The following is a 52947-nucleotide window of genomic DNA, read 5'->3' on the forward strand; positions in this document are numbered from 1 at the left end:
CCGCCGACGCCCCCCGTCGGCGGTGGGCTCGGCACCCCCGCCCCGACTCCGGCGCCCACGCCCGGGCCGCGGTCGCCCTCACCCGACCTGCGCCCGCCGCTCACCGGGCAGCCCGAGGCGCCCGGCGGCCCGGCACCCGCCCCGACCCCGGGCGCCGCCCAGCCGACCGACGCCGAGAAGCAGACGTGGCTGGCCTTCCAGCAGATCGTCCGCGACTGCATGGCCGACGCCGGGCAGGAGTACCTCGAGTGGGAGTGGTGGAACCCCGCGCCCGAGGCCTCCAACCGCTTCCCGGCGATGCCCGCAGACCTCACCCCCGAGGAGTACGCCGCGTGGGAGCTCGCCCTCGACGGCGAGGCGGGCACGGGTGACGACTACCGCTGGGAGGACGCCGGCTGCTGGGGCTACGCCGTGCACGCCACCGGTGGCACGAACTGACGGCGCGAGCCAAGGCGATCAGGCCCGCGCGACGAGCTCCGTCACCGAGCCGTTGAGCGTCGCGGCATCCGCGTCCGCGTCCCAGAGGGCGACCACGGCGTCGGCGAGCACGTCCTCGAGCCCCGCGAGCGAGCGCACGCGGAACGTCACGGCCGCGGCCGCGGCATCCGGCGACTTCGCGAACCCCTGGGCGAGGGCCTGCATCCACGACTCGCTCGCCGCCTTGACCGCCGTGTAGTTGGCGCTGCCCGCCGAGGGCGCGGCGACCGTCGTCGACGAGACGATGGCGATGCGCCCGGCCGGCGAGTCCACGAGATCGGTCCAGAACGCGCGGCTCACGTACCGGAGTGCGGTGAACGACCGCTCGAGCACGCGGTAGTCCTCCTCGGACTGCCCGAGGATGCCGCCGCCACCGCGCCAGCCGCCGACGAGGTGCACGACGCCGTCGAGGTCCCCGACCCGCGCGTGCACGCGCATCGCGAGCTCGAGCACGTCGTCGCCGTCGGTGAGGTCGGCGAGTTCTCCCACCACCCCCGGAACCTCGGCGACGAGGGCGTCGAGGCGGCCCTGGTCGCTGCCCACGACCACCACGCGGGCGCCCGCGTCGACGAGCGCGCGGGCGACCGCCTGGCCGGACGCGCTCGTCGCACCCGCGATGAGCACCGTCCGGCCGGCGACCGTCATGGTCAGCGCTCCGAGGTCGCGGTGATGCCCACCGTCGACTCGATGACCGGCTTCATCTTCTTGTCGAGCGCCTCGTAGAACATCGACAGCGGGAACTCGTCGTCCATCACGAGGTCGGTGTAGCCCTTCGGCGCACCCGCGAGCACCTCGCGCGGCAGGCCCTGCGCCCACACCGAGGCGGGGTTGGGCGTCACGACGCTCGTCACCAGCTCGTACGCCGCGAGCCAGTGCGCGGTCTTCGGCCGGTCGATCGACTTCCAGTAGAGCTCGTCGATCGCGTCGCCGAGCTCCACCACGGCGTCGGGCACGGCGTCCCAGTCGAAGCTGAGCGAGACATCCGTCCACTCGAGCACGTGCTTCTGGTGGAGCCACGCGAACAGCAGCTGGCCGCCGAGCCCGTCGTAGTTCCGCACCCGCGAGCCGGTGATCGCGAACCGGAAGATCCGGTCGAAGATCACCGCGTACTGCACGAGCTTGGCCTGCTCGAGCAGCTGCGACTCGACCGAGGTGAGGAACTCATCGGCATCCGCCCGCTTGCGCAGCTGCCGCTCGATCTTCACCGACTCGCGGAACGCGGTGAGGTCGCACCGCAGCTCCTCGAGCGAGTAGAGGAAGAACGGCATGCGCTGCTTGATCATGAACGGGTCGAACGGCAGGTCGCCGCGCATGTGGGTGCGGTCGTGGATGATGTCCCACATCACGAAGGTGCGCTCGGCGAGCTCCTGGTCGTCGAGCAGTGCGGCAGCGTCCTCGGGCAGCTCGAGCTTCGTGATCTCGGATGCCGCGCGCACCACCCGGCGGTACCGGGCGGCCTCACGGTCCTGGAAGATCGCGCCCCACGTGAACGGCGGGATCTCGCGCATCGCCACCGTCTCGGGGAACAGCACGGCCGAGTTCGTGTCGTAGCCCGGCGTGAAGTCGACGAGTCGCAGGCTCACGAACAGCTTGTTCGAGTAGTCGCCGGCCTCGAGGGCGGCGATGAACTCGGGCCAGATCGTCTCGACGACGAGCGCCTCGACGTGCCGGTCGGGTGAGCCGTTCTGGGTCACCATCGGGAACACCACGAGGTGGCGGATGCCGTCGATTCGGTGCTTCTGCGGCTGGAACTCCAGGAGCGAGTCGAGGAAGTCGGGCACGCCGAAGCCCTCGGCCTGCCACCGGCGGAAGTCGGCGACGGATGCCGCGAGGTAGGCGGCCTCGTGCGGGAACCGCGGCGCGAGCGCCTCGATCGACTCGACGATCGCGTCGACGAGGGCGGATGCCTCGGGGCGGTCGCCCTCCTCGGGCACCGAGCCGTCCTTCACCTGGAGGGACTGCAGCCGCGTGGCCGACTCCTTGAGTCGCAGCCAGGCCGGGTCGGTCTCGACGCCGAGCGCGAGCGCGATGGCGGCGGCGGAGACCTCGTCCTCGAGGACCTCGGGTTCGCCGATGATGGCGTCGATCGTGATGTTCGACATGTGAACCTCCGTTCCCGGGCGTGGTCGCGAGTGCGATGCGATGGCGGCCGATCGGCCGCCCACTCAAGGCTAGACGCAGCCTTCTCGCGATGTGTTGCGGGCCCACGCCGCTTTCGTGCGTGGACGCAAGATTTCGCGGAGGTCTTCGCCGCGTCGCGCAGGAGCGTGCCATCGCGCTTCCCTCAGGGCCTGCGTCGTCCATTCGGAGCCGGTTGACCCGCCATGCACTGAGCAATGCTCAGGAATATTCGGAGGTGGGTGCGGGTGCACGCCCGGATTCGGCCGGTGCAGGGGATTCGTAGCTTCAGATCACCCCCGAACGGGTGGTAACCCGAAACCCGAAAGGAACGAAGCCATGCGCACACGCACGGCGGCCCCGGTGCTCATCGTCGCCGCATCACTGATGGTTCTCACGAGCGGCTCCGCAGGCATGGCCGCACCGGGCGGCCAGGTCCGCGACGACCTCCGCCCCGCCCAGGCGGCCGCGATCGCACTCGCCCGAGGCCACGTGGTCGAGCGCGGCGACCTCGCCGTCTCCCCGGTCGTCGCCGACCGGATCGAGCGGGCGATCGAGCAGGGCATGCAGTCCGACGCCGCACGGGCGTTCTCCGCCGACGCACGGCGGGAGCTGCACTCGCAGCCCGAGGACGGCGTGACGCCCGGCTTCTCGGACGACGCACGCCGGGAACTGCATTCACAGCCCGTCACCGTCGACGACGACCTCTCGCCGCTGCACGAGCGCACCGAATGAGCGCGCGATCCCTGCGCCCCCGGCGGGTGCGAGGCCGAACACGGCCCCGCACCCGCCTCGTCGTCCCCTCGCGGGCCGGCGGGGCCCGCGTCTAGAGTGCCCTCGTGCACGACGACGCCCCCCGGCCCACTGACACGGCGCCCACCGACACGGCGCTCACCGCCGCGGCGCTCGCCGCCGCCATCGATGCGGCAGGCGATCCCGACGACGCCGCCTTCCTGCAGCGCTTCTTCAAGACCGGTTCGGGTCACTACGGCGAGGGCGATGTCTTCGTCGGCGTCCGAGTGCCGGCCACCCGGGCGATCGTGAAGCGATTCGAGCGGATGCCGCTCGCCGAGGCCGTCGCGCTCCTCGCGAGTCCGGTGCACGAGCACCGGCTCGCCGCACTGCTCGTCATGGTGCGGCAGGCCGAGGTCGCCCGCCGCCCGCGCACCCGCGACGACGCGGGCCGACTCGCGCTCCATCGTGCGTACCTCGACGCCGTCCGCGACGGGCGGGTGAACAACTGGGACCTCGTCGACAGCACAGCCGAGGCGCTCGTGGGCGAGATGGTCAGGGACGGGATCGGCGACGCGTCGCTCCTCGACCGGCTCGCGGCATCCGCTTCGCTGTGGGAGCGCCGGGTCGCGGTGATCGCGACGTTCGCCGACATCAGGGCGGGCGATGCCGGACCGACCCTGCGACTCGCGGCGGGCCTGCTCGACGACCGGGAGGACCTCATCCAGAAGGCGGTCGGCTGGATGCTGCGCGAGGCCGGCAAGCGCGTCGACCGAGACCTGCTCACCGGATTCCTCGACGAACACGCGCCGCGGATGCCGCGCACGATGCTCTCCTACGCGACCGAGCACCTGACCCCTGCGGAACGAGCCGCGTACCGCGCGATGCGATGACGGGACGGGATGCGAGTGACGCCGCATGACGAGGCGCCCGTTCTGGGTCGTTGACGCGGTCGCCTCGCTGCTGCCAGTATGCGGAAGGCCATTCGTCCACCAAGATCACGAGGAACGCTCACATGACTGACTCCGCACCCGCACCTGCACCCGCTCCCGTTCCCCCTCAGCCGACGGCCGCTCCGGCCCAGGGTGAGAAGTGGAACATCCTGTCCATCATCGCCTTCATCATCGTCTTCTTCGGCTTCAGCGTGATCTCGATCATCCTGGGCTTCATCGGCCTCAACCAGATCAAGAAGACCGGCGAGCGGGGTCGTGGGCTCGCCATCTGGGCGATCGTCCTGGGCTTCGTGTCGATCGTGATCGGCATCATCTTCTGGATCGTCTTCGTCGCGGTGATCGCGGCGACCCCCAACGTCACGGTCAACTAGACGACGCACGAACGGGAGCCCCGGCCGCCGCATGGCGACCGGGGCTCCGTCGTGCGCCCCGGGTCGTTGACACCCGTACGGCGTGCTGTCACGATGCAGTTCTGCGATCGCCATCCACCAGTGAGGACCTCATGTCCGATTACGCTCCGCCTCCAGTGCCCGACCGGCAGCAACCCGCCACCTCCTCCGACAAGTGGAACGTCCTCTCGATCGTCGCCTTCGTGATCTCCCTCCTGGGGTTCAACATCATCGCGGTCATCCTCGGCTTCATCGGCCTCAACCAGGCCAAGAAGCGAGGTGAGCGGGGCACCGGATTCGCCAACGCCGCGATCATCATCGGCCTGGTCTCGATCATCCTGGGGTTCATCTTCGGCTTCTTCTTCCTCTCGGGCGTGCTGGCGAACGCCTAGCCCACACGCACGGAAGGCCCCGTCCCGCTCGATCGAGCGGCACGGGGCCTTCGCCTGTGAGCGGATGCCGCCGGCTCAGCGCACGGATGCCGCCACGGCGGCCGGTTCGACCGCGGCCGGCTCGCCCGCGGCCGGCTCGCCCGGGACCGGCTCGCCCGACGGTGCGGTCGGTGCCGCTCCGGAGGCGACCACATCAGGCGCGGCCTTCGCGGCCCTGCCTGAGGGCAGCAGCAGCGCCACCAGCGCCGTCGCGCCGAGCACCGCCGCGGCCACGAGCACGGCGGGCTGGGCGCCGACCGCGTAGTCGACCGGGTTGAGCTCGCCGCCCGCTCCGGTGAACACGGCGGTCGACACCGCGATGCCGAGTGCGACGCCGACCTCGCGGAGCATCGAGTTCGTGCCGCTCGCCTTGGCGTGGTCGTCGGGCGCCATGGTGGCGAGCACGGCGGTCGCCGACGGGGCGAACACCAGTGCCATCCCGATGCCGGCGATCATGAACGGCGGCACGTACGTGGCGTACGTGACGTCGGCTTCCAGCAGGCCCGACAGCCAGAACAGCGCGACGCCGAGGGCGAGCAGGCCGGTCACGATCAGCGTGCGCGTGCCGACACGCGGGGCGATCAGTCCCGCGATGGGGGCGACGATCATGGGGGCGAGCGTCCAGGGCGAGGTCTGCAGCGCCGCCTCGAGCGGGGTCGCGCCCTGCACGACCTGCAGGAACTGGATCAGGATGAAGATCGAGCCGAACGCCGCGAAGCTGAAGCCGAAGCCGACGACGTTGGCCACGCTGAAGCTGCGGTCGCGGAAGAGGCGCAGCGGCAGCAGCGGAGCCTTCGCCCGCCATTCCCAGAGCACGAAGGCGACGAGCAGGATGCCACCCGCGACGAGGCTGCCCATCACCTCGAGGCTGTCCCATCCGGCCGGGTTGCCGCGCACGATGCCGAAGACGAGTGCGAGCAGGCCGAGGCCCGAGAGCACGAGCCCGACGATGTCGGCGCGGAGCCGGGCACCGAAGCTGTTCGGCAGCGCGAGCAGGGCCAGGCCGATGGACACGACGCCGACGGGCACGTTGATCCAGAAGATGGCCTGCCAGGCCCAGCCCTCGAGGATGGCGCCGCCGATCAGGGGCCCGGTCGCGACGCCGAGGCCGGCGACGCCGCCCCAGATGCCGATGGCGAGCGGGCGCCGGGCCAGCGAGACGGACCCGACGAGCAGCGTGAGCGAGAGCGGCATGATCGCCGCGGCGCCGAAGCCCTGCAGTGCGCGGGCCGCGATGAGCTGCCCGGGGTCGGCGGCCAGTGCCGCGAACGCCGAGCTCAGCGTGAACACGGCGATGCCGATGAGGAACAGCGTTCGGCGGCCGAACCGATCGCCGAGGGCCACGGCCATGAGGATCGTGCTTGCGAACGCGAGCGTGTAGGCGTTCATGAACCACTGCAGCTCTTCGACGGATGCCCCGAACTCGGCGTGCAGCACGGGCAGGGCGTTCGTCATGACGAGGTTGTCGAGCGTGGCCATGAACATGGGCAGTGCGGTGGCGATCAGCACGAGCCAGAGCGGGCTCGGCCGGCGGCCGGCGGCGCGGGAAGGTGGTGCGGCGGCGACTTCGGTGACGGATGACACGGCGGCGCTCCTTGGTTGTTATCGAATGATTACTTGCACAGTAGTAATCGACTGATAACATGTCAAGCATGACGATCGAAGACGTCGCACCCGCTGCACGAATGAAGGCCGCCGACCGGCGCGAGCTCATCCTCGAGGCGGCGACGGCGGTCTTCGGGGCCAAGACATACGTCGGCACCACCACCGACGAGGTCGCCCGCGCGGCCGGCGTCAGCCAGCCCTATGTCGTGCGGCTCTTCGGCACGAAGGAGAAGCTCTTCATCGCCGTCATCGAGCGGGCATACGCGCGTCTCATCGACGTCTTCCGGGCGGCCATGCCCGGCGACCCCGAGGGGCGATCCGAACGCATGGGCACCGCCTACACCAGCCTGCTCGAAGAGCGGGGCATGCTCCCCGTCATCGCGAACTCCACCGCGCTCGGCGGAGAGCCCGAGATCGGCCGGGTCGCGCGCGCGGGCTTCAGCGACATCTGGCGATTCCTCCGCGACGAGGCCGGCATGTCCGCCGAGGAGACGCGGCAGTTCATGGCCACCGGTATGCTCATCAACGCCATCGTGGGCCTTCGCCTCACGGGCGACTACGGCAACGAGGTCTCGGCCACCGAGGTCCTCGAAGCCTGCTTCCCCGACGCCGTCGCGAAGGTGCGCACGCTGGTCCCCGCGGCCGGCGAGCCCTGGTGACCATCGCGGCCTGACCCGACGCCCGCTCCCGCGGCCGGCGCCGCGGCATCCGTGGCGAGACGCTACGCCCAGCGGCGCACGGCCCAGCGCTCCACGAGCCCGAGGATCGAGTCGGTGAGCTTGCCGAGCAGGGCGAGCAGGATGATCGCGAGGATGATGCGGTCGATGCGGCCGGTGTTCCCCGAGTCGCTGAGCAGGAAGCCGAGCCCCATCGACGAGGCGATGAGCTCGGCCGCCACAAGGAACAGCCAGGCCTGCGCGAGCGCGAGCCGGAGGCCGGCGAGCACCGACGGCACGACCGCCGGCAGCTGCACCGTGGTGAACAGCCGCACCCCGTGCAGGCCGAACGCGCGCCCCGCCTCGAGCAGCTGCCGGTCGACGTGCCGGAGCGCGGCGGCAACGATCGTGTACACGGGGAAGAACGCGCCGATCGCGATGAGGATGATCTTCGACTCCTCGCCGATCTTGAACCACAGGATCAGCAGCGGCACCCACGCGAGCGAGGGCACTGCGCGGATCGCGCCGAGCGTCGGGGCGAGCAGGATGTCGCCGAGCCGCGAGAGGCCGACGATCGCGCCGAGCACCAGGCCGATGGCGGCGCCGAACGCGAAGCCGATGAGCACCCGCTGCGTCGAGATGGCGACGTAGAGGCCGAGCAGCCCGCGCTGGGCGAGGTCGACGGCGGCGAGCCACACCATCTCGGGCGACGGCAGCTGCGACACCGGCACCAGGCCTGTCGTCGAGACGAGCTGCCAGGTGAGGAGCAGCGCGATGGGGAGGATCGCCCCGCCGACGATGACGAACCATCGCCGGCGGGTGAGGGGCAGGGATGCCGCGGCGCGGCCGGTGCGGCCGCGACCGTTGCCCCGGCCGAGCGCCTCGCCGCCGCCGCGGGGGTTCCCCGCCGCGGGGGCCACCACCGACGACCCGTACCGCCCCACCACGACGGTCGCGCCGTCGGACGTGCGGGCGGACGTGCCGGTGGGGTCGGCGATCGGCTCGGCCGCGGCATCCGTGTCGGTCATGGTCCCTCCCGGGTGGAGCAGGTCAGCTGGAGTGGATCAGCTGAAGCGGCCGGCGTCGGCCTTCGTGACGAACTCGTCGTTGATGATGGTGTCGAGCGCGTCGTCGACCTGCTGCTGCGTGGGCACGTCGCCGAGCTCGACGAAGATCGGGCCGATCTTCTCGAGCACCTTCACCTGCGCGTCACCGGGCACCGGGTCGACGTCGAGGTTCGAGCGTTCGGTGATGACCTTGGTGGCGACCGCGGCGTCGAGGCCGGCGACACCGGCGAGGATCTCTGCGGTCTCGTCGGGGTTCTCGGCTGCCCAGGCGCGGGCCGTCTCGTAGGCGTCGACGACGGCCTGCGCGACTTCGGGCTTGTCGGCCAGGAACGACTCCGTGGCGTTGAGGAACCCGTAACTGTTGAAGTCCACGTTTCGGTAGAAGAGGTTCGCGCCCTGCTCCTCGGCACCGGCCATGATCGGGTCGAGTCCGGCCCAGGCGTCGACCGAGCCGTTCTGCAGTGCGGCCCAGCCGTCGGCGTGCTGCAGGTTCTGCACGGTGATGTCGGATGCCTCGAGCCCCTCGGCCTCGAGCGACTGCAGGAGGAAGAAGTAGGGGTCGGTGCCCTTCGTGGCCGCGACCTGCTTGCCCTTGAGGTCCTCGACCGACGTGATCGGGGAGCCGTCGGGCGCGACGAGCGCCGACCACTCGGGCTGCGAGTAGATGTCGATCACCTGGATGGGCGAGCCGTTGGAGCGGGCGAGGAGCGCGGCCGAGCCGGCGGTCGAGCCGACGTCGATGGCGCCGGCGCGCAGGGCCTCGTTCGCCTTGTTCGAGCCCGCCGACTGCACCCAGTTGACCGTGAGGCCGGCGTCCTCGAGCCAGCCCTGGTCCTTGATGACGAGGCTCAAGGGGTTGTAGGTGGCGAAGTCGATGTTCAGCGTCTGGCCCTCGAGCGAGACGGCCTCGCCCGAGGCGGTCGACGTGGGCTCGGGCTCGGCGGCCTGGCCCTCGCCGGCGACGCAGCCCGAAAGGAGCAGGGCGGTGGCGGCGGCACCCGCGACGAGCGCGGAGCGGAGGAAGGGGATGCGGGACATGCGACTCCTTGACTGGTGCGATGGTTGCGACGGCGTGGGGCTGTGGTGCCGTCAGTACGGGTAGTGCGGGATGGTCGTTGTGGTCTCGACGCCGCGGGCGGCGCCGTGCCGGTCGATGCCGAGGCCGTCGAGCAGGCGGCCGCGGAGCTCGGCGAGCTCGGCCGAGCCGCGGTCGCGCGGCCGGTGGCCCGGAACGACGACGGTCTGCCGGATGAGGGCTCCCGGCTCGTCGCCGTCGCGGCCGAGCAGGATGATCCGGTCGGCGAGCTGCAGCGCCTCGTCGACGTCGTGGGTGACGAGGAGCACCGTGGTGGGCTCGGCGGCGTGCACGTCGAGCAGCAGGTCCTGCATCTTCAGGCGCGTGAGCGCGTCGAGCGCGCCGAACGGCTCGTCGAGCAGGAGCACGGCCGGGTTGCGGGCGAGGGCCCGCGCGAGCGAGGTGCGCTGCGCCATGCCGCCCGAGACCTCGCGCGGCCGGTGGCCGGCGGAGTCAGCGAGTCCGACGAGCTCGAGCAGCCGGGTGACCTGGGCAGCGGCCGTCGCGCGCGGCGTGCCACGGGGGAGGCCGAGGGCGACGTTCGCGGCGATGGTGCGCCACGGCAGGAGGCGCGGCTCCTGGAATCCGACCGCCGACCGCCGGTCGTAGGCGGCCACCGCGGTGCCATCGATCGCGACCTCGCCCGCCGACGGAGCGTCGAGGCCGCCGGCGATGCGCAGCAGCGTCGACTTGCCGCATCCGCTCGGACCGAGGATGGCGACGATCTCGCCCGCCGTGACCTCGAGGTCGACGTCCCGGAGCACGATGCGGGCGTCGGGGCCGCTCCCGAAGGTGCGACCCACGCCGCGGAACGCCACCGGGGCGGCGGCCGAGGCGTCGGCGCGCGCGGCCGTGCGGGCCGTGGTGTCGCGGCCGGTCTCGGATGTCGCCGTCATGGCTGCTCCTCGCGGGCGATCTCGGGGTGGATGCCCCGACGCTACCCACGCCCGTCGCGACTGTCAGCCGCGCGTGACCCGGGGCGTAATAGTGGCGAAGGTGGCACGAGCGGCGTGACCGCCTAGAGCTTCTTCTGCATGTGCATCGAGGTGACGGCGTAGCCGAGGCTCCCGTAGAGGCCGATCGCGGGCTCGTTGTAGGCGAACACGTTGAGCTGCATCGTCGTGGCCCCCTGCGATCGCGCGAACTCCTCGGCGAGCGCCATGGTCTCCCGGCCGAGGCCGCGGCCGCGGAAGGACTCGTGCACGGCGACGTCCCAGACGTACCAGGTGGACGTGTCCTTCACCGGGCCGAGCCAGAGCCAGCCGGCGTCCTCGCCGTCGGCCTGCACGGTGAACAGGAAGTGGCCGTCGACGAGCCGCCCGTCGGGGAAGAACTGGTCCTGCGAGGCGCGCGCGGCGGCGGCGGCCTGCTCGGCGTCCTCGCCCGCCTGCTGCCGCGCCTGCTGGTAGGCGGTCATCGCGACGGGCAGCCAGGCCGCGGTCTGCTCGGTGGTCTTCGGGACGAGTCGGAGGTCTGGGGTCGCCATCCGACCATGCTGCCACGAGCTGCAGGAACGTCATTGAACCATTCGGTTCAGTGACGTAGACTGCCGGCATGGCCGCCGCTCCCAAGACCGTCGACGACTACGTCGCGTCCTTCCCGCCCCAGGTTCGCGAGGTGCTCGAGCGCGTGCGGGCTGCGATCCACGCGGGGGTGCCCGACGGCGAGGAGAAGATCCGCTACGGGATGGGCGCGGTCATGCTCGGCGGCCGCTACGCGATCCACTTCGCCGGGTGGAAGCGGCACGTCGGCCTCTATCCGGTGCCCGCGTTCGACGGCCCACTCGAGGCCGAGGTCGCACCGCACCGCTCCAAGAAGGACACGGTGAACTTCCCGTATGCCAAGCCCGTGCCGTACGACCTGATCACCCGGATGTCGCAGGAGATCGTCCGGATGCGTCGCGCCGACCTCGATACGGCTGCTGGTCCGAGCGCGGCCGACCTCTAGCGGAGAAGACTCTCCGCGCGCTAGCGTGAGCGGTACTCAGCTGCACTCGGTGAGGGGGCCGTCATGCACGCACGAGGGACGATCGGTAGTGCCCGGGGGGGACGCAGCCGAAAGGTTCTTCAGTTCACCGCGCTCGCGGCGGGCCTCGCACTCGCCACGGCCATGTGGTCGGGCGGCGGGGCCGCCTGGTCGGCGGAGGCGCCGCCGGATGGCGCGTCGCCGAGCGAGGTCGCAACCGATGCGCCGGCGACGGATGCCCCGGCCACGGACGCCCCCGCCACGGATGACCCGGCCACGGACGCGCCCGACACGGATGCGCCGGGGACCGATGCGCCGTCCACGGAGCCGACCGACGACGGAGCCGAGGAGGCGGAGGCACCGCCGACGGACGCGCCGGCGCCCGACTCGGCTGACGGCCAGACGCCACCGTCCGAGGTGGCGCCCATGAGCGTCGAGGGCGAAGAGCTCGACGCGATCGCCGCCGAACCGCAGGCGGCCGCGGCTGCTGCCGCCGCGGGATGCAGCTACGCGACATCCGGTGTGCAGGCGAACAACATCTGCTGGCTCGACTTCGCCGGCTTCAACGCGACGACCGCCCGGACGACCGGGCAGAACTTCCATCTCGGGCTCCCGGGCGGCTACTCGGCCGACTTCAACATCTTCACCTCCGGTGCCAACGCAGCGGGACTGAACGCGGTGGCCCAGGGCGCGAACTCGGGGGTGTGGCAGAACGAGTATCCCGGGGTCACCGGTCGCCCCATCCTCCAGCGCAACACCACGGGAACGACCAGTGTGCTGCTGCGCAACTTCGTCGTCACCGACCCGCAGGGCGTCGCGGTTCCGAACTTCGGCATGGTGGCCGGTGATGGGGAGTCGACGGGCTTCAGCGAGAGCCTCACCTTCACGACGGGCGGAACGCCGTGGGGCCTCGTCCTCAGGACGCAGTATGGGTGCGGGGCGAACATCACCGGGCTGAACACGACGACGGTGCGGTGCCAGGGCGTCAACCCGCAGTTCCCGGGCGGGTACGGCACGGCCGTGTTCTCGACCAGGAACCCGACGTCCTATAGCGTCTCCCTCTTCAACTCGCAGCAGGGCACCGAGGCGGCGGTGTTCGGGTTCCAGACCGCGACGCTGACGCTCAACAAGGCGGTCAACGGTCGCGTGAACCCCGCCGACTCGTTCGACACCACGATCACCTCGGCGCAGGGCACGGTGCTCGGCACCGCGACGACCGGGGCGGCCACGTCGTCGACCACCGGCCCGATCACGCTGCTCCCCGGGTCGCAGCCGTTCACGCTCGCTGAGACTCCGACCGCAGGATCCACGCCGCTGGACGAGTACATCGAGTCCTGGGCGTGCACGAACGAGAACACCGCCTCCACGACGGTGCTCCCTTCGGGTTCCGGCACGTCCAAGTCCATCGTCCTCGGCATCGGCGACGCGGTGACGTGCACCGTCACGAACACCGCAGGCAGTCCGGAGTTGTCGCTCGACAAGGCGCTGACCGGGAACACCGATGAGGACGGCTCGGGCACGGTCAGTGTCGGGGACACGCTGTCGTACTCGCTGACGGCGACGAACGTCGGTGACGTGCTGATCGACGACGTCGTCGTGTCGGATGCCCTGACCGGCGCATCGCAGACCTGCGCGACCGTGCCCGTCGCCGGCACCTGCGTGCTCACGACCACCCACGTGGTCACACAGGCGGAGGCCGACGCCGGGCAGGTCGTCAACACGGGCTCCGCAGTGTCGCCCCAGACGCCCGTGCCGGTCACCGACACGGAGACCGTGCCGGTTCCGCAGAGCCCCTCGCTCTCCATCGTGAAGGTGTTGACCGCCAACGCCGACGAGGACGGTTCGGGCACGGTGAGCGTGGGCGACAGCCTGTCGTACACGCTGACCGCAGCGAACACGGGAGACATCACGCTGACCGACGTCGTCGTGTCCGACTCGCTCACCGGAGGCACGCAGACCTGCGCGTCGGTGCCTCGACTGGGCGTCTGCGTGCTGTCGACCTCGCACGTGGTGACGCAGGCTGAGGCGGATGCCGGTCAGGTCGTGAACACGGGCACGGCCGCCGCGGTCCAGGTGCCGACCCCGGTGACGGATGTCGAGACGGTCCCGGTGCCGCAGGCGCCAGCGCTCACCATCGTGAAGTCCGCGTCGCCCTCGGATGCCGCCAGCTTCCTCGTCGGCGCCGAGATCACGTACTCCTTCGTGGTCACCAACAGCGGCAATGTCTCGATCGCGAACCCGCAGGTCGTGGAGGGCACGTTCACCGGGAACGGCCCCGTGCCGACGGTCGACTGCCCGGCCACGCCGGTGCTGCTCCCCACGGCGCAGATGATCTGCTCGGCGACGTACACGGTCCTGCAGTCCGATATCGACGACGGCGGGGTCGACAACACGGCGACCGCCTCGGGCACGGACCCGAACGTTGCGCCGGTGGTATCGCCGCCCGATGACGCGCCGATTCCCGTGGACGCCGACCCCGAGCTGGTGCTGGACAAGTCGTCGAGTGGCGGCCCGTTCACGCAGGCCGGTCAGGTGGTGACCTACTCGTTCCTGGTGCGGAACGCCGGCAACGTGTCGGTCGCGGACATCGCGGTGACGGATGACGCCGCAGCGTTCACCGGAACCGGCGTGTTGTCCCCAGTGCTGTGCCCCGTGACGGAGTTGCTGCCCGGTGAGACGGTGACGTGCACGGCGACGTATGCGCTGACGCAGGCCGATGTCGATCAGGGGTCGGTGGCGAACACCGCGACCGCGGAGGGCACCGCGGGCGGCGACCCCCTCGAGTCCCCGCCCGACACCGAGACCATCTCGATCACGCCCGCGCCGGCGCTCACGATCGTGAAGACGGGCACGCCCGACGACCCGACCGAGGCGGGTCAGCAGATCTCCTACTCCTTCGTGGTGACGAACACGGGCAACGTGACCCTGACCGACGTCGCGGTCGCCGAGCTCGAGTTCACCGGCAACGGCGTCCCGCCGACCGTGACCTGCCCCGCCGACGAGGTCGACTCGCTCGCACCCGGCGACGACGTGACGTGCACCGCCTCCTACACGCTCATCCAGGCCGACGTCGATGCGGGCGGCATCACGAACACCGCTGACGCGACGGCGACGACGCCCGTCGGGCTTCCGGTGAGCGCACCTCCGTCGGAGTTCCCGATCACGATCGAGGCCGCACCGGCATGGACCCTCCTGAAGACGGTGAGCCCGACGACCGCCACGCAGGCCGGCGACGAGCTCACCTACTCGTTCCTCATCACGAACACCGGCAACGTCACCCTCACCGAGATCGGTGTGAACGACGAGGAGTTCACGGGGACGGGAACGATCTCGGGGATCGACTGTCCCGTGACCAGCCTCGCACCCGACGAGGACGTCACCTGCACGGCCACCTACGTGTTGACGCAGGGCGACGTCGACGCGGGCGGCGTCACGAATACCGCGACCGCCTCGAGCACCCCGCCGAACGCGCCTCCGGGCAAGTCGGCGCCGTCGACGGCCGCGGTGACCGTGGACGAGGCTCCCGCCCTCGAGGTCGTGAAGGGCGCGTCGCCTGAGACGGTGACGGCGGCCGGCCAGGTGGTCACCTACTCCTTCATCGTGACCAACACCGGCAACGTCACGCTCCACGACGTGGTCGTCGCCGAGGGCGAGTTCACCGGAACGGGCACGCTCTCGGCGATCGACTGTCCGACCGACCCCGTCGGGCCCGGCGATGACCTCATCTGCTCCGCCACCTACGTGGCCACGCAAGCGGACATCGACGCGGGCGACCCGATCGTGAACACCGCCACGGCGAGCGGCATCACGCCGTTGGAGATGCCGGTGACCTCGCCCGAGAGCGAGCCGGCCACGGTCGAGATCGAGGGGGTCGAGGCACTGGAGCTCGACATCACCGTGGACAACCCGGTCGTGAGCGGGCCCGGGCAGCCGGTGCAGTACACCTTCACGGTGACGAACACCGGCACCGTCACCCTGAGCGACGTGGGCATCACGGGCGTGAACTTCACCGGAACCGGTGGGGTGCCCACGATCGTGTGCCCGACCGGCGACGTGGCACCGGGCGAGAGCGTCGTCTGCACGGCGACCTACATCACGACCGAGGCGGATGCCGCGGCCGGCCGCATCGACCTGACCGCGAGCCCCACCGCGACCGGCCCCGACGGCGAGCCGGTCGTAGGCAACGAGGACGAGGTCGAGGTCACACTCCCGAGCACCGAACCGCCCGTCACGACGCCGCCCTCGTCGAGCGCGTCCGCCGGACTCGCGCACAGCGGCGTCGAGGGCACTGCGACCGCCACGATCGCGCTGCTCCTGGTGGCGCTCGGTGCGGCGTTCCTCGTCCTGCGTCGGATCCGGCCGGCTCGACGGCACTGAGCGAACCAGGCAGGTGCCGGCCCGTTGAACGGGCCGGCACCGCGCCGCTCGTCCGTCCGCGTGCGCGAAGATGGAACGATGACGAGAACGGTGCAGGGTGCCAACGTGCTGATCACGGGCGCGGCGGCGGGCATGGGCCGCATGTACGCCGAGCGCGCGGTGGCCGAGCACGCGGCATCCGTCACCCTCTGGGACCGTGACGCACCAGCGCTCGCCCGCACCGTCGACGAGCTCGGCGCCGTCTCGCGCGGTCGCAGCCGGGTGCAGTCGTACGTGGTCGACGTGGGCGACCTCGGCGCCATCGCGAAGACCGCGCAGCGGGTGCGGCGCGAGGTCGGCAACCCCGACGTGCTCGTGAACAACGCCGGCATCGTGCGGGGCAACCGCTACTTCTGGGAGACCGACAACGGCGAGGACACCCGTCCGACCATGCAGGTCAACGCGCTCGCGCCCATGTACATCACGCGCGAGTTCATCCCCGGCATGATCGCGAACGCGTACCGGGCCTCACGCATCGTGAACATCGCGTCGGCCGCCGGCACGCTCGCCAATCCGCGCATGGCGGTGTACGCGGCATCCAAGGCGGCACTCATCGGCTGGAGCGAGTCATTGCGGCTCGAGCTCGAGCAGGCCGATCACGGCAACGTGAAGGTCACGACGGTGACGCCGAGCTACATCTCCACCGGCATGTTCGCGGGCGCCAAGGGCCCGACGCTCACGCCCGTGCTCGACCCCGAGTTCGTCGTCGACCGGGTCTGGAAGGCGATGCTCGCCGGCACACCCCTCGTCGAGCTGCCGTGGAGCGTCGGCCTGTCGCGGGCGCTCCGGGGCCTCCTGCCCACCCGGGTGTTCGACCGGGTCGTGGGCGACGGCTTCGGCGTCTACCGCTCGATGGAGCGGTTCACCGGCCGCGACTGAGCCCGCACGCGCACGGGCTGCGGGCGGCGGCGCTGCGCGATCACGCCGAACGTCAGCGACACCGCCAGGGCGGCCGCGGCGATCACGGGCAGGAGTTCGGTGGTCATGCGGCGACCGTAGCCCCGCAAGCTGGGTGCCCGCCGCGAATCGCGTAGGCGGCTGGTGTCAGCCCTCACCCTTCCCCTTCTTGCCCTTGTCGTCGTTGCCCTTGCCCTTGCCCTTGTTGTCGTCGTTGCCGGGCTGGCCGGCGTCATCACCGGCGGGTGCCGGGGCAGGAGCGGGAGCGGGCGTGCTCGCCACGTCGGCCGCCTCGAGATCGGCCCGCACGAGATCGATCGCGGCACGGATGTCGGACTCCTGCGTCGCGTCGACGGCGCCGTCCTCGACCGCGGCGTCGACATCCCGCTCGAGCAGGGCGAGCTCGGCGAGCGCTCCGGGATAGTCGCCCTCGGCCGCGCGCGTCGAGATCTGCACGACCGACTCATGCATCGCCGCCGCGGTGTTCTCGCCCGATGCCGCGCACGACGAGAGGCCGAGGACCAGTGCAAGGGCAACCGCCGCGGCGGGGAGCGCGGCGTGACGGGTGGCGATCCGGCGCATCATCCGCTCACCGCCTCGTCGAGCTGCTGGAGGTGCACGCCGAGGTCTCCGGGCACGGCGGGCAGCGGCTCGGGCGTCGCCTCGGGCGCTGGGGCGCTGAACGCGGAGAGCAGCACCGCGGTCACCACTCCGGCGATCGCCAGCAGCAGCGCCACCGCGATGGCCGGACGCACCCAGCGCCGGCGGTCCGTGTCGTCGTGGTCGCGAGTGGCCGTCGTGCCGGTGCCGGCTCCCCGGCGCTCGGCGTTCGACCGTGCTTCGGGTGCGGGCGCGCTCGCTCCGGCGGCAGCGGCGCCGGGCATCGCGAAGAACGAGCGGTCGGGAGCTGGCAGGACCCGGGTGGCTGCGGTCTCGTCCCCGGCGAGCGCGGGCGCCGGGGTCTCGGCCGCGGACGCCGCAGGGGCCGGAGCCGCACTCGCGGGCATCGCCTCAGTCGGCTGCTCGGCGACCTGGGTGAACGCGATCGTCGCCGCCGTGGCATCCGCGTCGGTGACCGGCGTCGTGTCCAGCGTGCTGGCCACGACCGCGACATCGAGCGCGCTCGGACGGTCACCCGGTTCGCGGGCGGTCATCGCCCCGAGCAGTGCGACCCAGTCGTCCCCCAGGGCGGTCGGGATGTCGGGATCGCGCGTGAGCCGGGCGCCGGCCGACTCGACGGCGGGCCCTGGGAAGGGCGTCTCGCCGGTGCGCGCCTCGAGCACGAGGAGGCCCAGGGAGTAGACGTCGCTCGCCGGAGACGGAGGCTGACCTGTCACCTGCTCGGGGCTGAGGTAGCCGGGCGTGCCGACGAGCAGGCCCGCGCGGGTGATGCGTGCGTCGTCGATGAGACGGGCGATGCCGAAGTCGGCGAGCTTCGCGTTCCACGTGCGGCTCGGCAGGTGCGCCGGCTCGAGGAGCACGTTCGCGGGCTTCACGTCGCGGTGCACGATGCCGCGATCGTGGATGACGTGCAGCGCCTCGGCGAGGTCGGCGAGCAGCCCCGCGGCATCCGCCGGGCCGAGCGGGCCGAGTCGCAGCGTCTCGCGCAGGTCACGACCCTCGACGAGCTCCATCACGAGGAACTCCCGGCCCGTCGCCGGATCGCGGGAGGCGTCGTACAGCCGCACGAGGGCGCGGTGCGAGAGGCTCGCGAGCAGCGCGGTCTCGGAGCGTCGACGCTGCGCGTCGTCGAGGCCCTCCGCCTCGGCGGCGAAGACCTTGACCGCGACGGGGCGGCCGAGCGAGAGGTCGACGCCGCGATACACGGTCGCCATGCCGCCGCGACCGATGAGGCCCTCGAGGCGGTAGCGCTCGCCCAGCGTGGCGCCCGTGAAGGCGTCGTCCATCACGCTGTTCGGGGTGGTGCTCACCCCATCGAGGGTAGCCTTCGCGGCTGGACGTCGGCCAGACGCAGGGTCGGGGTGGCCCGGGCCTCTCCGCTTCTGGTAAGGCGCCGGATGCCTCAGCCGAAGATCATCGGCGAGTCGTCGACGACCGGCTCGAGCGCCAGGTCGACGAGCACCGGCACGTGGTCGGACGGCGCCGCGCCCTTGCGCTCGTTGCGGTGGATCGAGGCATCCGTCACCGCCTCGGCGAACGCCGTGGAGCCGAGGACGAAGTCGATGCGCATGCCCTCGTTGCGGGGGAACCGCAGCTGCTTGTAGTCCCAGTAGGTGAAGAGCCCCTCGGGCACCCGTGCGCGCACGACGTCGCTGACGCCGGCCGACTCGAGGGCGAAGAACGCCGCCCGTTCTTCAGGGGAGACGTGGGTCGTGCGACCGACCACGACGGTCGGGTCGCCGTTGTCGACGTCGAACGGGGCGATGTTGAAGTCGCCCATGAGCGCGAACGGCACCTCGGGGTGCGACGTGGTCTGCTCGCGGGTGTACTCGGTGAGCGCCTCGAGCCAGTCGAGCTTGTAGGTGTAGTGCGGGTCGCCCAGCGAGCGGCCGTTGGGCACATAGAGGCTCCAGAGCCGCACGCCGTCGACGGTGGCGCCGATGGCGCGCGCCTCCTGCGGCTGGTCGGGGCCCTCGAGGCCCTTGAGGAAGCCGGGCATGCCCGGGAAGCTCGTCTCGACCGACTCGATCGGCGACCGGCTCGCGATGGCGACGCCGTTCCACTGGTCGAAGCCGTGCAGAACGAGCTCGTAGCCGGCGTCTTCGAACTGCGCCGCCGGGAACTGCTCGGGCTTGCACTTGATCTCCTGCATCGCGAGCACGTCGACGTCTTCACGCACCATCCAGTCGACGACGCGGTCGACGCGGGTGCGGATCGAGTTGACGTTCCAGGTGGCGATGCGCATGGAAGCAAGCCTAGGACGGCGCGCCGACACTCTTGCGCTCGTCCCCGGCCTCGGCCTCTGCCTCCGAACGCACCACCTCGGGGTCGTCGCCGTCCTTGGCCTCCTGCAGTCGCGGCAGCACCAGCCAGAGCAGCACGAGCACGATGGCGCCGACCACGAAGGTGATGATGCCGGCGGTCCGCGAGACCGCGAAGTCGAAGATCAGGGTCGTGACCCCGAGCACCAGCAGGGCGACCACCGCGAGGTGCGCGATGAGCAGCCGGTTGCCGGTGCGCACGATGCGTTCCTTCACCTGGTGCCGGAACAGCGTGCGATGCAGCGTCACCGGCGCGAGGCCCACGATCGTCGCCAGACCGGCGAGTGCGACGAGCACGAGGTAGAGGACGAGCTGGTACTGGTCGAGCTCCTCGAACCGCTGCTGGAAGGCGACCGCGAGGAGGAACCCGCCGATGAGCTGCGTGCCGGTGAGCGCGACCCGCAGCTCCTGAAGGATGTCGCTCCAGTTGCGATCGCTGCGCTCGTTGGGCGTCTCGTTCCGTCCGTCGCCCGGCGCGACGTCCTCGTCGTACGCCGGGCGGCTGGCGGCCGGGCTCGCGGATCGGGTGGCAGGGTCAGTGCCGTCGGGCGACGGGGCGTCGTCGACGCGGCCGAGTGCGTCGGAGACGGGCGGTCCGGCGTGTCGCGCGTTCATGCTCGATGGTAGCCACGCCGGCCCGGCGGCGGACAAGCCCTTGCGCCGCGCGTCGGCACAGCCCTAGAACGTCGCGCCCTCGACCCCCGAGATCGTGAGGGCTGCGCCGCCGAAGAAGACGGCGGCGATGAGCACGATGCCGACGATCGGGATCCAGAACGCGAGGCGCCGCAGCACGAGCACGATGACCGCGGCGATCAGGGCGAGCAGGCCGACCACGAGCGGGCCGATCAGCGCGATGACCATGCCGGTGCCCATGCGGTCGTAGTCGCACACCGTGCTGGCCCCGCACGAGTCGCCCGCGAACGCGAGGAACACCGCGAAGAACGACGCGAGCAGCGCCGCGCCGATCATGACGACGAGCAGCACGATGGTGAGCACCAGGTCCCACATGACCACGGGCCGCTTCGCCGGTGCGGATGCCGCGTACGGCTGCACTGCCTCGGTCATGCGCTCCCCCGACCCGCGTTCGCCGGTCGCTCCGCTGGCCGAATTCTGGCAGCCGGGCGCCGGATGCTGCAAGGATCGGGTGCGGGGAACGCGCGGGCACGTGCGGGCGACCCGCGCGTGAACGCAGGCGATCGAGTGGGACGGGGCAGCCGTATGGCCGTGGGATTCAGCGTCGAGGGCATCGAGGGCCTGCCGGAGGTGCAGCGCGGCGACGACCTGGCCGCGCTCATCGCGGGTGCGGTGGAGCTCGGCGACGGCGACATCCTCGTCGTCACCTCGAAGATCGTGTCGAAGTCCGAGGGGCGCATCGTCGAGGCCGCCGACCGCGAGGCCGCGATCACGGCCGAGACGGTGCGGGTCGTCGCGACCCGCGCCTACGACGGCGGCGTGACCCGCATCGTCGAGAACCGCCAGGGCATCGTCGGGGCGGCCGCGGGTGTCGACGCGTCGAACGCGCCGCACGGCACGGTGCTGCTCCTCCCGGTCGACCCCGACGGCTCCGCGCGGGCGCTCGCCACCGGCATCCGTGCGCTCACCGGCGCCGCGGTCGGCGTGATCCTGTCCGACACGCTCGGGCGCCCCTGGCGCGAGGGGCAGACCGACATCGCCATCGGCGCCGCGGGCGTGCACGTCTTCGAGGACCTGCGGGGGTCCGCGGATGCCGCGGGCAAGCCGCTCGCCGTCACCATGCCGTGCGTGGCCGACGAGATCGCCGGCGCCGCCGAGCTCGTGAAGGGCAAGTCGTCGGGCGTGCCGGTCGCGGTGGTGCGCGGGCTCGGACGGTACGTCGGCCCGCTCGACCTGCCGGGCGCACGCAGCATCATCCGCCCTGCGGAGCGCGACCTGTTCCGGGTGGGCGCCGACGAGGCGTACAACGACGGCTACCGCGACGGGTTCGACGAGTCGCAGGCCGAGGGTCCGCTCGCCTCGGAATGACACCCGCCTCCCGACGGGGGAGGATGGTGGGGTGTCTGCGCACATCGGCTACGCCGCGATGCTCGAGCGGTTCCCGCCCGCCGAGGCGGTGGCGCTGGCCGCGCTCGCCGAGTCGCACGGCTTCCGGGGGGTCATGGCGACCGACCACTTCCAGCCGTGGGTGCCGGCGCAGGGCGAGTCGTCATTCGTGTGGAGCGTGCTCGCCGCGATCGGCGAGCGCACCACGGGCGACCTCGGCCCGGGCGTGACGACCCCGACGTTCCGGATGCATCCGGCCGTCGTCGCCCAGGCGAGCGCGACGCTCGGGGCCCTCTATCCCGGCCGCCACTGGCTGGGCATCGGCTCGGGCGAGGCCATCAACGAGCATGTCGTCGGCCAGTACTGGCCCGAGGCGCCCGAGCGCATCAACCGCATGTTCGAGGCCGTCGACGTCATCCGCCGGCTCTTCGCCGGCTCCCTCGCCGGCCGCGACGTGCGCCACGCCGGCCCCCACTTCAAGCTCGAGTCGACCCGCCTGTGGACCATGCCCGAGGTCGCCCCAGAGATCCTCGTCGCGGCATCCGGACCCGTGACCGCCCGCCGTGCGGGCCGCAGCGTCGACGGGTTCATCACCACCGGCGCGCCGACCGACCGGCTCGCACCGCTGCTGCAGCGCTTCGCCGAGGGCGCCCGCGAGGCCGGCCGCAACGCCGCGACCATGTCGAAGGTGCTGCAGCTGCACCTGTCGTGGGCGCCGACCGACGAGCAGGCCATGCGCAACGCGCTCGTCGAGTGGCCGAACGGCGGCATGCGGTTCCCGCGCAGCGACATCCGCTCGCCCTACGAGTTCGACCAGCTCGCGCGCACCGTGCGCCCCGAGGACTTCTCCGGGCGCATGGTCGTCTCGGCCGATCCCGACGTGCACCGCGCCGACATCCAACGCCTGCTCGACCTCGGCTTCGACCGCATCTACCTGCACAACGTGGGCCGCAACCAGGCCGAGTTCCTCGAGGTGTTCGGCCGCGACGTGCTGCCCGGGCTGCGCGCATGAGGGCGCTCCGGATGCCGCGGGCGGGCGCGCGATGAGGTGGACGGTGGTGATCCCCGTGAAGGGGGCGCCGGCGGCCAAGAGCCGGCTCGGCCCCGCGGTCGACGACGACGCGCGTGCAGTGCTCGCGCGGGCGTTCGCGCTCGACACGATCGCGGCGGCAGTCGCCACCCCGTCGGTCGCGCGGGTGATCGTCGTCGGGGTCGACCCCGAGCTCGCCCGTGTCGCAGGTGCCGAGTTCGTGCGTGAGGGCGCGGGTGCTTCGGATGCCGCGGGCGGCGGCCGTGGGCTGCTCGCCGCCATCGCGCAGGGGGTCGACGTGGCCCGCGCCGAGGCGCCCGTCGCCGTGGCCGTGCTGCTCGGGGACCTGCCCGGGCTGCATCCCGAGGAGCTCGACCGCGCGCTCGAGGCCGCGGCGCGGCATCCGCTCGCCTTCGTGCGCGACGCCGACGGCACGGGCTCGACGCTCGCGACCGCGTCCGACGGGGTGGCGTTCGAGCCGCGGTTCGGGCCCGATTCGGCCGCCCGGCACGTGGCCGCCGGGTTCGTCGAGCTCGCGGCATCCGACCTGCCGGGCCTCACCCGCGACGTCGACACGGTCGACGGCCTCGAAATCGTGCTGCACCATGGAGTCGGCGACCACACCGCCGAAGCCGTGGCCCGGCTCGCCGATCGGAAGGGAACAGCATGACGCTCACACTCGGATACAAGGCCTCGGCGGAGCAGTTCGCCCCGCGCGAGCTCGTCGAGATCGCCGTCGCGGCCGAGGGGCACGGCATGGAGTCGGTATGGACGAGCGACCACTTCCAACCGTGGCGGCACACCGGCGGGCACGCGCCGTTCTCGCTCGCGTGGATGGCCGCGGTGGGAGAGCGCACGTCGACCGTGCGCATCGGCACGAGCGTGATGACGCCGACGTTCCGCTACAACCCGGCCGTGCTCGCGCAGGCGTTCGCCTCGCTCGGCGTGCTCTACCCCGACCGCATCATCGCCGGGTTCGGCACGGGCGAGGCGCTCAACGAGATCGCCACCGGCTTCCGCGGGGCGGGCGAGCAGGACTGGCCCGAGTTCAAGGAGCGGTTCGCGCGCCTGCGCGAGTCGGTGCGGCTCATGCGGGCGCTCTGGACGGGCGACGACCAGGTCAGCTTCGAGGGCGAGTACTACTCCACGCATGATGCCTCGATCTACGACCGACCCGAGGGCGGCGTGCCGATCTACATCGCCGCGGGCGGTCCGACGGTCGCGAAGTACGCCGGCCGCGCGGGCGACGGGTTCATCTGCACGTCGGGCAAGGGGGCCGAGCTCTACGTCGACCAGCTGCTGCCCGCCGTGAAGGAGGGCGTGGAGGCATCCGGCCGCTCGTTCGACGACCTCGACCGCATGATCGAGATCAAGCTGTCGTACGAGGAGACCGAGGAGGCCGCGCTCGAGAACACGCGGTTCTGGTCGCCGCTGTCGCTCTCGAAGGAGCAGAAGCACGACATCACCGACCCCGTCGAGATGGAGCGCGCCGCCGACGCCCTGCCGATCGAGGAGATCGCGAAGCGCTGGATCGTGGGCACCGACCCCGACGAGGTCGTGGCGCAGGTCGGGCAGTACATCGACTGGGGCTTCAACCACCTCGTGTTCCACGCGCCGGGTGCCGACCAGCGCCGGTTCCTCGAGCTGTTCGAGCGCGACCTGGCGCCGCGGCTGCGGGCGCGCTGACGCGGCCGGAGGAGATTCGCACCCGAGGAGGCGCCGGGCGGCGAATCCCACCTCCGCCCGGGCGAATCTCCTCCCGCCGTGCGGACGCCGACACCCGGGCGTGACCCCCCGGCGTCGACCCGCGGCGTCAGCCGGCCGGCTTCACCACCAGGCCCGTGCCGCCGCCACGGCGCACGGGCTCGGCGACCGCGGTCATGAGGCCCGTCGCGGGATCCACCTCGATCGCGGCCGCGGCGCCGATCTCCTTCGAGAGCGGACTCGTGGCCGTGCCCTGCACGGGCGCGAGGGCCTGGCCGAACGGCGCGAGGTCGTCCGCGTAGGCGGCGATGAACGCGTCCTCGGCCGGCGTCGGGGCCGCCGAGTTGCGCTGTGACGCGCGCGGTGCCGCCACGGCCTCGGGCAGCGTCATCCCGAGGTCGATGCGGTTCATGAGGATCTGGGTGACCGTGGTGATGATCGTGGCGCCGCCGGGCGAGCCGACGACGAACTTCACGTCGCCGTCGTCGAGCACGATCGTCGGCGACATCGACGAGCGCGGGCGCTTGCCCGGCTCGATGATGTTCGGGTCGGTGGGGTTCGGCACCGCGCTGAAGTCCGTCAGCTCGTTGTTGAGCAGGAACCCGCGTCCGGGAACGACCATGCCCGACCCGCCCGTCTGCTCGATGGTGAGCGTGTACGAAGCCGCGTTGCCCCAGCGGTCGACGACCGAGAGGTGCGTGGTCGACACGTTCTCGGTGTCGACGGGCTCGTCGAACGCCACGGCGTCGCAGCCCGCGGCATCCAGCGCCCCCGCCGGCACGGGCCGGAGCGAGGCGAAGTCGGGGTCGATCGTGCAGTCGCGCGCGTCGGCGAACTCCTGGCTGAGCAGGGTCTCGGTCGGCACGTCGACGAAGGCCGGGTCGCCGACGTAGGCGTTGCGGTCGGCGAACGCGTGCGCGGTGGCCTCGAAGTAGAGGTGCAGGCTCTGGCCGATGTTCGCGGGCGAGAGCTCGTGGTTCTCGAGGATGTTCAGCGACTCGCCGACGGTGGTGCCGCCCGACGACGAGGGCGCCATGCCGTAGACGTCGAGGCCGCGGTACTCGACGTGCGTCGGGTCCTGCACGACCACGTCGTAGCCCGCCAGGTCGTCGGCGGTCAGGTAGCCCGGGAAGGCGGGCAGCGTCGTGTCGGGGCTCGTCTGCGGGTCCTGCACGACGGCGGCGATCTCGTCGGCGATCGGCCCGTCGTAGAACAGGTCGGTGCCGCGCTTGCCGATCTCGCGGAGCGTCGCGGCGAGGTCGAGGTTCTTGAAGACCGAGCCGACCTCGGGGGCCTCGCCGCCGGGGAGGAACACCTCGGCCGTCGCCGGGAACGCCCCGAACCGAGCCTGGTTGTCGAGCGTCTGCTGGCGGAAGGTCTGGTCGACGGTGAAGCCCCTCGTGGCGAGCAGGGTCGCCGGCTTCAGGATGTCGCGCAGCGACTCGGTGCCGAACCGGTCGAGCGCCGTCTCCCAGGTCGCGAGGCTGCCGGGCACGCCGACGGAGACGCCCGACGACACCAGGTCGGCGAACGGATACGCCACCCCGTACGGCGCCGTCGCAGAGATGCTGCCGGGCACGATGAACGCGTCGCTCGGCATGGCCGCGGGCGCGGTCTCGCGTCCGTCGATCGTGGTGACCTCGCCGCTCGCGGCGTCGAAGTACACGAAGTACCCGCCGCCGCCGATGCCCGAGCTGTACGGCTCGGTGACACCGAGGGCGGCCGCCGTGGCGATCGCGGCATCCGCCGCATTGCCGCCGTCGCGCAGCACCTCGAGCCCGATGCGGCTGGCCTCGGCGTCGACCGACGACACCGCGCCGCCGTAGCCCGTGGAGGTCGACGGCGCGGGCGGGGTCGGCCGCCCGGTCAGGGCCCCGGCGCCGGCGACGGTCGCTGCCGGCGCAGCGGATGCCGGCGCGGCGCCCGCGACCAGGGCTGCGGTCACCACCGCGGCGAGCGAGATGGCGGCGACCCGCGCGGTGCGCGCGGAACGACGACGGACGACATCGGCCATGAGGACCCCCCGAAATGGTCACAGTTCGCGTACGGGCTCACCGTAGCCCCGCGCGAGCGCCGTTGACAACGGGTTGCTGACGCGCGGCACCCGTCGATCCTGTGTGTTCGCCATCGAACGGCGCCGGATGCCGCGGGCAGGCGTAGCCTGAATCCATGCGCCCCCGTGACACCGGGGCCTCCCGCAGGCTCAGCCGCTGGATCCCCGCCATCGCCGCTCCCATCGCGATCGCCGCCGCCGTCGTGCTCGTGCCGATGCAGGCGAACGCCGCCGTCGACCTGCCCGACCTCACGCCCGAGGAGCTCCTCGACCTCGTCGCATCGAGCGACGTCGAGGCGCTGTCGGGCACGATCGAGCAGACCTCCGACCTCGGGCTGCCCGACCTGTCGGGGCTGACCGGCGCAATGGGTGGAGCCGGCGGCGACAGCTCCGGGCAGAACGGCTTCGGTGGGGGTGACGGCGCGTCGGCGACCGACCTGCAGGACCTCCTCGACCTCGCGACCGGCACGCACTCGGCCCGCGTGTACCTCGACGGCTCGAGCGCCCGGCTGCAGGTGCTCGACCAGCTCGCAGAGCGCAACGTCTACGTCTCGGAGGACGGCGCCTGGGTCTACGACTCCCGTGAGGAGGCCGCCACCCACGTGACCGTCGACCGCGCCGCGATCGACGCCCTGAAGGCCGATGCGACGTCGCACGCCGACGAGTGGCAGCAGGAGCTCGAGGCCGAGCTCGGCGCGCCGCTGCCGACGCCCGACGAGGTGCTCGCCCAGGTGCTCGCGAAGCTCGACGAGTCCACCGAGGTGTCCGTCGGCACCGACACCCGGGTCGCCGGCCGCGAGGTCTACGAGCTCGTGCTCGAACCGCGCGACGACGACACGCTCGTCGGCGAGGTGTCGGTGGCCGTCGACGGCCAGAACGGCGTGCCGCTCGCGGCATCCGTCACCGCTCGCGGCGCCGACGAGCCCGCGTTCAGCGTCGCGTTCACGAAGGTGTCGTTCGAGGCGCCGGACGCCTCGGTGTTCGCGTTCACCCCGCCCGAGGGCACCACGGTGACCGAGCACGAGGTGGCCGTGCCGACGCCGGCCGAGCTCGAGCAGTGGCAGGCCGAGGCCGAGGCGAAGGCCCAGGCCGAGGGCAGCGCCGACGCGTCGTCCGCCGAGCCGCAGCCGCAGGTCCTCGGCGAGGGCTGGTCGTCGGTGCTCGTGCTTCCGGCGGGCATGGGCGCAGCGGATGCCGCGGGCGGTCCGGCCGGCTCCGGTGATGCGGATGCCGCGAGCGGCGGCCTCGGCGAGGCATCCGGAATGCTCGACGCGCTCACCGAGCCCGTCGAGGGCGGACGCATCCTGAGCACCTCGCTCGTGTCGGTGCTCTTCGCCGACGACGGACGCGTGCTCGTCGGCGCGGTGACGCCCGAACGCCTGATCGACGCCGCCGCGAGCGGTCGCTGACGGGCGCCGCGCGTGACGGCACTGGCGATCGAGACGCACGGCCTCACCAAGCGCTTCCGCTCGCAGCTCGCCGTCGACGGCCTCGACCTCGCGGTGCCCGAGGGCGCGGTCTTCGGATTCCTCGGCCCGAACGGCTCGGGCAAGACCACCACGATCCGGATGCTGCTGGGTCTCGTCGCGGCGACGGCCGGCGACGCCCGGGTGCTCGGCGCCGACATGCCGAAGCACGTCGACTCGGTGCTGCCGCGCGTGGGCGCCCTCGTGGAGGGGCCGGCGTTCTCGCCGTACCTCTCGGGTGAGGCGAACCTGCGCCGCTTCGACGCCGCCGATCGGCGCGCGCCGCGCCGCACCCGCGCGGCCCGCGTGGCCGACGCGCTCTACCGGGTCGGGCTCTCGCACGCCGCCCGGAAGAAGGTGCACGCCTACTCGCTCGGCATGAAGCAGCGACTCGGCATCGCGAACGCGCTGCTCATGCGCCGCGAGCTGCTCGTGCTCGACGAGCCCACCAACGGGCTCGACCCGCAGGGCACGCGCGAGGTGCGCTCGCTCATCCGAGGGCTCGCCGACGACGGCACGACGGTGTTCGTGTCGAGCCACCTGCTCGCCGAGGTCGAGCAGGTGTGCTCGCACGTCGGCGTGATGAGTGCCGGGCGGCTGGTGGCGCAGGGCACGCTCGACGCGTTCCGCGACGAGGGCGAGACCCAGGTGCTCGTGCGCACGCCCGACGTCGGGCCGGCGCGCGAGGTGCTGGCCCGGCTCGGGCTCGGGCTCGGACTCCGCGATGGGGGCGGCGAGCGCGGCGAGGGCGAGGGCCGCGGCGCTCGCCTCGACGGGAACGCCGACGAGGTCTCGGCCCGTCTCGGCACCGTGGCGCCCGAGACCGTCGTGGCGGCCCTCGTTGAGGCCGGCGTGCGGGTGCGCGGCTTCGAGACCGTGCACGCGAGCCTCGAGCAGCGGTTCGTCGAGCTCACGGGCGAGGGGTTCGACGTTGTCCAGTGAGGCGGTGCCGGCAGGGGCGGTCGAGCGCGAGGCGGAGCCGGCTGCGCCGGCCGCGACGGCGACGGCGCGCCCCGGCGGATCGATCGGCCTCTTCGGCTCCGAGCTGCTCACGCTGTTCCGGCGCCGGCGCACCTGGGCGCTGCTCGGCGCGCTCGCGCTCATCCCGGTGCTCATCGGCGTCGCGATCCGGGTCGCGGGTGACGCCCCGGCAGGGCGTGGTCCGGCGTTCCTCGGGCAGGTCACCGAGAACGGGCTCTTCGTGGGCATGGTCGCCGTCATCGTGGCGACCCCGCTCTTCCTCCCGCTCACGATCGGCGTGGTGGCGGGCGACGCGATCGCCGGCGAGGCCAGCCACGGCACCCTCCGCTACCTGCTCATCGCGCCCGCCGGACGCATCCGCCTGCTCGTCGTGAAGTACCTCGTGGCCGCCGTCTTCTGCGCGGCCGCGGCGCTCACGGTGGTCGTCGTCGGCACGATCGTGGGCTGGGTGCTCTTCCCCATCGGCCCCGTGACGCTGCTCTCGGGCACGACGGTGAGCGTCGGCGAGGGCCTGCTGCGCTTCCTCGCCATCGCGGCCTACGTCACGGTGTCACTGCTCGGGATGTCGGCGATCGGCGTGTTCCTCTCCACGCTCACGACCGTGCCCGTCGGCGCGATGGCCGCGACGGCGATCCTCGCGGTCGCGGCGCAGATCATGGGCGCGCTGCCGCAGCTCGACTGGCTGCATCCGTGGCTCTTCACCGAGTACTGGCTCGGCTTCGGCGACCTGCTGCGCGACCCGCCCGTGTGGGACTCGTTCGTCGACAACGCCGTGCTGCAGGCGGGCTACGTGATCGTGTTCGGCGCGCTCGCCGCCGGCCGGTTCCTCACCAAGGACATCCTGTCGTGACGGATGCCTAGTGCTGCGGCATCCGTTCAGTTAGCGCCCGTCGGGCGTGGCGGAGGTCGGTGCAGGCGCCGGCGCCGTGGTCGAGGCCCGGCGCTCGCCGAAGCTCGGCGGGATCGCGCAGTAGTCGTAGAAGTACCGCTTCGGGGTGGCCTCGTCGGTGACGTCGACGTTCACGTTGACGTTGGTCTTCGGCAGCTCGTCGCCGGCGAGGGTCCACGCGGTGAAGTGCCAGATGCCGCGCACCGCGTCATTGAGCAGGCGGCGGCCGTCGACGACGAGCACCGTCTCGGCGCCCGCCTCGCCCTCCGCCCCGGGCAGCGTGCCCGCCCGGAACGGCTCGACGGTGTCGCGCCGAAGCGTCGCCTCGTCGACGTCGCCGAGCGATCGGCGCAGCACGGTCTGCCCGCGTTCGCGGAGCACGTCGGCGAGGTCGTCCGCGAAGCGGGCCGCAGGCCCGTCGGTGGCACCCTCGACGGCGACGAGCCGTCGCCCGGCCCACGAGTTGTGGAGGAACTCGAGGGCGATCCAGTCGAGCAGCGCGCGCCGCTCGTCGCTCAGCTCAGCAGCCATGGATCAAGGCTACGCCCGCCCTCGGTGCCGGCCACCGGCGGGATCCCACACCGTCACCCAGGAAGTCGGGCGAGCGCAATACGCTGATCACCCGGGGCGGCGGGGAGGGGATGGCGATGGTCGAGGTGATCGTGGTCGGCAGCGGGCCGGCCGGCATGATGCTCGCGGGTGAGCTGGCGTTGGCGGGGGTCGTCCCGATCGTCGTGGAGCGCCGCACGAGCGCGGAGCTCGCCGGATCGCGGGCGGGCGGGTTCCACTCGCGCACGATCGAGCTCCTCGACCAGCGCGGCATCGCCGACCGGTTCCTCGCGGCGGGACGCACGGCGCAGACCGCACGGTTCGGCACCTCCGTGCTCGACATCAGCGACTTCCCCACGCGGCATCCGTACGGCCTCGCGCTCTTCCAGAACCAGATCGAGCCGATCCTCGCCGGCTGGATCGAGGAGCTCGGCGTACGCGTCGAGCACGGACGTGAGGTGACCGGCCTCACGCAGGACGAGGACGGGGTCGAGGTCGTGTTCGCTGACGGCGAAATCCGGCGGGCGGCGTACGTCGTGGGCGCCGACGGCGGCCGCAGCGTCATCCGCAAGGCGGCCGACATCGAGTTCCCGGGCTGGGATGCCACGCGCAGCAACCTCATCGCCGAGGTGGAGGTGACCGAGGAGCCGCCGGCCGGCTTCGTCCAGGACGAACTCGGCATCCACGCGCTCAGCCTCATGGAGGACGGGCGCAGGTATCGGGTGGTCACGACCGAGCGGCAGCTGGGCGGGGCGGGTGCGGCGACGCTCGACGACCTCAGCGCCGCGCTCATCGCGGTGTACGGCACGGACTTCGGGGTGCACGACCCGACCTGGATCTCACGATTCACGGATGCCACGCGCCAGGCCGCGACATATCGCGCCGGCCGGGTGCTGCTCGTCGGCGACGCAGCGCACATCCACTACCCCGCCGGCGGACAGGGGATCGGCCTGGGCATCCAGGACGCGGTGAACCTCGGCTGGAAGCTCGCCCGGGTCGCGACGGGCACCGTGCCCGATTCGCTGCTCGACACGTACCACGCGGAGCGGCATCCGGCCGGGGCGCGCGCCCTCGACCTGTCGATGGCGCAGACGGTGCTGCAGCGCAACGACCCGCGCACCGCGGCGCTGAACGGCATCCTCGGCGACGTGATGGCGACGACGCCCGCCCGCGACGAGGTCGCCGCGCGCATCCACGGCCTCGACGTCGCGTACGACCTCGGCGAGGGGCATCCGCTGCTCGGACGACGGATGCCCGACCTCGACCTCGAGACGACGGCGGGGCCCACCCGGGTCTTCGAGCTGCTGCACCGGGGCGAGCCCGTCCTGCTGAACTTCGCCGAGCCGGGCCGGATCGACGTCGGGCCGTGGTCCGACCGGATGCGCGCCTTGGACGTGCGGTCCTCCGGAGCGTGGGAACTGCCGGTGCTCGGGGAGGTGCCGCCGCCGTCGGCGGTGCTCGTGCGGCCCGACGGTCACGTGGCCTGGGTGGACGAGGGAGCGGGCGAGCCGCTCGCCGCCGCGCTCACCCGCTGGTTCGGGCAGGAGTGAGCCGCGATCGCATCGGACCGGGATTGTCGGGTGCGCGCTCTCGCCGACGAGCAGGGTGGATGTTGAAGGGGGACGCCGTGATCGCAGAGCTCAACCGGCTCGTCGAGTTCATCGAGGACCACCTCACCGAGGAGATCGACATCGCCGGCCTGGCGGCCGGACTCGGAACGACCGAGTACCACCTCCGGAGGATGTTCTCGTCGCTCGCGGGCATGCCGGTGTCGGAGTACATCCGACGGCGCCGCATGGCCGTCGCCGCGGCCGACGTGCTCGGCGACGGCGACCTGCTGGGGATCGCAGTGCGGTACGGCTACGGCTCCACCGAGGCATTCAACCGAGCCTTCCGGTCGGTCCACGGCGTCGGTCCCGGCGACGTGCGCCGGAACGGTGGCCCCCTTCGCACGCAACCGCAGCTCAGGTTCCGCCTGACCGTAGAAGGGAACACCACGATGGACACCAGCATCGCCGAACGACCGGCGTTCCGGCTCGTCGGCCACTCGGCCCGTGTGCCGCTCATCCACCACGGCGTCAATCCGCACATCCAGGCGCACATCGCGTCGCTCCCCGCCACCGAGCACGCTCGCCTCAAGGAGCTCGGCGACACCGAGCCTGCCGGGCTGCTCCAGGTGAGCGCCGACGTGGATCCCGACTACGCGGAGGGCACCGAGCTGACCTACCTGCACGGGGTCGCGATCACCGCGACGACGCCCGGCCCCGACGACCTCGACGCGATCGAGGTGCCTGCCGGCACCTGGGCCGTGTTCCGCACGTCGGGTCCCTATCCGGCGGCCCTCCAGGCCACGTGGGCCGCGACCGCCACGGACTGGTTCCCCTCCAACCCGTGGCGGTTGCGGCCGGGACCCTCGATGGTGGCCATCCGCGACCGTGCCGCCGATTTCAGCACGGCGACCTGCGAGCTGTGGCTGCCAGTGGAACGGGCCTAGCGTTCCGCCGTGATGCGGTGGCCCGGCGCTGCGCCACGCCGGGCTGCCGAGTACTCAGCGCCAGAACACGGTGAGCTGGTCGGCGAGCGCCCGGCCCTGGGCGTAGCCACCGCGCGCGGCGGGGAGGCGGGTCGACGGGTCCAACGCGTTGGCGTTGAACACGTCGCCCGCCCCGGCATCCGGGAAGACCGTCTCGACCTCGCTGCCCCCGGCACGCAGCTCGCCCACCTGGGTGGCGAGATCCATGCCCCACTCCAGCGGCGTCCGCGACCTGCCGCCGAACGGCTCCAGCACGAGCACCCGGGCCGAACCGGCCGCGAGGTCGGCGTTGGAGCTGCGTCGATAGCCGCCGTTCAGGTATCGGCGCTCGCCGATCGGGTAGGGCGTCATCGCGGAGGTGCTCGCGGCGACCGCGTCGACCAGGTCGATGCCCGAGTGGCGGTCGAACACCACCGGTTCCCCGGTCTGCGCGTCCAGCGCCGGGATCAGCACCGCCTGCTCCGGCCACTCGTGGCGCGGGAGCCGGGCCGCGACGATGTCGCGCCAGCGGGCACCGGATGCCCCGCCGGAGGTGTCGCGCTCGAGCGCGGCGGCGCCCATCCGGCGACGCATGTCCGCGGCATCCGTGGACGCAGCGATGATCTCGTCGGACCAGTTCATGTAGCCCGGTCCGGAGAGCTGCCCTGGGCGCCCCGCGCCCGACGCAGGGGTGTCGGCCGGTGCCCGCGGCGGCTGCGGCGGCTCGGCGAGGATGGCGGCGTACAGCTCGGCCGGCCGCAGGCCGCTGGTGATCTGGGCGGCGACGGTCGAGCCCGCCGACGTGCCGATGATGAGCTCGGCCTCGGTGAGATCGACGCCGGCCTCGCACAGGCCCGCGATGAGGCCGAGTTGCCAGGCGTTGCCGGCCGCTCCGGCGCCGGCGAGCACCAGCGCGCGAGTGGGCGAGCTCGTCGAGTCGTCGGGTGACGTCGAGGGAGGTGTGAGGTTCGAAGGAGGTGTGGTGTGCATGGGAGTCGCCTTTCGCGATGTGCCTGTCGGCGCTCCCGGTTGCGACTACCTCCGTCGCGGCATCGTGGACTGCGGGGGAGCACCCATTACGGATACTGCGTTCATGGGTCTCACCTCCAGCTGGTCGGTCACGATTGCCAGAACGCTAGCACGGCTCGGTTCGGTTCGGCTCGGCTCGTCCTCGCTCGGCTTCACTCGACGGCCGCGGCGCCAGGTGCGCGGTCCGTTCCGCTCCTTCCGCCACGAGCATTCCTTCGCTCCGGATGCCGCGGCCACCGTCATGGTCGACACACTGACGATCGCGTCGCCGATCTTCGGTCGGCTCGCGGAACGCCTCGTGCTCGTCCCCTACCTCCGCCGGCTCATCCGACGCCGGAACGCATACCTCCTCGCCGCGCTCGATGCGACGGCCGGCGCTGACCGGGAGTCGCCGTCCGAGGCGAACGGCTGGACATAGGCTGACGGCATGAGCCTCGACCTCGACGCCGTCTATCGCGACCTGCACGCCAATCCCGAGCTGTCGTTCCAGGAGCACCGCACGGCCGGCATCGTCGCCGAGGCGCTCGGCCGATTCGGGTTCGACGTGACCACCGGCGTCGGCCGCACCGGCGTCGTGGGCGTGCTCGAGAACGGTGAAGGACCGACCGTGCTGCTCCGCGCCGACATGGACGGTCTCCCCGTGCTCGAGGCGACCGGGCTGCCCTACGCGAGCACCGCGCGCGGCACCGACCCCGACGGCCACGACGTGCCGGTCATGCACGCGTGCGGCCACGACGTGCACGTCACGTGCCTGCTCGGCGCGAGCGAACGCCTCGTCGCCGATCGCAACTCGTGGACGGGCACGCTGGTCGTCCTGTTCCAGCCCGCGGAGGAGTGGGGCGGCGGCGCGCAGGCGATGGTCGACGACGACCTGTACGGTCGCGTGCCCACGCCCGATGTGGTGCTCGGCCAGCATGTCGCGCCCTTCCCCGCCGGCTTCGCCGCCGTGCACGCGGGCGTCGCGATGGCCGCAGCCGATTCGCTCACGGTGCACCTGCACGGAGCCGGCGGCCACGGCTCCCGGCCCGAGACGACGGTCGACCCCGTGTACCTCGCCGCCGCGACCACGATGCGACTGCAGGGCATCGTCGCCCGAGAGCTCGCTGCGACGGATGCCGCGGTGGTCACGGTCGGCCAGCTCCACGCCGGCACGAAGCACAACATCATCCCTGCAGAGGCGACGCTCGGGCTCAGCGTGCGCAGCTTCGACGAGCACGTGCGAACGAAGGTGCTGGCCTCGATCGAGCGCATCGTGAAGGCGGAGGCCGCGGCATCCGGTGCACCCCGCGAGCCCGAGATCGTCTTCGACGAGCGGTTCCCGCTCACGGTCAACGAACCGGCCGCGACCGAGCGCACGGCCGCCGCCCTGCGCGCCGCGCTCGGCGACGATCGGGTCATCGATCCCGGTGTCGTCTCGGGGAGTGAGGACGTGGGCATCCTCGCATCGGCGGCGGGCGTGCCGCTCGTCTACTGGTTCCTCGGCGGAGCCGACCCCTCGCTCTTCGGCGATGCGCTCGCGACCGGGCGCATGCCAGACGACATCCCGTCGAACCACTCGCCGTACTTCGCGCCGCTCATCGATCCGACCCTGGAGGCAGGTGTGGTCGCCCTGGTCGCGGCAGCCCGGGAGTGGCTCGGCAGGGCCTGAACGCGCCCGTCGGCGACAGGCGCACGCGGCATCCGCTCGATGCCCTCGGCGGATGCCCCGCCGGCGTCTTCAGGTGGTCGGACCGGCCGTCGCCGTGGCGCCCTCGATGATCACGCTGAGGCAATCGCCGAAGAGGTCGTCGGGAGTCCGGCCGCCTTGGAAGTACTCGCCGATCCCGGCGACCACGGTCGGGTAGGCGTTCGTGAAGGCCTCGAGGTCGAAGTCCTGCGCGGGGTCCGTGGACGGAGGACGGGTCTGCTCCTCGAGGACATGGCCGACGGTGAAGTGCTCGACGGTCAGCACGATCAGCCGGGCCTGTCGCAGTGGAACCTCGCGGGCGACCAGGGAGCTGATCGCGAGCTCGGAGATGGCGGCCATCCGCAGGGAGGCCTGCGACGTGGAGATGATCCGGGCGCCGTCGGGATGCGCGAGGAGCGCACGACGCAACCGCTCGGCGAGTCCGACCAGCCACCCCTGCCACGGTTCGTCGGGCTTCGGCGGCAGCATCTCGGGGAACTCGGCTTCGAGGATGGCATCGGCGATCGCCGTGATGAGGGACGCCTTGTTCGGCAGGTGCCAGTAGAGCGTCGGCTGCTGCACCCCGAGCCGGGCCGCGAGCCTGCGCAGCGTCACGCCGTCGAGGCCGTCGGCGTCGAGCAGCGCCAGGGCCTCCGTGACGATCTGCCGTCGATCCAGCGCCACCCGCCCCACCTCCGCGGCCACTCTATCAACGATTGAGGCGTCTCCCTATCGGTGATAGAGTGCGCACGATCACTGAGAGAGATCGCGAGAGGAAGAGGCAACCATGACTGACAAGGGCTCGCTCGTCGACACACTGCACGAGGCAACGCACCGCATCCCGGGCGTCTCGGGCCATGAGGACCGGCCGTCCGGCCACCACGGCACCACGCATCACTCGCGCACGGCGCAGGACTCGAGTGCGCGGCGCCGCCCGTCCGTCCGCAGGCGGAACCACGCGTCGGCCCGCCCCCCGCGCGTGCTCGTGGCGTGGCAGCGGCGGATCGCGGCGTTCTTCGGCCAGGAGGTGTAGCCGCAGGCTCTCGCCGTCGCCCTCAGAGTGGGACAGAATCAGGCCATGACCAAGGCCGGGCTCGTGCTGGTCGTGACGATCGCGGTGATCGGCCTCTCGGCCTGTGCAGAGAGCGACGGCGGTGGCCGGTCGGATGCCGCGACTGCGACGCCGGTCTCGCCGGCCGCGACCCTCGTGCCGATGACCGGCGACGCGATCCTCATCGAGACGAGGGTCACCGACGCGAGACGACACACGGGCGAAGTCCTCGGTGAGTTGCTCATCGGCGAGTCGGCCTTCTGCTCCGGGGGAGCGAGCAGCGGCTCGAGCCAGGGCCCGACGATCACCACGACGTTCAGCTGCGCGGAGGGCACGCTGACGGTGCAATACGCACCGACCCAACGCAGCCTGGTCCAAGGCGCCGCCTGGATGGTCGTGAGCGGAACCGGCCTCTTCGACGGCCTGCACGGAGGCGGATCCATGGTGGCCGTGTTCGACAGCGAGGACCCCGACTCGGGTCGAGAGGTCTTCACCGGCACGATCACCCCGTGAGCGGGCGCCGCGGTGAGGCCAGCGGGTCGGCGGCCGCAGATCTTCGCGGTGTCGGAAGATTCCGGGCGGTGCCCACGTTGACGCTCGTATGGGTTGGAATGACGACGTCATAGAAACGTTCCGCAGCAGCAAGGGCACCGAGAACTACTGGGGTCCCAAGCTCATCGTCCTGCACTCCATCGGGGCCAAGTCCGGCGAGACGCGCCTGAACCCGGTGGTCGGCTTCCGCAACGAAGACGGCTGGCGGGTGGTGGCGTCGAAGGGTGGCACACCCGAGAACCCGGCCTGGTACCACAACCTGCGCGCGAACCCGTCGTTCGACATCGAGGCGCTCGTCGACGGGGAGGTCGTGACGGTGCCGGTGACGGCGACCGAGATCACGGGCGACGAGTGGCATGACGCGTACAGCGCCATCGCCGACGAGGAGCCCCAGTTCGGCGAGTACCTGACGAAGACCGATCGTCGCATCCCGGTCCTGCAGCTCACGCCTCGCGAGAACTGAGCGCCTTCAGCGCCCGGCTCGCCGGGCGATGATCGCCGCCTGCGACCGCTGGCCGTCGGTCTTCCTGACGTGCGATTCAACGACGTCGAACCCGACGGCGTCGAGGACTTCGCCGAGGTCGTCCACCGGCCAGCGGTACGCCGGGATGACGGCGTGATCGAACCGCTCGACCACCGGGCCCTCGAAGAACCCGATGAGCAGGGTCCCTCCGAGGCGGAGTGCGCGATGGAACTCCGTCAGCGGGATGCGTATCGCGTCGGGTTCACGGTGGATGAGGGAGTACCAGGCCAGGATGCCGCCGACCGTTCCCGATTCGCAGTCGAGGTCGTCGACGTCGCCGACTTCGAACGGCACCCCTGGGTATTCGCTCCGGGCACGGGCGATGAATTCGGGCACCTGATCCACGCCGCGGGCCTCATGGCCGAGTCTGGTGAGGAAGTCGGTCCACTGGCCCGGGCCGCAGCCGGCGTCGATCAGGGGACCCTCCACATCGTGCGCCCAGGTCGAGACGAGCAGTCGATCCGATGGATGCACGGCATCCATCGACCCGAACAGGTCGGTGTACTCCGCTGCCCGCCCCGAGTACGCCTCGCCGACCTGGTTGTTCACACGACGGAGTCTAGGAGGCGGCCGTTGCCCGACCGGTCGAAGGCAGCGGCCGATCCTCGTCTACTGTCGAGTCGTGCCTTCCCGCAGCATCTACGTCGAGACCGTCATCTCGGCAGACGTGGATGCGGTGTGGACGGCGACGCAGGGTCCGTCGCAGCACGTCCGCTGGGACATCCGGTTCTCTGAGATCGCACCGACCGGCGTCACGGACGGCGGTGCCGCGCGCTTCGAGTACGCGCGCCGAACGTGGTTCCACACGGTCCGCGGCACGGGCGTGAGCCTCGGCGAGGTGTCCCGCCCCGGCGGCATCCGCACGTCGGCGCTGCGCTTCTCGACTCGGGATCGATGGTCACCGATCCGTTCGGGTCGCGGGTACTGGCGGTACGAGCCGGTGCCCGGCGGCATCCGCTTCATCACCGGGTACGACTACGAGGCCGGCTGGGGACCACTCGACGTGCTCGTCAGGCCGTTGCTCGGGTGGGCGACGGCCTGGAGCTTCGATCGGCTCCGGATCTGGCTCGAGTACGGCCGCCCACCCGAGCGCTGGCCGCTGGCGAGCGTCGCCTGGTTCTGGCGCCCGGATCGGCCGAGGGCGTCGAGGTGCCGGCGTGCACCCCGAGGAGGGCGCCGACATGCCGACCACTTGAGCTCGGCGCCGGCGACCCTCGCGCAACTGCCCGACCCGGGGGTGACTCGATGATGTCGATGTTCGAGCAGGCGCTCGGTGCTCAGCAGTTCGCGCGGCTGCATCCGATGATGCAGCGCCGGTTCGGCGTGGGACTGGCGCGCGGTGAGGCGTGCGTCGGCCGCGGCGTCATGACCGAGATCCGGCGCGGGCCGTGGTGGACGGTTCCGTTCCTGCAGGTCGGGCGGCTTCGCAACATCCTGGTGCCGGATGTCGGGACCGACGTCCCGTTCACGATCGAGAACTACCCCTACGTCGACCCGTTCGGCCGCGAGACCGTCACGTTCGTACGCGAGTACGTCGTCGGCGGACGGCGGCGGCGGTTCAACGCGACGATGATCCTCGTCGGCGATCGGATCGTCGACTACCTCGGCACGCACCAGCACCTGGCCGTCGACCTCGACCTCGAGGTCGACGCCGACGGAGGGCTCCTCCTCACCTCGGGTGCGCAGCGGTTCTACGAGGGCGTCGTGGGCTTCCGGTTCCCGATGCTCCTCAGTGGTCGGGCGACGTTGCGCGAGCGATATGACGACGCCGACGAGCGGTTCCATGTCGCCCTCGAGGTGCGCAACGACCGCTTCGGCTTCCTGTTCGGCTACCACGGCAGCTTCACCTGCGAATGGATGCCGGTGGCGGATGCTCCCGCTCGGTTGAAGCCGGTGCGGCACGAGCTGCGCACCTGAGGCGCTTCGAGCGGCGAAACGCGGCACCTGGTCAGCCGTGGCGGGCGGACGAGTAGGTCTCCGCGTACAACCGGTCAGCGGCTATGGTCTGAGTGGTGACCAGAGTCGTTCTCATGTGCGGGCCAGCGGGTTCCGGGAAGTCGACCGTCGCCAGGCGGCTTGAGGCGCAGGGCATGGTGCGCCTCTCGTTCGACAGGGAAGCGTGGCAGCGGGGCATCCGCACGATGCCCCTCCCGGCCGACGTGCACGAAGTGATCGAGCAGGAACTCCGCACTCGCCTCATCGCGCTCGTTGCGGCCGGCGCAGACGTGGTTCTCGACTTCTCGTTCTGGTCCAAGCGTGCCCGTCTGGCGTATCGGGACTTGCTTCGCCCGCTCGGCGTGGTGCCCGAGACGATGTACATCGCGACGCCGCGAGCAGTCGCACTCGAACGCATGGCAGCACGCGGTCATGAGCATGCCGACGACTATGCGCTTCCCGCAGACGTCGCGGCCGAGTACTTCGACCACTTCGAGCCACCGACTGCCGATGAAGGTCCGCTGACCATCGTGGGCGCCGCCCAGGCGCAATAACCGATCGCGACTGTCCCGCGCCTCGGCGTCATCGACGTTGGGCTGGTGTGGATGCGGATGTTCGGTCGTCTGGCGATTGCGGCGCTCCGAACGTGCGGAGCACGTGCTCGAGGGTCGAGGTGAGGAGCTCCTGGGTCGTCTCGCGAGTGGCCTCGCCGCGCAGCCAGCGGCGGGTCGCGGAACGGTTCAAGCCGGTCCAGCATTCGAGCGCGTAGCGCAGGCGTGGCGAGTCTTCGGCGATGTCCGCGTGGAATGTCGCAACCAGTGCGACGGCGCGCCGCACCAATTCGGCGACCGCGCGCCGCACGTCGGGGTCGGCGATGTCCTCGCCGGGTGCGATCGTGCCGAGGTAGATCGCTCGGTTCTCCTGGGTCCATTCCAGCCACCGCGAGACCGAGTCCTCCACTCGCGCCCGAGTGGTTCGACCGACGGGTGGTCGCAGTTGTTCCTCACGCCCGGCGCCGATCCGTTCCAGGAGCGCGAGGTACACCTCCTTGCGACCGCCGAAGTAGTGATGGACGAGTCCGCGTGTCACACCGGCGGAAGTCGCGACGTCCTCGATCGAGACCCGCTCATAGCCGCGTTCGGCGAACAGCGTGTTCGCGGCGTCGAGGATCTGGTCGCGCCGCTCGGTGGGGCTCAGGCGAGTGTACGAGGGCGGGCGCTTCATGCTCCCAGCATAGAACAATTGACAAAACGTCAACAACGCTGTTAGCATATCGTCAATAACTTACCTGCGCGATGCTGAGCGGTACGTACGAGAGCTGGCTTCGCGCCCATCGAAAGGCACCATCCAGCATGCGCAAGCTCATCATCGGCGGCGTCGTGGCCGCGGCCGCGATCCTCACCCCCCTCGGTTTCGCCTCCTCGGCGAATGCCGCCGTCGCAGTCGACGGCACCGGCACCGGCTTCATCGGCAAGGGCGACGTGCAGACCGCGCTCGGCTACAACAACGCGCAGATGCAGTCCAACGCCGGCTCGCTGACGTTCACGACGTCCCAGGATGCGACTCAGGCCCTCACGCAGGTCGTCACCCAGTCGGGCACGCAGTCCGCCACCCAGTCGGCAGTCCAGTACGGCGTGGAACTCGGCAAGCAGAGCGCCACGCAGGTGATGACCCAGACGCTCTCCTGCGTCAAGACGAACGGCAACAACATTCAGCAGGTCCGCACCGGCACCCGCGCCGGCGACCGCACCGCGGAGCGTGTCGGCACTGCGATGGGCACCCGTGATGGGGTGCGCACCGGCACGGCGACTGGCACCCGCGAGGGCACGCGGACCGGCGATGTGACCGGCAAGGTCTCCGCCACCGTCGCCTACGACGCGCGTTCGCGCAACCAGATCACCGGGTTCACCCTGAAGGGCTTCGCCACCGGCGACCCGAAGTTCGTCGCGGACAGCGGCGAGCCCGCCTACGGCCCTGCGTCGTTCGGCGCCTACTCGTTCGGCGCCTACTCGTTCGGGGCGTACTCCTTCTCGGCGTACGAGTTCCAGCCGTACGTGTGGTCCGGCGACTTCAACTTCGGACCCACCACCTGGGACGCCGAGTTCGAGTCCGACCCGAACGCCAATCCCGACCTCTGCGTCGAGGGCAACAAGAACATCGTCCCCGGCAGTGTCCAGGACGTCGTCACCGAGGGGGCCGTCACCGTGAGCGACGATGTCACGGTTCTCGCCACGCTGAACGCCAATACCGTCGACGGCGAAATCAGCGATGGCGTCGTCACCGACGGCGAACCGGCATACGGAAGCGTGACCTCTGGCGCGGTGACCACGTCCGGCGCCATCACGGTATTCGTCAACGGCAAGGCTCTCTGAGCCACCGCACACCCAGCAGCTCGCCCCGCTTCGGAGGGGCGGGCTGCTTTGGTGTCCGCCCTCGAGCCGCAGTGCGGACCCCCGAGCGGAACTCACATGGGGTGTAGGAGGCTCCCGGCGGTCAGAGCTGACCGAGGATCTCAGCGCGCTTCGCCGCGTACTCCTCTTCGGTGATCTGCCTGTTCACCCGCAGTTGCTCCAGCTCTGCAAGCCGTGCTGACGCCGGCGCGGGCATGCCCGGCTGCGAAGGTGCGGCAATGCGCCTGCTCGCGACGACGGCGACGACGATCACGGCCGCCAAGACCGCCGCGACGACCAGCAGTACGGCCAAGATGATGAGGACATGCCAGCCCGCGAATCCGTAACCCATAGGCGCAGGCTACCGGCGCCGGCCACCGGCGGCATCACTGGCGTGTAGCGGTGTCGTGCCCGAATGGTTATCGCGCACGCCGGTATTTAGGCGCACACTGGAGGTATGCGGAAGTTCCTCACGGCGATCAAGCATCACGAGCACCGCTTGGCGCCGACGACGTGGGTCGCCGGCATCGCCGCCGTTGCCTACGCGATCGTGCCGATCGACCTGATCCCCGAACTCGTGCTCGGCCCGCTGGGATTCGCTGACGACATCGGTATCTGGACGATCTTCGCCGTGCTCTTCATGCGTGAACAGCGGCGCTGGCAGGACAGCCTCGGACGGGCGTGACCGGGAGAAGCGGTTCCGCGACGATCGATCATCGATTCTGCACGGTGGCCCCTGTCGCCGTTCGTCTCGATGCCCTCACGAACAGACGCGTACCCGACGTCCGTCGAAGCTCACGATGTCGCCGAGCTGCAACTGTCGCCCGCGTCGGCGGTCGACCTCGCCGTTGACGGCCACGTTCCCCTCGGCGATGGCGACCTTCACGTTTCCCCCGGAGTCGAGGAGTCCGGCGAGCTTCAGGAACTGCCCGAGGCGAATGACTTCATCGCCGATCGGGACGTCCTCGATGGGGATCGGGTTCGTCATCCCAGAATGCTAGTCGGGGGAGGCGAACGGAGCGCGCCGTGCCGCTACATCGACTGGGTGAGGAAGTAGACGGCGAAGCCGCAGTACGCGATCCAGGATGCCGTCGTGAGGATCGTGTTCGCGAGGATCAGTTTCCACGCACCTAGGCGTTGTCGAATGGCCCGCCGCTCGGACCCGACCACCAGCCGCGAGTAGATCGAGGGCACGTTGACCACGATGGCCAGTACTCCGGAGACCACGGCGAAAGCGCCGAAGGCGAGCAGGCCCCTCTCTCCCAGTAGGCCGGGAGCCGAGCCGGGTTGATCGCTCCAGCCGCCGACCAGGGCCGCGACGAACACCACGAGAGCTGCCAGCATGGCGACCGACGTCGTCAGCGACGCACGCTGCCGGAACATGCCGAAGCGCATGGCATGCTCGCCGAGCTCGGGTTCGCCGGCTGGGCGGGGTTTGTCATCGTGCCGACTCCGCCATGCGCTCACCTCACGCGCGACGACCGCCACGACGGTGTACGGGATCGCGACGTACGCGGCCGTCATCCCCACGTACAGGGTCGCGAGCAACGCGGGGGTGAATCCGAAGACCGCGAAACCCACCCCGAGGATCAACAGCGTGATGGCGACCGTCGCGAGCGGGCCCGGACGGCGGCCTGCCTGACGCCGCTCGGTCAGTGCATCGGTCACGCAGTCTCCCTGTGGCTCGGTGCCCGGAGCGAAGCCCGATCCGGTCCTCTCATCGTGCCTCGCGAGACGGAATTCCCGGTCGAGAACACCTCGAATCCAGACGCAGCGCGAAGGCTCACACGACAGCGTCGGCGGGCCGACGGTCTCCTCGCGTGTTCGGGGTGCTGATCACGAGGAAACGAGCGTCACTGGCACCCGGATTGAAGAACCGGTGCGCCAGCCCCTGGGGTATCTCGACGCCCTTGCCGGGCCCCAGCTCTACATTGCCCTCGGCAGTCTGCATCTGCGCTACACCCTCGAGGAGGTAGAAGAACTGCATGGCAGCGTCATGCACGTGCCACTCCTCACCTGCACCGGGAGGCACGCGCTCCTCGATGACCGACAAGCCGGGACGGTCAAGCAGTCGCCAACCATCGGACGCACCGCCCCAGACGTAATGTTCGACGTTGGTGATGTCGACCGAGCTGCCCATTGTTCGAGTCTCTCAGATCGCCCTTCGACGCCCGAGAGATGCGATCGACTCTCTCCGCGTCGATGCACTCGCTGATGCTCAGAGCACCGGTAGCGCGGGTCTCGCGGGCTGCAGCGTGTGGACACGAAATAATGAAGTATGTCTTCCTCTGTCGAACGCCGCTCCAATCCCACTGCATGGGCCGCCTTCTGGTGCGCGCTCGCGGGCCTCGTGCTCATGCCCATCCCCCTCTTCATCGGCCTGATCGTCGGCGGCGGCCTCTCGATCATCGCTGCGGTCCTCGCCGTGATCGCCCTCTTCAAGGGCCTCGCACGCGACGGCAAGGGCATCGCGCCGGTCGTGTTCGCCGCGATCTTCATCGCGCTCACCTGGGCCGGCATCTCGGTCGGCGGGGGCACGATCTGGTAGGTCTCTCGTGCACGCGCTCGCGTCAAGCCGGCAACCGAGGTCATCACCCGTCGAGGCTGACGGGCGTTGACAACGTCGTGACTACTCCGTAGGACGACGACGGCGACCGTTCATCCACTGGGTCGGCCGCTGTTCAGCCGCCCTTCGGCGAGTTGTCGCTGTCGTGGTCGCGGGCGGCGCCACGGAGAATGGCGGGCCCCTGGTCGATCCCGTGGCTGGTGAGGCCGTAGAAGGCGGGCAGGAGGAGGAAGATCACCGACGCCACCAGCGGGTTGATGAGGACCCCCGCCGTTCCCGCTGCCAGGTACAGCACCACCCCGACGACGGCCCGGGGGCGCTCACGCGCGAAGTATGAGTCATCCACCTCTTCCTTGGTGAGGTCGGGATGCCGCGCCAAGTGGGAGAAGAACACCAGCCATGACAGGCACAGCAGCGCCCCGATGATCGCGTAGAGCCCGACCGCGACGCGCTCGTCCGCCAGGTTGCCAGTCCTGGCGGTCTCGGCGATGACCGCCGTCGGCCAGGGCACCAGCGCGAGTGTCGCGAGGATCCCCAGATTCGCCCACTGCAGGCCGCGGTCCATCTCCTGGATGCGAGCGAAGGCGGCCTTGTGGTTCAACCAGATCACGGCCAGATAGATGTACGAGGCGGCATACGCCAGATACGTCGGCCACTCTCCCAGCAGGGCGGCCAGCAAGCCACCTGGCTCGGAGTCAGGCGGCCTGAGATCGAGCACGAGGAGCGTGATGACGATCGCGATGATCGCGTCGCTGAACGCCACCGCGCGGCTCGTGTCCGAACGGGTTGCCGTACTTCCCTGGTTTCGCATGCGGTCTCGTGGATCCCGCCGAGAAGCGCCCTCGGGTCGGAATGCCGCCTACCTTAGGCACGTCCGATCGAGGCCTGGAGGGCCTTCACAGCCATCGACGACGGGAGTACAGTGCGCCCCGCCCGGCGCTACTCCTCGGACGTTTCGCGGCTCGCGGCGGCGACGTACTTGTGGAGCAGTCGGGCGAACTCCAGCCGTTCGTCGTCGTCCCAGTCCTTGGTGATGTATTCGAAGGCGCGGCGCTGCTGCTGCCGGGAGTTCGCGAGCACCTCACGCCCGCGGGACGTGAGACGCAGGGTGATGCTGCGCCCGTCGGTCTGGGAGGCCACGCGTTTGACCAGCCCGTCGGTGACGCACGACGCTGCCAGGCGACTGACTGCGGTTCGTTCCATTCCCATTGCGGCCGCCACCGCGTTGACGCTCAGCAGTCCGTCCGACTCCTCCACGATCGCGAGCAAGAGGTCGCGGCGCACGTCGGTTCGAGCCACGGGTGCGTCGATCGGCACGCTGCTCGTGCGCCGCCGCAATCTCGAGAAGGCCGTCCCGATGGACTCGAGCAGTTCGTCGTCGGTGGGGTTGGTCGCAGCAGCGTCGTCATGGCTCGTCATCGGACCTCCTAGGTATGTGCATTATGCACATATGTGCTATTCTACACGTAGATGAGGCCGCCGCCCGGTGCTCTCTCGTGGATGGATGGAAGAAGTCGTATGCGTACTGCAATTGTCGCCGGTCGGGTCTTCGACGGCACCGAGATCCTCGGCCCGAAGACGGTGGTCATCACTGACGGGCTCATCGAGGCCATCGGTGACCAGACACCCGCAGACGCACAGGTGGTCGAGGCGCCCGGCGCGACTCTGCTGCCCGGTCTCATCGACGCCCACGTGCACACTGATCCCGCAGGGCTGCGTTTGGCATTGCAGTTCGGCGTGACGACGGAGCTCGAGATGCAGGGAGCGAACACTGCCCGGGACCGCACGCACATCACTCAGGATGACACCCTCGCCGACGTGCGTTCCGCCGGATTCGGTCTCACACCTCCCGGCGGGCACCCCGAGGAGCTGTTCCCCAAGGACTTCAACCCCCAGCGAGGCGGTGGCCGTGGGGGCCCCGGTGGCCGTCCCGGCGCTCCTGAACGCGTCGACCCCATCGTGCGCGCGAAGGTCACCACGCCCGAGGAGGCAGTCGACGTCGTCGGTCAGCTCGCCCGGGCCGGCTCGGACTACATCAAGTTCATGGTCGACGACGGCAGCGTGGAGGGACATCCCGGCCTGCCGATGCTCGACCAGGCGACGCTGAACGCCGGGGTCGCCGAAGCCCACAGACTCGGCATGCTGACGGTCGCCCACGCGCTCACCATCGAGGCCACCCGGATGAGCATCGAGGCGGGCATCGACGGCCTGGCGCACCTGTTCATGGACCGTCCGCACACGCCCGAGATCGTCGAGGCCATCGCACAGTCGGGCGCCTTCGTCATCGCCTGCGTGGTGCTCGACGCCTCGATGATGGGCATCACCGGCTCGGCGCTCGCGGACGACCCCCGGGTCGCCGGCAAGCTCTCCCCGGAGTGGGACGCGACCCTGCGCAGCAGCTTCAACCACTACCCGCAGGGTCGGCTCGAAGACGTTCTGGCCACCGTTCGTGCTCTGGAGGCCGCCGGAGTCGACCTCCTCATCGGCACCGACGTGTCCCAGCCGCTGCCCTTCCTCGGTGGTCTCGCGCACGGCGCGAGCGTGCATCAGGAGCTGCAGTACTTCGTCGATGCCGGGCTGGCCCCGACGACGGCGCTCAGCGCTGCCACGGCGGTGACGGCTCGTCGTTTCGGTCTCACCGATCGGGGCACGATCTCCGTGGGCCAGCGCGCCGACCTCCTCCTGGTCGACGGCGATCCCACCACCACGATCAGCGACACGTTGAACGTCCGCGACGTCTGGCGTCGCGGCATCCGTCAGCCGGCAGCCTGAGGCGCGGGAGGCCGGTCAGTAAACTGCCGAGAATGAACTCGCCGGCGGTCCTTGCACGCGTGTCCGCCGCGCGTTTCGGCGTCGCGATGCTCTTCGTCGCGAACGCGTTGGTGTTCGCGACGATCGTGACCCGGTATCCGGAGTTGAAAGACCGGTTCGACCTCACCGAATTGACGTTCGGCTTGATGGTGGCGTGCGGCCCGCTGGGTTCGATAGTCGGGAGCATCATCGCGGGTCGGCTGGTCGCACGCCTGGGTGCCGTACCAGTTGCTGTGACGTCTTCCGTGCTGCTCGGCGTCTTGCTCACGGTGGCCGGCTTCACGAGCGGGCCGATGATTCTCGGCGCGGTGTTGTTCGTCATCGGCTTCGCGGATGCAACAGGCGACGTCGGGAACAACGCGCACGGGCTTGCGATACAGCGACTGATGGGCCGATCCATCATCAACGGCCTGCATGGGGCCTGGAGTGCCGGGGCGATCGCCGGCGCCCTCCTCGGAGCGGGTGCGCTCCGGTATGCGTTGCCCATCGAGATCCATCTGCCGGCCATGGGAGCGATCATCGTCATCGGCAGTGTCTGTGCGCTCCCGCTTGTGCGCCTGCCCACGGCGCCGTCGTCGCAGACGCGGTCGCCGTCTCATCGGAGAAGTCGGTTCAGTGCGATGCTCATCGCCGCGTGCGCCATAGCCGCCATCGGCGGGTTCCTCGAAGACGTCGGTTCCACATGGGGTGGGGTTTACGTGGTCTCCGAAACCGGCGCCAGCGTCGCCGAAGCAGCGATCCCCTTCGTCGCCTTGATGGGCGCTCTCACGCTGGGCAGATTCACCTCTGATGCACTCGTCGACTGGATCGGATCTGTCGGCACACTCCGGGTCGGCTCGGTGGCCGCCCTCGTCGGACTGCTCACCGCTACCTTCGCGCCCGAGACGTGGGTCGTCGCCGTTGGACTCGGGATCCTCGGCCTGGGGATCGCTCCAATGATCCCGCTCGCGATGGATGCCGCCGACCGGGCTCCCGGCCTCGATACCGGCGCAGGCCTGGCGGCCGCGGCGACCGTGATGCGAGTGGGCCTCCTCGCCTCGCCGTTGCTGGTTGGAGCGCTCGCCGAGTGGGCCGGCCTTCGGGTGGCGATCGCCGCCTGCCTGCTCGTTCCCGCGGTGGCGCTGGTACTTGCGGGATCGGTGCGCAACGCCGAACCGGTCGCAGCCTCGGGCGTACCCGACGTCAATCGCTGAAGCATGGGCGGCAACCCCCACGCCAGTTCGTGGGACGACGCCTGACCGACGTCTCGGTCGTCGAACTCGCTTTCCTGACCCGCACCTGAGATCTCAGCCTCCGTCCGCTCAGATTCGCCTTCAACCTAGAGGGCGCCGTCATCCTCGTCGCGCGCATCGGCGGCGCGGGCGATGAGCACGGGCTCCTCCTCGAGGCAAAGATCGATGATGCCGCGGAGAAGTCCTCCGAGGCTGGTCGAGTTCAGCAGACGGAATCGGTCGTACTCGCCGAGCGGAGCGATCGCGGCGAGCTGCCAGGCGGACTCCACCGGATCGTCGGAAAGGGTCGTCCCGGGATCCCATCGAGCCTCATCGAGCGCAGAGGCGAGGGTAGCGAGGCGGCGCACCACCTGTTCCGCTTCGCGGTGGAGCGGTGCGAGCGCGTCGTCCCAGACGAGCGGGGCCAGCGTGGACACCTCGGCCACCGGGTGCGGGTCGTCCTCGCGCCAGCTGTTGACTGAGATCCGCTCCCCGCCAACCGCGACCACGTAGACGTCCGCCGCGTCCGCCTCGATTTGCAGGATGCGCGCCATCGTGCCGATCGAGGCGCGCTCATCGCCACCGCCGGCCTCGAGCCCGCGCTCGATGAGCACCACCCCGAATTCAGGGTCTTCCTGGTCGAGCAGATGTCCCATCATGGTGAGGTAGCGCGGCTCGAACACCCTCAGCACCAGCGGTGTGTATGGGAACAGCACACTGCCCAGCGGGAACATCGCCACGCCATCCATGGGCACCAGTCAATCAGCCGCACCCCTTCTCAGCACGGCTGTCATGACCCTTGCGGGCGGGATCCAACCCCATGGGCCGGATCGGCGATCGGTTCGCGGAGCTATCGAATCGCTGTGATGTAGACGGCTGTGCCTTGCGCGAGCGCCTGAAACGTCTGGTAGGCCATCCAGACATATCCGTCGCTTCCCCAGTCGGAACCGAAGCTGTTCTGGATCAGCACCGCCTGCGTCGTGTCGTCATAGCCGATGATCAACATGCAGTGCCCGACCAGTTGGTCGTTTGGCTTCGTCGCGAAGATGCCGTTGCCGACATAGGGGTTGGGCGTGCCGTCGTACTTGGCGAAGTCGGTGTAGAGCCGCGTGCCATAGGCGAGCGCGTACCCCTGCGAGATGATGTTGCGGATGTTGTTCAGCCCGGTCTCGCCGAGCACGCTGACGTTCGACCACGCGGTCGGCTGGAAGTTCGTATCGGGAGAGAGTTGCGCAGTGCCGTAGGCCGTCCAGACTGCGTCGCAGGCGCTGGAACCGGGCGGGGGCTCGGGAGCCGCCTGCATCGACGGTGTGCCGCCATTGCTGTTCAGGAATTTCAGGCAGGCGATGATCTGGCCGCCGGTGCACGTGTCGACAGGGATGGAGGACTGCCCGAGCATCTTGACATACGTGTAGTAGGGACTCGCTTGCTGCGCGCTGGATTGGGGATCGGTGATCAGCCCTGCCTGCGCCGCGGCGAACGTGGTGAGGCCATACGTTGAAGACCAGACGAAGCAACTCGGCGTGTTCTGTTTTCCCACGGGCGGCAGGAAGGCGGCGTTCACCATTGCGCTGGGCGGCAATGCGCCCACGGCTGGCGGCGCACTCACCGGGCCGGGTTCCGGCACGGTGGGGTCGTACCCGTAGTCCATCGTGTCGTGGATCGTGGCCATTGGAGACTCCCTCGTCGATTGCAGGCTGGGGACCCGCAAGGGCTAGGTTACGCAGCGCGAGACTCGATCTGCGGCGCAATGACATGCCTTTGAGACTTGACCGCTTCCGCGTGGAGCGCGGCCTGGAGCTGCCGTCTTGTCTGCGGTCGTGGATCTATGGTTCGGGGTTGAGTTGGCGGCGTTCTTCGCGTGCTTGCGTCCAGACGGTGCGGGCGGCGTCGGCGTTGAGGAGTCCGATGCCGATGCCGACGATGATGTCGATCCATCCGGTTTGCACCCAGATGGTGACTACGGCGACGGCGATGATTGCGAGGTTCGCGAGGGCGTCGTTGCGGGCGGAGAGCCACGCTGCTTTCGCCAGGCTTCCCGGGTGGTTCCGGTGGCGGACAAGGAGCAGGGCGCAGGACAGGTTGACGAGGAGCGCGCCGATGGCGGCGAGGGAGAGTGGGAGGGGTGCTGGCGGGACCGGATCCATGATCTTCAGTACTGCGGTCCAGATGGTCGTGAGCGCGGGGATCAGGATCACGAATGCGAGCACGCTGCCGACTTGGGCACGTCGATGAGCAGACCAGGCTGCAGCGAAGAAGATCAGCAGGTTGATGCTGGCGTCCTCGAGGAAGTCGACGCTGTCGGCGAAGAGCGAGACCGAGCCGATCAGTTGGGCGACCGTGAACTCGATGCCGAAGTATCCGAGGTTGAGGATGGCCACGATGAGGACGGTGCGGCGAAGCCGTTCTGTAGTGCTGAACGAGTCAGTCATGCCTGGTCCTGCTCCCCGCCGTGGCGTGGACCGTGAACGCGTCGAGCTTTGGGAGTGCGCGGCGCACCCGTGCTTCGGCTTCCACCGTGATGGCTTGGCTGTCGGCGAGGGTTCGATTGCCGTCGAGGATCACGGTGGCGTCGCCGCTGAGGCGGTGGCCGCTCCACCGCAGTCGCACGGTTCCGACGCCGGACAGGCCGGGTGTGTGCCCGAGTGCGTGCTCGGCGCGGTCGAGCAGTTCGGGTTCGATGCCGTCCATGAGTCGGCGCCCGATGCTACGGACGGTGCCCCACAGGAGGACGAAGATGGTGGCCGAGATCACCAGGCCGATGATCGGGTCCGCGAGCGGAAATCCGAGCGCGATGCCGATGGCTCCGATGACCACGGCGAGGGAGGTGAATCCGTCGGTGCGTGCGTGCACGCCGTCGGCGACGAGTGCGGCTGATCCGATCCGTCGGCCGACACGGATCCGGTAGATCGCGACCGCTTCGTTGCCGATGAAGCCGATGACGCCGGCGGCCATCAGCCAGCCGAGGTTCTCGACGGGTTGCGGGTTCAGCAGGCGGTCGATCGCCTGCCACGCCGCGACGATGGCGGATGCGGCGACGACGCCGACGATGAACAGGCCGGCGAGGTCTTCGGCGCGGCCGTAGCCGTACGGGTAGCGGCGGGAGGCTGCGCGTCGCGCGAGGACGAACGCGATCCAGAGTGGGACCGCGGTCAGCGCGTCGGCGAGGTTGTGCACGGTGTCGGCCAGGAGCGCGACGGAGTTGCTGAGGAACACCACCGCGAGCTGCAGCAGGGTCGTCGCGAGCAGCACGAACAGGCTGATCTTCAGGGCCCGAACACCCTGCGCGCTCGCCTCGAGCGCGTCATCAACCGAGTCGGCCGCATCGTGCGTGTGCGGCACGAAGAGGTCCCTCATGAACCCGCGAACGCCACCGTGGTGCTCATGGTCGTGCGCGTGCTCATGGTTGCCTTGCTCGTGCTCATGGCCGTGCGTGCTCGTGGCCGTGCTCGTGCAGGTGATCGTGTCGGGTGGCACCTGTCATGCGGTCGTCTCTTCCCGCACGGCTTCGGCGTGATGATGGCGGGGAGTGCCGCCGAGGGTGTGCTCGGCTTGGAAGATCGCATCCGCGACCAGCTGGCGGGCGTGCTCATTCTCGAGGCGGTAGAACACCCTCGTGCCCTCATGGCGGGTCGCGACGATGCGCGCGAGGCGGAGCTTGGCGAGATGCTGCGAGACGGCAGGGGGTGCCTTGTCGACGATGTCGGCGAGCAGATTCACCGACAGCTCACCATGATCCCTGAGCGCCAAGATGATCCGGATCCGGGTGGCATCGGCGAGCATCGAGAACACCTCGACGGCAAGCTCGACGTACTGACTATCCGGCGACCGACCGGAAATCTGCTTGTCTGCATCCATACGCAGATTATGCCACGAGCAGCGACCGCATGTTCGCGAGCCTGGCCGAGAAGGCAGGCGGAACGACTGGGGTCGGGAGCGCTCACGCTGAGGTTCATTCGCTCGTCACGCGCGGGAGCCGGACAGGAGTCGCAGCATCCGCCGTCGGAGGAGTAGCTGTGGCTGCCTGGGCCCATCGCTGGGCAGGAGCGGATGTGGACGATGAGCTTCGCCGGACTGGGCCCAGCCGTCGTGACTTTGCGCTGTGGGGTCGAGCCACGCGCGTTTGCGACCGACTTCGGCTGTTGATTTCCTCAGCTCTCTTCGGAAGTATTCGCGCATGAGTGAGAAGTCCGACTCCGAGCAGATCGACGACATCATCGCGCAGCAGAGCGGCTGGAAACAGGACGTGCTGGTCGCGCTTCGAGCTGCGATCATGGCAGCCGACCC

Annotated in this window: 62 protein-coding genes and 1 pseudogene (1 of these 63 only partly in view); 32 read left to right on the forward strand and 31 right to left on the reverse strand. The window is 70.6% G+C overall.

Annotated features, from left to right (window positions below):
• Nucleotides 1-438: pseudogene (locus AC1DZA_RS13000) on the forward strand (hypothetical protein); the annotation flags it as partial.
• Nucleotides 439-456: 18 nt separating this feature from the next.
• On the opposite strand, the gene AC1DZA_RS13005 reads toward AC1DZA_RS13000, so the two are convergent.
• Both AC1DZA_RS13005 and AC1DZA_RS13010 read right to left on the reverse strand, forming a co-directional pair.
• The gene (locus AC1DZA_RS13005) at nt 457-1122 is read right to left on the reverse strand and encodes an SDR family NAD(P)-dependent oxidoreductase (protein ID WP_476773038.1); all 666 of its coding nucleotides are present in this window, start codon (nt 1120-1122) and stop codon (nt 457-459) included.
• Nucleotides 1123-1124: 2 nt separating this feature from the next.
• Entirely contained in the window at nt 1125-2579 is a 1455-nt protein-coding gene (locus tag AC1DZA_RS13010; RefSeq protein WP_476773039.1) for a DUF6421 family protein, read from the reverse strand.
• Between the two features lie 355 nt (nt 2580-2934).
• On the opposite strand from AC1DZA_RS13010, the gene AC1DZA_RS13015 reads away from it, so the two are divergent.
• The 4 genes from AC1DZA_RS13015 (at nt 2935) to AC1DZA_RS13030 (ending at nt 5061) form a co-directional block, all read left to right on the forward strand.
• On the forward strand, nt 2935-3330 hold the full coding sequence (locus AC1DZA_RS13015; protein ID WP_476773040.1) for a hypothetical protein: 396 nt from the start codon (nt 2935-2937) through the stop codon (nt 3328-3330).
• Between the two features lie 104 nt (nt 3331-3434).
• Complete coding sequence (locus AC1DZA_RS13020; RefSeq protein ID WP_476773041.1) at nt 3435-4220, forward strand: DNA alkylation repair protein; 786 nt, start codon at nt 3435-3437, stop codon at nt 4218-4220.
• A 122-nt stretch (nt 4221-4342) separates the two neighbouring features.
• A complete protein-coding gene (locus AC1DZA_RS13025; RefSeq protein ID WP_476773042.1) occupies nt 4343-4651 on the forward strand; it encodes a DUF4190 domain-containing protein in 309 nt (102 codons plus the stop codon).
• 131 nt (nt 4652-4782) lie between these two features.
• A complete protein-coding gene (locus tag AC1DZA_RS13030; RefSeq protein ID WP_476773043.1) occupies nt 4783-5061 on the forward strand; it encodes a DUF4190 domain-containing protein in 279 nt (92 codons plus the stop codon).
• A 75-nt stretch (nt 5062-5136) separates the two neighbouring features.
• Here the strand turns inward: AC1DZA_RS13030 and AC1DZA_RS13035 are convergent, their stop codons facing one another.
• On the reverse strand, nt 5137-6684 hold the full coding sequence (locus AC1DZA_RS13035; protein ID WP_476773044.1) for a DHA2 family efflux MFS transporter permease subunit: 1548 nt from the start codon (nt 6682-6684) through the stop codon (nt 5137-5139).
• A gap of 68 nt (nt 6685-6752) precedes the next feature.
• On the opposite strand from AC1DZA_RS13035, the gene AC1DZA_RS13040 reads away from it, so the two are divergent.
• Nucleotides 6753-7364, forward strand: coding sequence for a TetR/AcrR family transcriptional regulator (locus AC1DZA_RS13040; protein ID WP_476763731.1), 612 nt, complete (start codon nt 6753-6755; stop codon nt 7362-7364).
• A gap of 62 nt (nt 7365-7426) precedes the next feature.
• On the opposite strand, the gene AC1DZA_RS13045 is transcribed toward AC1DZA_RS13040, so the two are convergent.
• The 4 genes from AC1DZA_RS13045 to AC1DZA_RS13060 form a co-directional block, all read right to left on the reverse strand.
• Nucleotides 7427-8389: an ABC transporter permease gene (locus AC1DZA_RS13045; protein WP_476773045.1), complete on the reverse strand. Its 963-nt coding sequence runs from the start codon at nt 8387-8389 to the stop codon at nt 7427-7429.
• 36 nt (nt 8390-8425) lie between these two features.
• Entirely contained in the window at nt 8426-9466 is a 1041-nt protein-coding gene (locus AC1DZA_RS13050) for an aliphatic sulfonate ABC transporter substrate-binding protein (protein WP_476763971.1), read from the reverse strand.
• Nucleotides 9467-9517: 51 nt separating this feature from the next.
• Nucleotides 9518-10399, reverse strand: a complete 882-nt coding sequence (locus AC1DZA_RS13055) for an ABC transporter ATP-binding protein (RefSeq protein WP_476773046.1) — start codon at nt 10397-10399, stop codon at nt 9518-9520.
• A 122-nt stretch (nt 10400-10521) separates the two neighbouring features.
• Nucleotides 10522-10989, reverse strand: a complete 468-nt coding sequence (locus AC1DZA_RS13060; RefSeq protein ID WP_476773047.1) for a GNAT family N-acetyltransferase — start codon at nt 10987-10989, stop codon at nt 10522-10524.
• A 68-nt stretch (nt 10990-11057) separates the two neighbouring features.
• Here AC1DZA_RS13060 and AC1DZA_RS13065 point away from each other — a divergent pair, with 68 nt between their 5' ends.
• Nucleotides 11058-11450 (forward strand): iron chaperone, encoded by a 393-nt coding sequence (locus tag AC1DZA_RS13065; RefSeq protein WP_476773048.1) that lies wholly within the window; start codon nt 11058-11060, stop codon nt 11448-11450.
• Nucleotides 11451-11569: 119 nt separating this feature from the next.
• On the opposite strand, the gene AC1DZA_RS13070 is transcribed toward AC1DZA_RS13065, so the two are convergent.
• On the reverse strand, nt 11570-11896 hold the full coding sequence (locus tag AC1DZA_RS13070) for a hypothetical protein (RefSeq protein ID WP_476773049.1): 327 nt from the start codon (nt 11894-11896) through the stop codon (nt 11570-11572).
• Here AC1DZA_RS13070 and AC1DZA_RS13075 point away from each other — a divergent pair.
• Together AC1DZA_RS13075 and AC1DZA_RS13080 are read left to right on the forward strand one after the other, a co-directional pair.
• Nucleotides 11895-15845, forward strand: coding sequence for a DUF7507 domain-containing protein (locus AC1DZA_RS13075; protein WP_476773050.1), 3951 nt, complete (start codon nt 11895-11897; stop codon nt 15843-15845). The genes AC1DZA_RS13070 and AC1DZA_RS13075 overlap by 2 nt on opposite strands.
• Before the next feature lie 78 nt (nt 15846-15923).
• Nucleotides 15924-16763: an SDR family NAD(P)-dependent oxidoreductase gene (locus AC1DZA_RS13080; protein WP_476763904.1), complete on the forward strand. Its 840-nt coding sequence runs from the start codon at nt 15924-15926 to the stop codon at nt 16761-16763.
• Here AC1DZA_RS13080 and AC1DZA_RS13085 read toward each other — a convergent pair.
• The 6 genes from AC1DZA_RS13085 to AC1DZA_RS13110 all read right to left on the reverse strand — a co-directional run bounded on the left by AC1DZA_RS13085 (nt 16727) and on the right by AC1DZA_RS13110 (nt 20992).
• Nucleotides 16727-16870, reverse strand: coding sequence for a hypothetical protein (locus AC1DZA_RS13085; protein WP_476763905.1), 144 nt, complete (start codon nt 16868-16870; stop codon nt 16727-16729). The genes AC1DZA_RS13080 and AC1DZA_RS13085 overlap by 37 nt on opposite strands.
• A 58-nt stretch (nt 16871-16928) precedes the next feature.
• Nucleotides 16929-17366: a hypothetical protein gene (locus AC1DZA_RS13090; RefSeq protein ID WP_476773051.1), complete on the reverse strand. Its 438-nt coding sequence runs from the start codon at nt 17364-17366 to the stop codon at nt 16929-16931.
• On the reverse strand, nt 17363-18712 hold the full coding sequence (locus AC1DZA_RS13095) for a serine/threonine-protein kinase (RefSeq protein ID WP_476773052.1): 1350 nt from the start codon (nt 18710-18712) through the stop codon (nt 17363-17365). The genes AC1DZA_RS13090 and AC1DZA_RS13095 overlap by 4 nt, the downstream gene beginning before the upstream one ends.
• Nucleotides 18713-18804: 92 nt before the next feature.
• Nucleotides 18805-19647 (reverse strand): exodeoxyribonuclease III, encoded by an 843-nt coding sequence (locus AC1DZA_RS13100; RefSeq protein WP_476773053.1) that lies wholly within the window; start codon nt 19645-19647, stop codon nt 18805-18807.
• A 10-nt stretch (nt 19648-19657) separates the two neighbouring features.
• On the reverse strand, nt 19658-20338 hold the full coding sequence (locus AC1DZA_RS13105) for a DUF6328 family protein (protein WP_476773054.1): 681 nt from the start codon (nt 20336-20338) through the stop codon (nt 19658-19660).
• 63 nt (nt 20339-20401) lie between these two features.
• On the reverse strand, nt 20402-20992 hold the full coding sequence (locus AC1DZA_RS13110) for a DUF6264 family protein (RefSeq protein WP_476773153.1): 591 nt from the start codon (nt 20990-20992) through the stop codon (nt 20402-20404).
• Between AC1DZA_RS13110 and cofE the strand changes: the two genes are divergently transcribed.
• The 4 genes from cofE to fgd are packed head-to-tail and all read left to right on the forward strand — an operon-like array spanning nt 20942 to nt 24458.
• Nucleotides 20942-21724, forward strand: coding sequence for a coenzyme F420-0:L-glutamate ligase (gene cofE, locus AC1DZA_RS13115; protein WP_476762909.1), 783 nt, complete (start codon nt 20942-20944; stop codon nt 21722-21724). The genes AC1DZA_RS13110 and cofE overlap by 51 nt on opposite strands.
• A 31-nt stretch (nt 21725-21755) precedes the next feature.
• Nucleotides 21756-22754 carry a TIGR03557 family F420-dependent LLM class oxidoreductase gene (locus tag AC1DZA_RS13120; RefSeq protein ID WP_476762908.1) on the forward strand — a complete coding sequence of 333 codons (999 nt, stop codon included), beginning with the start codon at nt 21756-21758 and terminating at the stop codon, nt 22752-22754.
• A gap of 43 nt (nt 22755-22797) precedes the next feature.
• Complete coding sequence (gene cofC / locus AC1DZA_RS13125; protein WP_476773055.1) at nt 22798-23442, forward strand: 2-phospho-L-lactate guanylyltransferase; 645 nt, start codon at nt 22798-22800, stop codon at nt 23440-23442.
• Complete coding sequence (gene fgd / locus AC1DZA_RS13130; RefSeq protein ID WP_476762906.1) at nt 23439-24458, forward strand: glucose-6-phosphate dehydrogenase (coenzyme-F420); 1020 nt, start codon at nt 23439-23441, stop codon at nt 24456-24458. Before cofC ends, fgd begins: the two co-directional genes overlap by 4 nt.
• Before the next feature lie 127 nt (nt 24459-24585).
• On the opposite strand, the gene ggt is transcribed toward fgd, so the two are convergent.
• Entirely contained in the window at nt 24586-26490 is a 1905-nt protein-coding gene (ggt, locus tag AC1DZA_RS13135) for a gamma-glutamyltransferase (protein WP_476773056.1), read from the reverse strand.
• Nucleotides 26491-26645: 155 nt separating this feature from the next.
• Here ggt and AC1DZA_RS13140 point away from each other — a divergent pair, with 155 nt between their 5' ends.
• The 3 genes from AC1DZA_RS13140 to AC1DZA_RS13150 are packed head-to-tail and all read left to right on the forward strand — an operon-like array spanning nt 26646 to nt 29826.
• Entirely contained in the window at nt 26646-27938 is a 1293-nt protein-coding gene (locus tag AC1DZA_RS13140) for a LolA family protein (RefSeq protein ID WP_476760619.1), read from the forward strand.
• Between the two features lie 12 nt (nt 27939-27950).
• On the forward strand, nt 27951-28937 hold the full coding sequence (locus AC1DZA_RS13145) for an ABC transporter ATP-binding protein (protein WP_476760620.1): 987 nt from the start codon (nt 27951-27953) through the stop codon (nt 28935-28937).
• Between the two features lie 4 nt (nt 28938-28941).
• Entirely contained in the window at nt 28942-29826 is an 885-nt protein-coding gene (locus AC1DZA_RS13150) for an ABC transporter permease (RefSeq protein WP_476760621.1), read from the forward strand.
• A 30-nt stretch (nt 29827-29856) separates the two neighbouring features.
• On the opposite strand, the gene AC1DZA_RS13155 is transcribed toward AC1DZA_RS13150, so the two are convergent.
• On the reverse strand, nt 29857-30396 hold the full coding sequence (locus AC1DZA_RS13155; RefSeq protein WP_476773057.1) for a nucleoside/nucleotide kinase family protein: 540 nt from the start codon (nt 30394-30396) through the stop codon (nt 29857-29859).
• A gap of 116 nt (nt 30397-30512) precedes the next feature.
• Between AC1DZA_RS13155 and AC1DZA_RS13160 the strand changes: the two genes are divergently transcribed.
• Together AC1DZA_RS13160 and AC1DZA_RS13165 are read left to right on the forward strand one after the other, a co-directional pair.
• A complete protein-coding gene (locus AC1DZA_RS13160) occupies nt 30513-31964 on the forward strand; it encodes an FAD-dependent monooxygenase (RefSeq protein ID WP_476773058.1) in 1452 nt (483 codons plus the stop codon).
• A gap of 77 nt (nt 31965-32041) precedes the next feature.
• Nucleotides 32042-32908, forward strand: coding sequence for a GyrI-like domain-containing protein (locus AC1DZA_RS13165; protein ID WP_476773059.1), 867 nt, complete (start codon nt 32042-32044; stop codon nt 32906-32908).
• A gap of 54 nt (nt 32909-32962) precedes the next feature.
• Here AC1DZA_RS13165 and AC1DZA_RS13170 read toward each other — a convergent pair whose 3' ends face one another.
• Nucleotides 32963-33916: a patatin-like phospholipase family protein gene (locus AC1DZA_RS13170; RefSeq protein ID WP_476773060.1), complete on the reverse strand. Its 954-nt coding sequence runs from the start codon at nt 33914-33916 to the stop codon at nt 32963-32965.
• Nucleotides 33917-34019: 103 nt separating this feature from the next.
• Between AC1DZA_RS13170 and AC1DZA_RS13175 the strand changes: the two genes are divergently transcribed.
• Both AC1DZA_RS13175 and AC1DZA_RS13180 read left to right on the forward strand, forming a co-directional pair.
• The gene (locus AC1DZA_RS13175; RefSeq protein WP_476773061.1) at nt 34020-34373 is read left to right on the forward strand and encodes a hypothetical protein; all 354 of its coding nucleotides are present in this window, start codon (nt 34020-34022) and stop codon (nt 34371-34373) included.
• A gap of 9 nt (nt 34374-34382) precedes the next feature.
• The gene (locus tag AC1DZA_RS13180) at nt 34383-35603 is read left to right on the forward strand and encodes an amidohydrolase (protein ID WP_476773062.1); all 1221 of its coding nucleotides are present in this window, start codon (nt 34383-34385) and stop codon (nt 35601-35603) included.
• Between the two features lie 69 nt (nt 35604-35672).
• On the opposite strand, the gene AC1DZA_RS13185 is transcribed toward AC1DZA_RS13180, so the two are convergent.
• Nucleotides 35673-36305, reverse strand: a complete 633-nt coding sequence (locus AC1DZA_RS13185; RefSeq protein WP_476773063.1) for a TetR/AcrR family transcriptional regulator C-terminal domain-containing protein — start codon at nt 36303-36305, stop codon at nt 35673-35675.
• Nucleotides 36306-36408: 103 nt separating this feature from the next.
• Between AC1DZA_RS13185 and AC1DZA_RS13190 the strand changes: the two genes are divergently transcribed.
• The 3 genes from AC1DZA_RS13190 to AC1DZA_RS13200 all read left to right on the forward strand — a co-directional run bounded on the left by AC1DZA_RS13190 (nt 36409) and on the right by AC1DZA_RS13200 (nt 37687).
• Entirely contained in the window at nt 36409-36654 is a 246-nt protein-coding gene (locus tag AC1DZA_RS13190) for a hypothetical protein (RefSeq protein ID WP_476773064.1), read from the forward strand.
• A gap of 45 nt (nt 36655-36699) precedes the next feature.
• The gene (locus AC1DZA_RS13195; protein ID WP_476760630.1) at nt 36700-37185 is read left to right on the forward strand and encodes a hypothetical protein; all 486 of its coding nucleotides are present in this window, start codon (nt 36700-36702) and stop codon (nt 37183-37185) included.
• An 88-nt stretch (nt 37186-37273) separates the two neighbouring features.
• Nucleotides 37274-37687: a nitroreductase/quinone reductase family protein gene (locus AC1DZA_RS13200; protein ID WP_476773065.1), complete on the forward strand. Its 414-nt coding sequence runs from the start codon at nt 37274-37276 to the stop codon at nt 37685-37687.
• A gap of 6 nt (nt 37688-37693) precedes the next feature.
• Here the strand turns inward: AC1DZA_RS13200 and AC1DZA_RS13205 are convergent, their stop codons facing one another.
• On the reverse strand, nt 37694-38296 hold the full coding sequence (locus AC1DZA_RS13205) for a class I SAM-dependent methyltransferase (RefSeq protein ID WP_476773066.1): 603 nt from the start codon (nt 38294-38296) through the stop codon (nt 37694-37696).
• Between the two features lie 73 nt (nt 38297-38369).
• Here AC1DZA_RS13205 and AC1DZA_RS13210 point away from each other — a divergent pair, with 73 nt between their 5' ends.
• From AC1DZA_RS13210 to AC1DZA_RS13220, 3 genes are all read left to right on the forward strand, one after another.
• Nucleotides 38370-38996, forward strand: a complete 627-nt coding sequence (locus tag AC1DZA_RS13210) for an SRPBCC family protein (protein ID WP_476773067.1) — start codon at nt 38370-38372, stop codon at nt 38994-38996.
• Nucleotides 38993-39664, forward strand: coding sequence for a DUF4166 domain-containing protein (locus tag AC1DZA_RS13215; protein WP_476773068.1), 672 nt, complete (start codon nt 38993-38995; stop codon nt 39662-39664). The genes AC1DZA_RS13210 and AC1DZA_RS13215 overlap by 4 nt, the downstream gene beginning before the upstream one ends.
• 113 nt (nt 39665-39777) lie before the next feature.
• Complete coding sequence (locus AC1DZA_RS13220) at nt 39778-40236, forward strand: P-loop nucleotide/nucleoside kinase family protein (RefSeq protein ID WP_476773154.1); 459 nt, start codon at nt 39778-39780, stop codon at nt 40234-40236.
• A 28-nt stretch (nt 40237-40264) separates the two neighbouring features.
• Here AC1DZA_RS13220 and AC1DZA_RS13225 read toward each other — a convergent pair whose 3' ends face one another.
• Nucleotides 40265-40906, reverse strand: a complete 642-nt coding sequence (locus AC1DZA_RS13225; RefSeq protein WP_476773069.1) for a TetR/AcrR family transcriptional regulator — start codon at nt 40904-40906, stop codon at nt 40265-40267.
• Between the two features lie 128 nt (nt 40907-41034).
• Here AC1DZA_RS13225 and AC1DZA_RS13230 point away from each other — a divergent pair, with 128 nt between their 5' ends.
• Entirely contained in the window at nt 41035-42054 is a 1020-nt protein-coding gene (locus AC1DZA_RS13230; RefSeq protein WP_476773070.1) for a hypothetical protein, read from the forward strand.
• Between the two features lie 121 nt (nt 42055-42175).
• Here the strand turns inward: AC1DZA_RS13230 and AC1DZA_RS13235 are convergent, their stop codons facing one another.
• Nucleotides 42176-42424 carry an SHOCT domain-containing protein gene (locus AC1DZA_RS13235; protein WP_476773071.1) on the reverse strand — a complete coding sequence of 83 codons (249 nt, stop codon included), beginning with the start codon at nt 42422-42424 and terminating at the stop codon, nt 42176-42178.
• Between the two features lie 105 nt (nt 42425-42529).
• Here AC1DZA_RS13235 and AC1DZA_RS13240 point away from each other — a divergent pair, with 105 nt between their 5' ends.
• On the forward strand, nt 42530-42757 hold the full coding sequence (locus AC1DZA_RS13240; RefSeq protein WP_476773072.1) for a DUF1232 domain-containing protein: 228 nt from the start codon (nt 42530-42532) through the stop codon (nt 42755-42757).
• 75 nt (nt 42758-42832) lie between these two features.
• Here AC1DZA_RS13240 and AC1DZA_RS13245 read toward each other — a convergent pair whose 3' ends face one another.
• The 3 genes from AC1DZA_RS13245 to AC1DZA_RS13255 all read right to left on the reverse strand — a co-directional run bounded on the left by AC1DZA_RS13245 (nt 42833) and on the right by AC1DZA_RS13255 (nt 44212).
• Entirely contained in the window at nt 42833-43060 is a 228-nt protein-coding gene (locus AC1DZA_RS13245) for an RNA-binding S4 domain-containing protein (protein ID WP_476773073.1), read from the reverse strand.
• Between the two features lie 44 nt (nt 43061-43104).
• Complete coding sequence (locus AC1DZA_RS13250; protein WP_476773074.1) at nt 43105-43740, reverse strand: hypothetical protein; 636 nt, start codon at nt 43738-43740, stop codon at nt 43105-43107.
• A gap of 115 nt (nt 43741-43855) precedes the next feature.
• Entirely contained in the window at nt 43856-44212 is a 357-nt protein-coding gene (locus AC1DZA_RS13255; protein WP_476773075.1) for a cupin domain-containing protein, read from the reverse strand.
• 138 nt (nt 44213-44350) lie between these two features.
• Here AC1DZA_RS13255 and AC1DZA_RS13260 point away from each other — a divergent pair, with 138 nt between their 5' ends.
• On the forward strand, nt 44351-44620 hold the full coding sequence (locus tag AC1DZA_RS13260; RefSeq protein ID WP_476760642.1) for a hypothetical protein: 270 nt from the start codon (nt 44351-44353) through the stop codon (nt 44618-44620).
• Nucleotides 44621-44753: 133 nt separating this feature from the next.
• Here AC1DZA_RS13260 and AC1DZA_RS13265 read toward each other — a convergent pair whose 3' ends face one another.
• Nucleotides 44754-45401, reverse strand: a complete 648-nt coding sequence (locus AC1DZA_RS13265) for a TMEM175 family protein (protein ID WP_476773076.1) — start codon at nt 45399-45401, stop codon at nt 44754-44756.
• Between the two features lie 176 nt (nt 45402-45577).
• Nucleotides 45578-46057, reverse strand: coding sequence for a MarR family winged helix-turn-helix transcriptional regulator (locus tag AC1DZA_RS13270; protein WP_476773077.1), 480 nt, complete (start codon nt 46055-46057; stop codon nt 45578-45580).
• A 99-nt stretch (nt 46058-46156) separates the two neighbouring features.
• On the opposite strand from AC1DZA_RS13270, the gene AC1DZA_RS13275 reads away from it, so the two are divergent.
• Both AC1DZA_RS13275 and AC1DZA_RS13280 read left to right on the forward strand, forming a co-directional pair.
• Nucleotides 46157-47410: an amidohydrolase family protein gene (locus AC1DZA_RS13275; protein WP_476773078.1), complete on the forward strand. Its 1254-nt coding sequence runs from the start codon at nt 46157-46159 to the stop codon at nt 47408-47410.
• Nucleotides 47411-47442: 32 nt separating this feature from the next.
• Entirely contained in the window at nt 47443-48642 is a 1200-nt protein-coding gene (locus tag AC1DZA_RS13280; RefSeq protein ID WP_476773079.1) for an MFS transporter, read from the forward strand.
• A 125-nt stretch (nt 48643-48767) separates the two neighbouring features.
• Here AC1DZA_RS13280 and AC1DZA_RS13285 read toward each other — a convergent pair whose 3' ends face one another.
• From AC1DZA_RS13285 to AC1DZA_RS13305, 5 genes are all read right to left on the reverse strand, one after another.
• A complete protein-coding gene (locus tag AC1DZA_RS13285; RefSeq protein ID WP_476773080.1) occupies nt 48768-49409 on the reverse strand; it encodes an LON peptidase substrate-binding domain-containing protein in 642 nt (213 codons plus the stop codon).
• 101 nt (nt 49410-49510) lie between these two features.
• The gene (locus AC1DZA_RS13290) at nt 49511-50332 is read right to left on the reverse strand and encodes a C1 family peptidase (RefSeq protein WP_476773081.1); all 822 of its coding nucleotides are present in this window, start codon (nt 50330-50332) and stop codon (nt 49511-49513) included.
• A 154-nt stretch (nt 50333-50486) separates the two neighbouring features.
• Nucleotides 50487-51092, reverse strand: coding sequence for a cation efflux transmembrane domain-containing protein (locus tag AC1DZA_RS13295; RefSeq protein ID WP_476773082.1), 606 nt, complete (start codon nt 51090-51092; stop codon nt 50487-50489).
• Nucleotides 51085-52002, reverse strand: coding sequence for a cation diffusion facilitator family transporter (locus AC1DZA_RS13300; RefSeq protein ID WP_476773083.1), 918 nt, complete (start codon nt 52000-52002; stop codon nt 51085-51087). The genes AC1DZA_RS13295 and AC1DZA_RS13300 overlap by 8 nt, the downstream gene beginning before the upstream one ends.
• Before the next feature lie 138 nt (nt 52003-52140).
• Nucleotides 52141-52518 (reverse strand): ArsR/SmtB family transcription factor, encoded by a 378-nt coding sequence (locus AC1DZA_RS13305; RefSeq protein WP_476773084.1) that lies wholly within the window; start codon nt 52516-52518, stop codon nt 52141-52143.
• Between the two features lie 319 nt (nt 52519-52837).
• Between AC1DZA_RS13305 and AC1DZA_RS13310 the strand changes: the two genes are divergently transcribed.
• Nucleotides 52838-52947 carry the 5' end (the start) of a DUF1801 domain-containing protein gene (locus AC1DZA_RS13310; RefSeq protein ID WP_476773085.1) on the forward strand. 280 nt of this gene lie beyond the right edge of the window, so the window shows 110 of its 390 coding nt (coding positions 1-110); the start codon lies at nt 52838-52840; its stop codon lies off the right edge, out of view.

It is taken from the genome of Agromyces sp. P2_B3 (assembly GCF_056404815.1).

Bases quoted from the DNA above. Each gene is read 5' to 3' on its own strand.
- AC1DZA_RS13015 (WP_476773040.1), top strand. From the start codon at position 2,935: ATGCGCACACGCACGGCGGCCCCGGTGCTCATCGTCGCCGCATCACTG.
- AC1DZA_RS13040 (WP_476763731.1), top strand. From the start codon at position 6,753: ATGACGATCGAAGACGTCGCACCCGCTGCACGAATGAAGGCCGCCGAC.
- AC1DZA_RS13010 (WP_476773039.1), bottom strand. From the start codon at position 2,579: ATGTCGAACATCACGATCGACGCCATCATCGGCGAACCCGAGGTCCTC.
- AC1DZA_RS13045 (WP_476773045.1), bottom strand. From the start codon at position 8,389: ATGACCGACACGGATGCCGCGGCCGAGCCGATCGCCGACCCCACCGGC.
- AC1DZA_RS13230 (WP_476773070.1), top strand. From the start codon at position 41,035: ATGCGCAAGCTCATCATCGGCGGCGTCGTGGCCGCGGCCGCGATCCTC.
- AC1DZA_RS13080 (WP_476763904.1), top strand. From the start codon at position 15,924: ATGACGAGAACGGTGCAGGGTGCCAACGTGCTGATCACGGGCGCGGCG.
- AC1DZA_RS13195 (WP_476760630.1), top strand. From the start codon at position 36,700: ATGACCAAGGCCGGGCTCGTGCTGGTCGTGACGATCGCGGTGATCGGC.
- AC1DZA_RS13170 (WP_476773060.1), bottom strand. From the start codon at position 33,916: ATGCACACCACACCTCCTTCGAACCTCACACCTCCCTCGACGTCACCC.
- AC1DZA_RS13085 (WP_476763905.1), bottom strand. From the start codon at position 16,870: ATGACCACCGAACTCCTGCCCGTGATCGCCGCGGCCGCCCTGGCGGTG.
- AC1DZA_RS13285 (WP_476773080.1), bottom strand. From the start codon at position 49,409: ATGGATGGCGTGGCGATGTTCCCGCTGGGCAGTGTGCTGTTCCCATAC.
- AC1DZA_RS13005 (WP_476773038.1), bottom strand. From the start codon at position 1,122: ATGACGGTCGCCGGCCGGACGGTGCTCATCGCGGGTGCGACGAGCGCG.
- AC1DZA_RS13235 (WP_476773071.1), bottom strand. From the start codon at position 42,424: ATGGGTTACGGATTCGCGGGCTGGCATGTCCTCATCATCTTGGCCGTA.
- AC1DZA_RS13140 (WP_476760619.1), top strand. From the start codon at position 26,646: ATGCGCCCCCGTGACACCGGGGCCTCCCGCAGGCTCAGCCGCTGGATC.
- AC1DZA_RS13180 (WP_476773062.1), top strand. From the start codon at position 34,383: ATGAGCCTCGACCTCGACGCCGTCTATCGCGACCTGCACGCCAATCCC.
- AC1DZA_RS13055 (WP_476773046.1), bottom strand. From the start codon at position 10,399: ATGACGGCGACATCCGAGACCGGCCGCGACACCACGGCCCGCACGGCC.
- AC1DZA_RS13175 (WP_476773061.1), top strand. From the start codon at position 34,020: ATGGGTCTCACCTCCAGCTGGTCGGTCACGATTGCCAGAACGCTAGCA.
- AC1DZA_RS13050 (WP_476763971.1), bottom strand. From the start codon at position 9,466: ATGTCCCGCATCCCCTTCCTCCGCTCCGCGCTCGTCGCGGGTGCCGCC.
- cofE (WP_476762909.1), top strand. From the start codon at position 20,942: ATGGCCGTGGGATTCAGCGTCGAGGGCATCGAGGGCCTGCCGGAGGTG.
- AC1DZA_RS13290 (WP_476773081.1), bottom strand. From the start codon at position 50,332: ATGGCCACGATCCACGACACGATGGACTACGGGTACGACCCCACCGTG.
- AC1DZA_RS13295 (WP_476773082.1), bottom strand. From the start codon at position 51,092: ATGACTGACTCGTTCAGCACTACAGAACGGCTTCGCCGCACCGTCCTC.
- AC1DZA_RS13065 (WP_476773048.1), top strand. From the start codon at position 11,058: ATGGCCGCCGCTCCCAAGACCGTCGACGACTACGTCGCGTCCTTCCCG.
- AC1DZA_RS13260 (WP_476760642.1), top strand. From the start codon at position 44,351: ATGTCTTCCTCTGTCGAACGCCGCTCCAATCCCACTGCATGGGCCGCC.
- AC1DZA_RS13255 (WP_476773075.1), bottom strand. From the start codon at position 44,212: ATGGGCAGCTCGGTCGACATCACCAACGTCGAACATTACGTCTGGGGC.
- AC1DZA_RS13225 (WP_476773069.1), bottom strand. From the start codon at position 40,906: ATGAAGCGCCCGCCCTCGTACACTCGCCTGAGCCCCACCGAGCGGCGC.
- AC1DZA_RS13160 (WP_476773058.1), top strand. From the start codon at position 30,513: ATGGTCGAGGTGATCGTGGTCGGCAGCGGGCCGGCCGGCATGATGCTC.
- AC1DZA_RS13245 (WP_476773073.1), bottom strand. From the start codon at position 43,060: ATGACGAACCCGATCCCCATCGAGGACGTCCCGATCGGCGATGAAGTC.
- AC1DZA_RS13280 (WP_476773079.1), top strand. From the start codon at position 47,443: ATGAACTCGCCGGCGGTCCTTGCACGCGTGTCCGCCGCGCGTTTCGGC.
- AC1DZA_RS13060 (WP_476773047.1), bottom strand. From the start codon at position 10,989: ATGGCGACCCCAGACCTCCGACTCGTCCCGAAGACCACCGAGCAGACC.
- AC1DZA_RS13155 (WP_476773057.1), bottom strand. From the start codon at position 30,396: ATGGCTGCTGAGCTGAGCGACGAGCGGCGCGCGCTGCTCGACTGGATC.
- AC1DZA_RS13220 (WP_476773154.1), top strand. From the start codon at position 39,778: ATGTGCGGGCCAGCGGGTTCCGGGAAGTCGACCGTCGCCAGGCGGCTT.
- AC1DZA_RS13105 (WP_476773054.1), bottom strand. From the start codon at position 20,338: ATGAACGCGCGACACGCCGGACCGCCCGTCTCCGACGCACTCGGCCGC.
- AC1DZA_RS13090 (WP_476773051.1), bottom strand. From the start codon at position 17,366: ATGATGCGCCGGATCGCCACCCGTCACGCCGCGCTCCCCGCCGCGGCG.
- AC1DZA_RS13215 (WP_476773068.1), top strand. From the start codon at position 38,993: ATGATGTCGATGTTCGAGCAGGCGCTCGGTGCTCAGCAGTTCGCGCGG.
- ggt (WP_476773056.1), bottom strand. From the start codon at position 26,490: ATGGCCGATGTCGTCCGTCGTCGTTCCGCGCGCACCGCGCGGGTCGCC.
- AC1DZA_RS13025 (WP_476773042.1), top strand. From the start codon at position 4,343: ATGACTGACTCCGCACCCGCACCTGCACCCGCTCCCGTTCCCCCTCAG.
- AC1DZA_RS13190 (WP_476773064.1), top strand. From the start codon at position 36,409: ATGACTGACAAGGGCTCGCTCGTCGACACACTGCACGAGGCAACGCAC.
- AC1DZA_RS13240 (WP_476773072.1), top strand. From the start codon at position 42,530: ATGCGGAAGTTCCTCACGGCGATCAAGCATCACGAGCACCGCTTGGCG.
- AC1DZA_RS13270 (WP_476773077.1), bottom strand. From the start codon at position 46,057: ATGACGAGCCATGACGACGCTGCTGCGACCAACCCCACCGACGACGAA.
- fgd (WP_476762906.1), top strand. From the start codon at position 23,439: ATGACGCTCACACTCGGATACAAGGCCTCGGCGGAGCAGTTCGCCCCG.
- AC1DZA_RS13275 (WP_476773078.1), top strand. From the start codon at position 46,157: ATGCGTACTGCAATTGTCGCCGGTCGGGTCTTCGACGGCACCGAGATC.
- AC1DZA_RS13305 (WP_476773084.1), bottom strand. From the start codon at position 52,518: ATGGATGCAGACAAGCAGATTTCCGGTCGGTCGCCGGATAGTCAGTAC.
- AC1DZA_RS13200 (WP_476773065.1), top strand. From the start codon at position 37,274: ATGGGTTGGAATGACGACGTCATAGAAACGTTCCGCAGCAGCAAGGGC.
- AC1DZA_RS13070 (WP_476773049.1), bottom strand. From the start codon at position 11,896: ATGGGCGCCACCTCGGACGGTGGCGTCTGGCCGTCAGCCGAGTCGGGC.
- AC1DZA_RS13030 (WP_476773043.1), top strand. From the start codon at position 4,783: ATGTCCGATTACGCTCCGCCTCCAGTGCCCGACCGGCAGCAACCCGCC.
- AC1DZA_RS13100 (WP_476773053.1), bottom strand. From the start codon at position 19,647: ATGCGCATCGCCACCTGGAACGTCAACTCGATCCGCACCCGCGTCGAC.
- AC1DZA_RS13075 (WP_476773050.1), top strand. From the start codon at position 11,895: ATGAGCGTCGAGGGCGAAGAGCTCGACGCGATCGCCGCCGAACCGCAG.